Origin of the sequence: Alteromonas aestuariivivens (assembly GCF_003367475.1) — a bacterium.
GTDB classification, from domain to species: domain Bacteria; phylum Pseudomonadota; class Gammaproteobacteria; order Enterobacterales; family Alteromonadaceae; genus Alteromonas; species Alteromonas aestuariivivens.
Genome location: NZ_QRHA01000001.1, coordinates 1 through 57,671, shown reverse-complemented (window position 1 = coordinate 57,671; position 57,671 = coordinate 1). Strand labels below are relative to the sequence as shown.

43 protein-coding genes and 1 rRNA gene (1 of these 44 running past the window's edge) are annotated in these 57,671 nt (G+C 51.9%); 30 read left to right on the top strand and 14 right to left on the bottom strand.

The genetic code is table 11. The features are described 5' to 3' along the window. The 3 genes from DXV75_RS00225 to DXV75_RS00215 form a co-directional block, all read left to right on the top strand. A protein-coding gene (locus tag DXV75_RS00225; protein ID WP_115591224.1) for a glycoside hydrolase family 31 protein crosses the window boundary here: on the top strand, positions 1–795 show its end. Its footprint begins 1,275 nt before the window's first position; 795 of the gene's 2,070 nt are visible here — the last part of the coding sequence; its start codon lies beyond the left edge, outside the window; the stop codon is at positions 793–795. Between the two features lie 18 nt (positions 796–813). After that, complete coding sequence (locus tag DXV75_RS00220; RefSeq protein ID WP_115591223.1) at positions 814–2,541, top strand: solute:sodium symporter family transporter; 1,728 nt, start codon at positions 814–816, stop codon at positions 2,539–2,541. A gap of 313 nt (positions 2,542–2,854) precedes the next feature. Beyond that, entirely contained in the window at positions 2,855–5,275 is a 2,421-nt protein-coding gene (locus DXV75_RS00215) for a TonB-dependent receptor (RefSeq protein ID WP_115591222.1), read from the top strand. Positions 5,276–5,431: 156 nt separating this feature from the next. Here DXV75_RS00215 and DXV75_RS00210 read toward each other — a convergent pair whose 3' ends face one another. Continuing rightward, positions 5,432–6,598 (bottom strand): glycosyltransferase family protein, encoded by a 1,167-nt coding sequence (locus DXV75_RS00210; RefSeq protein ID WP_115591221.1) that lies wholly within the window; start codon positions 6,596–6,598, stop codon positions 5,432–5,434. Positions 6,599–7,032: 434 nt separating this feature from the next. On the opposite strand from DXV75_RS00210, the gene DXV75_RS00205 reads away from it, so the two are divergent. Further along, complete coding sequence (locus tag DXV75_RS00205) at positions 7,033–7,320, top strand: hypothetical protein (protein ID WP_147291775.1); 288 nt, start codon at positions 7,033–7,035, stop codon at positions 7,318–7,320. A gap of 74 nt (positions 7,321–7,394) precedes the next feature. On the opposite strand, the gene DXV75_RS00200 is transcribed toward DXV75_RS00205, so the two are convergent. Then, positions 7,395–8,840, bottom strand: coding sequence for a DUF3943 domain-containing protein (locus DXV75_RS00200; RefSeq protein ID WP_115591219.1), 1,446 nt, complete (start codon positions 8,838–8,840; stop codon positions 7,395–7,397). Between the two features lie 279 nt (positions 8,841–9,119). Between DXV75_RS00200 and DXV75_RS00195 the strand changes: the two genes are divergently transcribed. From DXV75_RS00195 to DXV75_RS00180, 4 genes are read left to right on the top strand one after another with little or no spacing between them, the layout of a single operon-like run. Next, the gene (locus DXV75_RS00195; RefSeq protein WP_181898309.1) at positions 9,120–10,247 is read left to right on the top strand and encodes an efflux RND transporter periplasmic adaptor subunit; all 1,128 of its coding nucleotides are present in this window, start codon (positions 9,120–9,122) and stop codon (positions 10,245–10,247) included. After that, positions 10,244–10,909, top strand: a complete 666-nt coding sequence (locus DXV75_RS00190) for an ABC transporter ATP-binding protein (RefSeq protein WP_115591217.1) — start codon at positions 10,244–10,246, stop codon at positions 10,907–10,909. The genes DXV75_RS00195 and DXV75_RS00190 overlap by 4 nt, the downstream gene beginning before the upstream one ends. Next, positions 10,906–12,108: an ABC transporter permease gene (locus tag DXV75_RS00185; protein ID WP_115591216.1), complete on the top strand. Its 1,203-nt coding sequence runs from the start codon at positions 10,906–10,908 to the stop codon at positions 12,106–12,108. Before DXV75_RS00190 ends, DXV75_RS00185 begins: the two co-directional genes overlap by 4 nt. Then, positions 12,105–13,301 carry an ABC transporter permease gene (locus DXV75_RS00180; protein WP_115591215.1) on the top strand — a complete coding sequence of 399 codons (1,197 nt, stop codon included), beginning with the start codon at positions 12,105–12,107 and terminating at the stop codon, positions 13,299–13,301. The genes DXV75_RS00185 and DXV75_RS00180 overlap by 4 nt, the downstream gene beginning before the upstream one ends. Positions 13,302–13,316: 15 nt before the next feature. Here DXV75_RS00180 and DXV75_RS00175 read toward each other — a convergent pair whose 3' ends face one another. Next, a complete protein-coding gene (locus tag DXV75_RS00175) occupies positions 13,317–14,222 on the bottom strand; it encodes a LysR family transcriptional regulator (RefSeq protein WP_115591214.1) in 906 nt (301 codons plus the stop codon). A 114-nt stretch (positions 14,223–14,336) separates the two neighbouring features. Between DXV75_RS00175 and DXV75_RS00170 the strand changes: the two genes are divergently transcribed. Further along, positions 14,337–15,491, top strand: coding sequence for an iron-containing alcohol dehydrogenase (locus DXV75_RS00170; RefSeq protein ID WP_115591695.1), 1,155 nt, complete (start codon positions 14,337–14,339; stop codon positions 15,489–15,491). A gap of 93 nt (positions 15,492–15,584) precedes the next feature. Then, positions 15,585–16,691, top strand: coding sequence for an NADH:flavin oxidoreductase/NADH oxidase (locus DXV75_RS00165; RefSeq protein ID WP_115591213.1), 1,107 nt, complete (start codon positions 15,585–15,587; stop codon positions 16,689–16,691). 41 nt (positions 16,692–16,732) lie between these two features. On the opposite strand, the gene DXV75_RS00160 is transcribed toward DXV75_RS00165, so the two are convergent. Then, complete coding sequence (locus DXV75_RS00160) at positions 16,733–17,743, bottom strand: AraC family transcriptional regulator (protein ID WP_147291773.1); 1,011 nt, start codon at positions 17,741–17,743, stop codon at positions 16,733–16,735. 164 nt (positions 17,744–17,907) lie between these two features. Here DXV75_RS00160 and DXV75_RS00155 point away from each other — a divergent pair, with 164 nt between their 5' ends. From DXV75_RS00155 to DXV75_RS00145, 3 genes are all read left to right on the top strand, one after another. Next, positions 17,908–18,966 carry a zinc-binding dehydrogenase gene (locus DXV75_RS00155; RefSeq protein ID WP_115591211.1) on the top strand — a complete coding sequence of 353 codons (1,059 nt, stop codon included), beginning with the start codon at positions 17,908–17,910 and terminating at the stop codon, positions 18,964–18,966. 102 nt (positions 18,967–19,068) lie between these two features. Then, the gene (locus tag DXV75_RS00150) at positions 19,069–19,575 is read left to right on the top strand and encodes a 2,4'-dihydroxyacetophenone dioxygenase family protein (protein ID WP_115591210.1); all 507 of its coding nucleotides are present in this window, start codon (positions 19,069–19,071) and stop codon (positions 19,573–19,575) included. Positions 19,576–19,640: 65 nt separating this feature from the next. Further along, on the top strand, positions 19,641–21,200 hold the full coding sequence (locus DXV75_RS00145; protein WP_115591209.1) for an AMP-binding protein: 1,560 nt from the start codon (positions 19,641–19,643) through the stop codon (positions 21,198–21,200). A 20-nt stretch (positions 21,201–21,220) separates the two neighbouring features. Here the strand turns inward: DXV75_RS00145 and DXV75_RS00140 are convergent, their stop codons facing one another. From DXV75_RS00140 to DXV75_RS00125, 4 genes are all read right to left on the bottom strand, one after another. Continuing rightward, the gene (locus tag DXV75_RS00140) at positions 21,221–22,558 is read right to left on the bottom strand and encodes a DEAD/DEAH box helicase (protein WP_115591208.1); all 1,338 of its coding nucleotides are present in this window, start codon (positions 22,556–22,558) and stop codon (positions 21,221–21,223) included. Between the two features lie 94 nt (positions 22,559–22,652). Then, the gene (cspE, locus tag DXV75_RS00135) at positions 22,653–22,859 is read right to left on the bottom strand and encodes a transcription antiterminator/RNA stability regulator CspE (protein ID WP_115591207.1); all 207 of its coding nucleotides are present in this window, start codon (positions 22,857–22,859) and stop codon (positions 22,653–22,655) included. A 301-nt stretch (positions 22,860–23,160) separates the two neighbouring features. Continuing rightward, complete coding sequence (locus tag DXV75_RS00130) at positions 23,161–26,250, bottom strand: efflux RND transporter permease subunit (RefSeq protein WP_115591206.1); 3,090 nt, start codon at positions 26,248–26,250, stop codon at positions 23,161–23,163. Continuing rightward, complete coding sequence (locus DXV75_RS00125) at positions 26,247–27,374, bottom strand: efflux RND transporter periplasmic adaptor subunit (RefSeq protein ID WP_115591205.1); 1,128 nt, start codon at positions 27,372–27,374, stop codon at positions 26,247–26,249. Before DXV75_RS00125 ends, DXV75_RS00130 begins: the two co-directional genes overlap by 4 nt. A gap of 258 nt (positions 27,375–27,632) precedes the next feature. Here DXV75_RS00125 and DXV75_RS00120 point away from each other — a divergent pair, with 258 nt between their 5' ends. The 8 genes from DXV75_RS00120 to DXV75_RS00085 all read left to right on the top strand — a co-directional run bounded on the left by DXV75_RS00120 (position 27,633) and on the right by DXV75_RS00085 (position 34,870). Further along, positions 27,633–28,307 (top strand): nitroreductase family protein, encoded by a 675-nt coding sequence (locus DXV75_RS00120; protein ID WP_115591204.1) that lies wholly within the window; start codon positions 27,633–27,635, stop codon positions 28,305–28,307. Between the two features lie 14 nt (positions 28,308–28,321). Next, the gene (locus DXV75_RS00115; RefSeq protein ID WP_115591203.1) at positions 28,322–29,017 is read left to right on the top strand and encodes a cupin domain-containing protein; all 696 of its coding nucleotides are present in this window, start codon (positions 28,322–28,324) and stop codon (positions 29,015–29,017) included. A 113-nt stretch (positions 29,018–29,130) separates the two neighbouring features. Next, positions 29,131–30,198, top strand: coding sequence for a Kelch repeat-containing protein (locus DXV75_RS00110; RefSeq protein WP_115591202.1), 1,068 nt, complete (start codon positions 29,131–29,133; stop codon positions 30,196–30,198). Between the two features lies 1 nt (position 30,199). Then, positions 30,200–31,174: a M28 family peptidase gene (locus tag DXV75_RS00105; protein WP_181898308.1), complete on the top strand. Its 975-nt coding sequence runs from the start codon at positions 30,200–30,202 to the stop codon at positions 31,172–31,174. A 150-nt stretch (positions 31,175–31,324) separates the two neighbouring features. Continuing rightward, entirely contained in the window at positions 31,325–32,668 is a 1,344-nt protein-coding gene (gene trhP / locus DXV75_RS00100; RefSeq protein ID WP_425451665.1) for a prephenate-dependent tRNA uridine(34) hydroxylase TrhP, read from the top strand. Between the two features lie 2 nt (positions 32,669–32,670). Further along, positions 32,671–32,922 carry a YfhL family 4Fe-4S dicluster ferredoxin gene (locus tag DXV75_RS00095; RefSeq protein WP_115591199.1) on the top strand — a complete coding sequence of 84 codons (252 nt, stop codon included), beginning with the start codon at positions 32,671–32,673 and terminating at the stop codon, positions 32,920–32,922. A gap of 169 nt (positions 32,923–33,091) precedes the next feature. Then, positions 33,092–34,417, top strand: coding sequence for a mechanosensitive ion channel family protein (locus DXV75_RS00090; RefSeq protein ID WP_115591198.1), 1,326 nt, complete (start codon positions 33,092–33,094; stop codon positions 34,415–34,417). Between the two features lie 141 nt (positions 34,418–34,558). Next, positions 34,559–34,870, top strand: a complete 312-nt coding sequence (locus DXV75_RS00085; RefSeq protein ID WP_115591197.1) for an Mpo1-like protein — start codon at positions 34,559–34,561, stop codon at positions 34,868–34,870. Positions 34,871–34,921: 51 nt separating this feature from the next. On the opposite strand, the gene DXV75_RS00080 is transcribed toward DXV75_RS00085, so the two are convergent. Both DXV75_RS00080 and DXV75_RS00075 read right to left on the bottom strand, forming a co-directional pair. Next, a complete protein-coding gene (locus DXV75_RS00080) occupies positions 34,922–35,290 on the bottom strand; it encodes a hypothetical protein (RefSeq protein ID WP_115591196.1) in 369 nt (122 codons plus the stop codon). A 98-nt stretch (positions 35,291–35,388) separates the two neighbouring features. Next, positions 35,389–36,390: a LysR family transcriptional regulator gene (locus DXV75_RS00075; protein WP_115591195.1), complete on the bottom strand. Its 1,002-nt coding sequence runs from the start codon at positions 36,388–36,390 to the stop codon at positions 35,389–35,391. A 478-nt stretch (positions 36,391–36,868) separates the two neighbouring features. On the opposite strand from DXV75_RS00075, the gene DXV75_RS00065 reads away from it, so the two are divergent. From DXV75_RS00065 to DXV75_RS00055, 3 genes are all read left to right on the top strand, one after another. Then, entirely contained in the window at positions 36,869–39,532 is a 2,664-nt protein-coding gene (locus DXV75_RS00065; protein ID WP_115591193.1) for a TonB-dependent receptor plug domain-containing protein, read from the top strand. Between the two features lie 149 nt (positions 39,533–39,681). Then, positions 39,682–40,503, top strand: coding sequence for a sulfite exporter TauE/SafE family protein (locus DXV75_RS00060; RefSeq protein ID WP_115591694.1), 822 nt, complete (start codon positions 39,682–39,684; stop codon positions 40,501–40,503). A 29-nt stretch (positions 40,504–40,532) separates the two neighbouring features. Further along, positions 40,533–41,705, top strand: coding sequence for a pyridoxal phosphate-dependent aminotransferase (locus tag DXV75_RS00055; protein ID WP_115591192.1), 1,173 nt, complete (start codon positions 40,533–40,535; stop codon positions 41,703–41,705). A gap of 41 nt (positions 41,706–41,746) precedes the next feature. Here DXV75_RS00055 and DXV75_RS00050 read toward each other — a convergent pair whose 3' ends face one another. Then, a complete protein-coding gene (locus DXV75_RS00050; RefSeq protein WP_115591191.1) occupies positions 41,747–42,817 on the bottom strand; it encodes an MBL fold metallo-hydrolase in 1,071 nt (356 codons plus the stop codon). 195 nt (positions 42,818–43,012) lie between these two features. Between DXV75_RS00050 and DXV75_RS00045 the strand changes: the two genes are divergently transcribed. The 3 genes from DXV75_RS00045 (at position 43,013) to DXV75_RS00035 (ending at position 46,331) form a co-directional block, all read left to right on the top strand. After that, complete coding sequence (locus DXV75_RS00045) at positions 43,013–45,364, top strand: DNA polymerase II (RefSeq protein ID WP_115591190.1); 2,352 nt, start codon at positions 43,013–43,015, stop codon at positions 45,362–45,364. A gap of 28 nt (positions 45,365–45,392) precedes the next feature. After that, the gene (locus DXV75_RS00040; protein WP_115591189.1) at positions 45,393–45,896 is read left to right on the top strand and encodes a SixA phosphatase family protein; all 504 of its coding nucleotides are present in this window, start codon (positions 45,393–45,395) and stop codon (positions 45,894–45,896) included. A 234-nt stretch (positions 45,897–46,130) separates the two neighbouring features. Continuing rightward, positions 46,131–46,331, top strand: coding sequence for a hypothetical protein (locus tag DXV75_RS00035; protein ID WP_115591188.1), 201 nt, complete (start codon positions 46,131–46,133; stop codon positions 46,329–46,331). A gap of 23 nt (positions 46,332–46,354) precedes the next feature. Here DXV75_RS00035 and DXV75_RS00030 read toward each other — a convergent pair whose 3' ends face one another. Both DXV75_RS00030 and DXV75_RS00025 read right to left on the bottom strand, forming a co-directional pair. After that, positions 46,355–47,443 carry an efflux RND transporter periplasmic adaptor subunit gene (locus tag DXV75_RS00030; RefSeq protein ID WP_245953071.1) on the bottom strand — a complete coding sequence of 363 codons (1,089 nt, stop codon included), beginning with the start codon at positions 47,441–47,443 and terminating at the stop codon, positions 46,355–46,357. 12 nt (positions 47,444–47,455) lie between these two features. After that, on the bottom strand, positions 47,456–50,590 hold the full coding sequence (locus tag DXV75_RS00025) for an efflux RND transporter permease subunit (RefSeq protein ID WP_115591186.1): 3,135 nt from the start codon (positions 50,588–50,590) through the stop codon (positions 47,456–47,458). Between the two features lie 376 nt (positions 50,591–50,966). Here DXV75_RS00025 and DXV75_RS00020 point away from each other — a divergent pair, with 376 nt between their 5' ends. The 3 genes from DXV75_RS00020 to DXV75_RS00010 are packed head-to-tail and all read left to right on the top strand — an operon-like array spanning position 50,967 to position 57,257. Continuing rightward, positions 50,967–53,123: a hypothetical protein gene (locus DXV75_RS00020; protein WP_115591185.1), complete on the top strand. Its 2,157-nt coding sequence runs from the start codon at positions 50,967–50,969 to the stop codon at positions 53,121–53,123. Between the two features lie 43 nt (positions 53,124–53,166). Then, positions 53,167–55,404, top strand: a complete 2,238-nt coding sequence (locus DXV75_RS00015; RefSeq protein WP_147291772.1) for a toll/interleukin-1 receptor domain-containing protein — start codon at positions 53,167–53,169, stop codon at positions 55,402–55,404. Between the two features lie 8 nt (positions 55,405–55,412). Then, complete coding sequence (locus tag DXV75_RS00010; RefSeq protein ID WP_115591183.1) at positions 55,413–57,257, top strand: response regulator; 1,845 nt, start codon at positions 55,413–55,415, stop codon at positions 57,255–57,257. Positions 57,258–57,549: 292 nt separating this feature from the next. On the opposite strand, the gene rrf is transcribed toward DXV75_RS00010, so the two are convergent. Continuing rightward, positions 57,550–57,665, bottom strand: a 5S ribosomal RNA gene (rrf, locus tag DXV75_RS00005). Positions 57,666–57,671 lie beyond the last annotated feature (6 nt).

Below are 57,671 nucleotides of genomic sequence, written 5' to 3'. Positions count from 1 at the left end.
TCATACAGCGGCGATACCGGCCATCGATTACACAATGTGTACAGCATGCTTTATAACCGCTGTGTTTATGAGGCGGCTGAAAGATATTGTAAAACCGGGCCATTTTTATTTAGTCGCTCTGCATGGACAGGAAGCCAGCGTTATCCTTCCCAGTGGGGGGGAGACCCCCAGGCAGACTGGCATGGCCTGGCTGCAAGCATCCGCGGCAGTTTGTCGTGGGGAATGTCCGGCGGCCCCTTCTTTGCCACTGATATAGGCGGCTTCTACAAAGATACCCGTGATGCGGAACTGTATGTCAGGTGGGCACAAGCATCGGTATTCAGTGCGCATATGCGACTTCACGGCATTGGCCCCCGCGAGCCTTGGTCCTACGGAGAAGCCGCGTCGAACGCAGTCTTTGATGCGTTAAAACTGCGATACCGACTTATCCCTTATTTAGCAGCCACTGCGCGACAGGCTTCTGACACCGGTCTCCCCGTACAACGTGCTATGGCGCTGGCGCTTCCAGACGACCCCCTTGCCCATGCATTTGAGCACCAGTTTATGTGCGGCGACGATCTTCTGGTTGTTCCCTGTGTAGTGCCGGGAGGAAAAATAAAATATTACCTGCCGGAAGGTGAATGGGTTCGCTTTGGCAGCAATGAAATTCACCGCGGCGGTGAGTACAAAGAAGAAATACTGGCGCTCGACGAGATGGCTGTATTTATTCGAAAAGACATCCGTATTGCCCTAGGCCCAGAAGTACAGCATACCGATATGGATATGTCTAACCTCGCCTACTGGCCGGCCCAATAAGCCTCTAAGGAGCAGTACATGGATATCACCCTTACCCTATTGTCATGCGTGGCATTTATGGCACTGGTTGCCGTTATCTCCTACATGAAAACGAAGGGCGAAGTAAATACCCAGGACGGGTATTTCCTCGCCGGGCGAGGGCTCACCGGTACCTTTATTGCCGGTTCCATGATCCTTACCAATCTCTCTGCTGAACAGCTGATAGGCCTTAACGGGTCCGCATTTGGCTACAATCTCAGCGCCATGGCCTGGGAGGTCACTGCGGGTGTGTCCACCATTATTATGGCACTGGTTTTCCTTCCCCGTTACCTTGCAGGGGCGTTTTCCACGCTCCCTGAGTTCCTGCGCGATCGGTTTGACGACAGTGTGCGCCGCATGACAGTAGTACTCTTTATGGTGGGTTACTCGCTGGTTACCATTCCCTCAGTACTATACTCAGGCTCTATCGCGGTACTTCGACTCTTTGATGTGCCTGGGCTGCTGAATATCAGCTACGAAGCGAGTCTGGTGCTAACCATTGTCGTGGTTGGCACTGTCGGTGCCCTTTACGCCATTTTCGGCGGCCTGAAGGCGGTGGCGGTATCAGATACCATCAACGGCTTTGGCCTGCTCATTGTTGGTTTGCTTGTGCCCATTCTGGGTTTAATTGCATTGGGCGACGGCAGTTTAAGCCAGGGATTAACCACCATTGCAACCACCGAAACGGAGAAGCTCAACGCTATTGGTGGTTCCGATGACCCCGTGCCCTTTGGCACCATTTTTACCGGCATGATTCTGGCCAATCTGTTTTACTGGGGAACCAATCAGTATGTCATCCAGCGAACACTAGGGGCCAAGAACCTGGTAGAAGGCCAAAAAGGCGTACTCATTTCCGGTTACTTCAAAGTACTGGTCCCTTTCATGATGATGCTTCCTGGTGTTATTGCCTATCATCTTTACCAGGACGAAAATCTCCAAACCATCGACCTCGCATACCCGCATCTGGTTAACGATGTTTTACCGCAGTATATGTCGGGGTTCTTTTTAGCCGTGTTGTTGGGCGCGGTGTTCAGTTCATTCAACTCACTGCTTAACAGTGCGGCTACGTTGTTCTGCCTGGATGTGTATAAACCGCTGAAAAAAAACAAAGTAAGTGATGAAAAATTAATACGAGTGGCAAAAATAACCAGCCTTATTATTGCTGTGTTGTCGTTTATCACCGCACCACTGCTTATGTTTGCTCCGGAAGGCCTGTGGCAAATCATCCGGGTATTTACCGGCTTTTACAACATCCCCGTTATTACCATCGTGCTGGTTGGTCTGTTCACCAAGCGGGTACCCGCATTTGCGGCAAAGGTCGCTATTATCTTTCATGTTATCGCCTATGGCTTTCTCAAGTTCATTTGGGAAGTCGAACTCAACTTCATTCACATATACGCCATTTTGTTTGCCATCGAACTGGCCATCATGCTCACCATTGGCCATTTCCGCCCACTAACAAAGCCATGGCATTTCACCCCAAAAGCAGAAGTGAATATGACACCGTGGCGTTACGCTATTCCCTGCGCAATCGTACTTATGGGTCTTATGACTTCACTTTACCTCCTGTTCTCGCCCATCGGTTTCGTTGGCGGATTAAGCCGTTCCTTTTTCCCTTGCCTCATCGCGCTCTGGGCAACGTGCCTTATCGCCATTGGCTTCAGCCAAAAATGGTGGAGGGTACGATATGAACGAGGTTTAAAGCGCTTTGCTGCGAACTTACTCTGAATCGAATTTTCAACTGGATGTAAGTCCCTATCCGCTTGCCAAGTTATTATGAAACAAAAACAAACAAAAAAATTAACAGCATATTTGCAATAACATTAACAATTGGTTAACCTGCCAATGTCTTATATAAGACATTAGACAAAAGACACTTGTTACACTTAAGACTGTTTTATAAATTGCTGATTGCGTAGTTCTGTACCCTAACCCTACGTCAATACAATAAAAATCAATCGCTTGATGTTAACGATCTGCCAATAAGCTACTTCTGGGTGTCGTTGGCCAAAAGCGTGAAAAGCGAAACTTGGAGAACATAATGAATACAAGAAGGTCGATGGTTAATCGGGCTGTTACGCTCGCAATGACATCTGGATTGCTCGTAAGCGCACACGGTTTTGCTCAAGAGGCAGAGCAAGTTGAGGCAAAAGAGAATGAAAAATCGTTTGAGCAAATTATAGTTACTTCTCAAAAGCGCGTACAAAGCATTAGCGATGTACCACTCGCGGTTTCCGTTCTTCGTGGTGATCAGATTGATGCGGCCTTCGCCAACAACGTTGAAAATCTTCAAGCCCTTGTCCCCTCAGTAAGTTTCAGAAAAGGAACGACCACACGAAACTCGGCACTTACCGTGCGTGGTATCGGTACCATTTCATTCAGTATTGCGGCCGAACCCAGTGTCGCCACTGTGGTTGATGGTGTCGTAATGGGGCGTTCTGGTCAGGCGTTTGCCGATCTTTACGACGTTAACCGCATTGAGGTACTGCGTGGGCCGCAGGGTACGCTTTTTGGTAAAAACGCCTCAGCGGGTGTGGTAAACATCACCACCAAAGACCCATCCCAGGATCTTACCGGCAGCCTGTCGACCGAGTTCTACCAGGACAACGAATACCGCTTAAAAGGCACCGTCAGTGGCGGGTTGACTGATGAACTTTCAGCCAGCCTGACGGTGTTCCAGGGTAAGTTTGACGGCTACATCGACAATGTCTACAACAACGAAAAAGTGAACGGTTACGATCGTGAAGGGGCGCGGGCCGTGGTACTGTATGAACCTTCCGACGACCTTTCCGTCAAGTTCATCAGTGAATTCTACCGTGCCAATGATGACTGTTGCGCCGACCTGGAAGGCCTGCCAAGCGGCAGAAACCCTGATTCCAGCGCCGCTCCAGACAGCAATGGTATTGTTGACGGTGTAGCAGATATTGACCTGGAGCAGCGCCGCATAGATCACGATTTTGAATCGCGCACCATTGATGATCACTCCGCATTCTCTGTGCAGGTAGACAAGACCATAGGCGACTTCACCTATACTTCAATTACCGCACAACGCTCCTGGGAAAACATAGAGTACCGGGAAGGTGATTTTACCTCGATAGCGGGCGACAGCAATGAACCTGTATTTGGTGCCCCCTTTCTCCTTCACGATGTTGGTCCTCAGGAATGGAGCCAGTTTTCACAGGAGTTTCGCGTAGCTTCCAACATGTCCGGCCCATTCAATTTCCTGGCTGGCGTGTTTTATTGGAACATGGATTCAGAACGTAACTTTACTCGTGATGCCAGCTGTCAGAACAACGCTGGGCAGCTGGATCAGGCTCTGACATTCTATGCCGAAAATAATCTCTCGGGAGACGCGTTAGCAACCGCGCTGTCGGACCTCGACGCTTATGCCGATTCTCTTGGGGTAAGCTGTAACGCCAACGACATAGTCTCAGCCACTGCATACATGAGCACCGAGTTTAACAACTGGGCGGTTTTTGGTGATGGTACCTATGACATCACCGAAGACATGCGTCTGATTTTCGGTCTGCGTTACACCGACGACGAGGTCTCGTACACGCACCGTCGGGTCAATAATGATGAATACGGCCGCCGTGGTGTGGGTGTGCGCCCTGCAACGGAAGACACCGATGCCCGGGGAAGTGTAAGTGAAACCAACCTCTCCGGCCGCGTCGGTATCCAGGTTGATATCGCCGACCATCAGATGATTTATGGTACTTATTCTCAAGGCTATAAAGGCCCGGGCTTTAACGTTTACTACAACTTTAATCCCGCAAACGACGGCAGAACTATCGGTGCTGAAACGTCTGATGCATTCGAGCTTGGCTACAAGTATGCAGGTCGTGACCTGCTGTTAAATCTGGCTGTATTCACCACCGATATCGAAGGTTTTCAGGCAAACAATTTTGACTGCTCGGACGGTACCTGTATTACCCGATTGACCAATGCCGGTGATGTTACCACCCAAGGTGTCGAAGTTGATCTCATGTGGAATGCGACAGACAACCTGACGCTCTACGGTGGTGCCGCCTACACTAAAGCTGAGATTGATAAATTTAACTGCCCGGTAGAAGTGGCGGCCGGCTCCTGTACCGATCGTTCAGGTCTCGATGTGCCTTTCTCCCCAGACCTGAAATTCTCACTGTCGGCTGAATACCTGATGGAAACCCAGTCAGGCTTTGACGTCTTCTATAATGCGTCTTACATTTATACCGACGAGCAATATTCCGATCTTCCGGGCAATACAGGCGGCTTTAACCCTGCCTCACTGTTGCCGGCTTACAATATGCTTAATGCCAGTGTTGGTCTGTCGTTCAAAGACGATGCCTTCCGCGTTTCACTCATTGCGAAAAACCTGCTTGACGACAGTTATGCCACTACGTACAGCGGTGATAACTTCCGTTATCAAATCCCTCGTGATGCAGATCGCTATTTTGGCGTCGCATTCAAGGCACAGTTCTAACTCTGTCAAAAGCAGGGGGGGTGGAAAGGGGCGCGACAGCGCCCTTTTTTTATCTGGTATGCCCGGTCGTGAATAGGATTGAAACCATTTAAACCCAACCTGATAAAGTCAGTCAGTGATGGAGTGTGGCGATAAATTTACCCGCAGAAAAACATCTCAAGGCAGTCTAATATCCGCGTATCCCATCAACTGACTCCGCGAATATACGATGGCTTTCCAGTGTTGCTGGAAATTTTCTGCCGAAAAGTAATCAATCAGTTCTTGCTGATGACCAAACAGCGGCTCCGGCTTTTTCCTGTTTTTGATATCAACAATGGCCTGAGCAATATTATCTTCGCTCAGGGTTTCAACAGAATATCCGATGCCATAGTTGTCTTTCATGTACCTGAACCAGTGATAATTCGGCACCAGTACCGGCGTTCGGGTTTTGATAGCCCTCAGAACAATGCCCGACGGGCTATAGTGGTGGGTGTAGGGTGTACACACCAGATTACAGCAATGGGTGATGTCCATCAGTTCCTGATCGCTGAGAAACCGATTGATAACAAGCAGCTTTCGGCTTTGCTCTGCAGGAAGGGTTGCGATGTAATCCAGGATGTCCGGTGAAATTCTTCCGGCCAGAACCAGTCGAATTTTCTCCCCTGGTGGAATTTGAATCACAGACTTGATAAGAGTAAGCGTGTTTTTACGCGGGTGGCTGTTCAATGCTCCGCACATCAACACATTGAAGTCGCCCTTCTCAAGTCCGAAATGTTTTAAGGCATCCGCTTTTTCGGCCGGTGTATTAGTGTCGATGGGATCGGGAATAAGCGAAAACTTGTTTCGGATGAACCGGCCAAAAAGCCCGTTGCTGTTATAGGAAGCATTATCGATAGTGCTCAATTTGCCTTTTCTGTGCATACAGAGCAAGCCAGCCTTGACCAGATTTTCGAGCACGGATTTATTGTTTATCAACGCCGGGCTCAACATCAAAAAATGATAATCAAAACGCGCCTTTACATTAAACAACGGCCACAAAAACGCAGCCGAGCACCCGGTTGGGGCGATAACCTTTTTGATTGCATACCCTTGCGTACACTTCAGCAGAACCCGGCATTCGTGAAAACTCTGAATAAAGCTATTGGCGCTGAACTTTCTCTCATACTGAATGACCTTGCCTACGCAGGCAGTTATGCGGTTGAATTCCTCGTTAACCGCGGGCGTGAGCACCAGCAGGGACTCCGTGGGTTCCAGAGCCCTAATCACCTTATCCAGATAGGTGAGGTGGTGCCCGGTTACGGAGGGCAAATAAATACACAAATAACCGCCATCTGTATGACGCATAAAAAACAAACACCTATACGTTTTAGTCTGCTCATTCACTCGAGCGAATAGCGCAGTATAGGGTTAACGCTGTATATTTTCTATACTCACAACTGATGCACACGAAGGTTCTTCGAAGGAGGGTAGAAGCATTGCTTTGTGTTTCCCCTTTTGACCCGGTAATCATGGCACCGCATGGTTCATTGTACTCAACCCACCCAAAGTTGGGTCGCCTAATGCTAATTATTTTAGTCCGGCTCGTTTCGAATAAATTTGTGCGTTCGAACCATCCTCACCATTAACCAGCTTCCCTGACAGACTGGTTAGCCTTTGAAACATAACGTAATATGATCGAAATTTTCTGCTTCTTCAGGCTAAGAGATTACTCTCGACCGAATGCTTCAAGCGGAAAAAGTGAACAGGTCAATACAATTCAAACTTATCAAGGAGGTACAGTGATGGTATACCTGACGTTTCTGATATTCGGTTTGATATTGGGTTTTGTTGAAGCTTTGGTTTATCGCAAGGTGCATTACTTCGTGGATGCCGGTACCATTCTGCGCGAGAAATTCGCCAAAAAAGTCGTCATCTCGCTGGGCTTTTTTCTGGTCTGTGCCTATGCCATATTTGTCGATGGGAATCTGCTTCCCTTGTACGTCATCGCTATTGTCTTCACCGCATCCATGGCTGGAATAGTGATCTACCTGATGTATGAAGACAATAAGAGGCAGCACAGCGAATAACCAGCCCCCACTCAGCAGAAGGCTGTCTGTTGTCCTCAACAGCAATTCGCTGGTAGTGCAGGCATACTACAGCCCTAATACCACTCCCCTTTGCCAAAACGGTAAATCATCATGAGGTTGAGCAGGCTGTCGGTGGAATCGAAACGCGTGCTGTGGTAGGCGCGCCAGTCCGCCTGCCAGGCCCACTTGTCAGTAATTTTGCCATAAAGCCCGACACCTGCATGCACCACAAACACATCCAGATCCCGGTCCTGATCGCGCAGCTGCTGGCCAAAACCCAACGCCAGATACGGCCGCAGATTTCCCTCGGTGTTGAAGTAATACTGGCCGTTGAGGCTGTAGTTTTCATACGGAATACGCTCGTCTGAGCCGGTTGCCTCCGGGTACCCCCGGGAAAAGGCCAGGTGCGCAGAAAAGCGCCGACTGAAATGCAGGCCAATTTCCATACTACCTGTGACATCGTTATCCAGCCCCCACAAGTCGTCCAGAAGCACATGCCCAACGCCCAGGCCCACGCTGATCATGCTGTAATCCACCGGATCATGGGTAAGTGAAGTGTAATCCGGCACTGTAAAACCTGCCTCGGTGTCGGCGCTGCCATCTCCCAGCAAAAACGACATGCCCAGCACAAGTTGATTTTCGGTATCGCCCATACTGTTAACTGCAACTTCGCGCACATTAATGTAGCCAGTACCAGCCTTTACAATCTGGCGGTTGAACAGCCGGTTCATTCCCCGGCCCAGGCTGTCGACCGGATCAAGCAAAAACAATGCGGTGCTGCCCCATCCTTTTGAGCCCCAAAGCTCACCACCGTTCGCCCGGATGTCCATCTCGGTTCGGTACATCCATTCTCCCCACAGCCAGCCACCCACAGGTGTCGCTACCAAATCCTGTAGCGAGGGGCGCTCGGCAAACGCCTCAACACCATACTCCCAGTAAAAGGTCGACATTAGTGCGGCGTACACAAACGAATCCCATTGCCGGTAGCCGGATTTTCTCGCCACCTGATAATAGACGCCGCCAAAATAGGGGTGACCGATGTAATTGATATACCAGACGTCTCGGTCCCAAACCGCTACTTCCTTAACGTTTTCAGACCATTTGCCCAGCACCTCGCCGTTTTTGTCCCAGTTAGTAAAATCTTCCGGCATGGCATACAGCACCGCAATTACACCCAGCCCATACCCGAACATGGATTTGGTCTGTGACCACAAACGGTCGCCGTTTTCACCATGATCCTGGCTGAACAGTGATACCCGATACGGATTCGCGAAATAGTCCGCATCCAGCACGCTGGCTTCAATGGTCGTATTGGTGACCAGTGGGCGTTCAATTGCGGTTTGTTCCTCACAACCAACCTCACAGCTTGTCTCTTCACTTCGAGCCTGGATACTGGTAATGCATGCTCCTATGGTGAGTAAAAGCAGGCCTAGCCTGGCTGAATGGAAATAAACCCGGGTTTTAGCTGATTTTTGCTGACAGAGATAAAAGGAGAAATAGCTGGAAAAAGGTAGTTTCACTCAATCGTTCCCTCACATGAAAGCCATGTTGGCAGAGTACTCCTCTAAGGTTGGTGGCCGGTTACTGCATTCGGACTCCCACCGGGACGTAAGCGGGTACAGAACAAATTCTTGACCTATGCTGGTTTAAACATAGTCGAGAAAGGCTGCTAAGCAACATAAAGCTCTGGCAGCTTTAAAAATTTCGACCAATGGGCGTTTCCTTGCGCTGCATCAGTCCAATCCCCATGCAAATTTGCCATACTGGGATTTAAGGATGTGAGCGGAATGGATGGTGACATGAAGAAATTATTTTTGGTGCTGGTAATTGCGGGAATTGCATTGGCAATTTGGCTTTACTCTCGCCAGCAACCGCTGGTTGTAACCACCGAGACCGTCGGGCCTCAACGGGTTGCCCAAGCAGTCACCAATACCCGCTCCGGCTCGGTACAATCCTGCCGCCGGGCCAAACTGTCGGTGCCCGTCGGCGGCCAAATTGCCACCATTCCGGTGTCGGAAGGGGATACGGTCAGCGAAGGCACCGTATTGCTGAGCCTGTTCAACGATGACATACAGGCACAATTACGCCAGGCCCAGGCTTCGTTGCAGTCTGCCAAGCTCAATCAGCAGCGGGCCTGCGTTATTGCCGACACGGATCAACGCGAAGCTACCCGCCTTAAAACCCTGTTTAGCAGAAAGCTGGTCAGTGACGAGCAACTCGATGTCAGCGTGTCACGTGCCAAGGCCAGTGCTCTTGCCTGTCTAATCAGCCAGGCCGACACCCGGCAGGTCGAAGCGCAGGTAGAACTGTTTGAGGCGCAGCTGAGCAAAACCCGACTGATTGCCCCATTTGACGGCACTATAGCCGAAATTAACGGCGAGATTGGCGAATTTGCCACACCTTCCCCACCGGGGATCCCAACCCTGCCGAATGTTGATCTGATTGACAATCACTGCTTCTACGTGAGCGCTCCCATCGATGAAGTGGATGCCGGTTTACTCAAACTGGGGCAACCGGTGGACATTCACATTGATGCCTATCGGGATCACCCGTTCAAGGGGCTGGTAAGGCGCATTGCGCCCTATGTATTTGCGCAGGAGAAGCGGGCCCGTACTGTTGAGGTAGAGGTAGAGTTTGCCGAAGTCAACGAACCGCTGCTGGTCGGCTACAGCGCCGATGTGACTATAGAGATTGCCGCCCGCGATCAGGCTCTGGCCATTCCAACCCAGGCCATTTTTGACGATAACCAAGTCTGGGTACTTGTTGACAGCCAGTTACAACAACGCAGCCTTCAAACCGGATTGAGCAACTGGCATATCACCGAAGTGCTGCAAGGGCTGAAAGCCGGGGAACAGATTGTCATCTCTGCCAATGGTGCCACTCTTGAGCCCGGTATGAGCGCCCAATCCCAGCAGGCCAAACCGTGATCAAACTGCAGAGAGTCAACAAGTATTACCCGTCAGGGGCGGGCCGCCTTCATGTGCTTAAAGACATTGACCTGACAATAGAGCAAGGAGACTACCTGAGTATTATGGGGCCATCCGGCTCCGGCAAATCGACTTTGCTCAACATGCTCGGCCTGCTGGATACCATCGACGAAGGGGAATACACCCTCGAAGGGCACCCAACCCGGGCGTTGGGTGAAGAACAGCGAGCGGAACTGCGGGCTCGCTACATTGGCTTTATTTTTCAGTCCTTCCAACTCATTGACAGGCTGACGGCGTTTGAAAATGTGGCACTGCCACTGATACTGGCCGAAGTGCCCACCCGTGAGCGGCGGCAGCGGGTCAATCGACTGCTCGAACAGGTGGGTCTGGCGCATCGGGCCGAGCACCGCCCCCCCCAGCTATCAGGCGGACAGCTGCAGCGCGTGGCGATTGCCAGGGCGCTGGTGATGCAACCCACTTTGATTCTTGCCGACGAACCCACCGGGAATCTCGATCAGCAGTCCGGCAATGACATTGTGCACCTGCTTGAAGCCCTGAACAAAGAAGGCATCACACTCATTGTGGTCACCCACGATAACGCAGTTGGCGAGCGGGCTCAGCGCCGTATCCGTATGGTGGACGGAGTCATCAGCCAGCTATGAAAATCCGCGACCTTATTAGCTTCAACAGCCAGTTGTTCGCCCGTCATCGCTGGCGTACCGGCGTGCTGACGTTTTGCATTGCTCTGGGCGTTCTGGCCGTGGTGGTGCTGGTGAGCCTGGGGGAGAGCGCACGGCGTTATGTCGAACAGGAGTTTGCCATGCTGGGCAGCAATCTGCTGATTGTGCTGCCGGGCAAAAAGCAAACCAGCGGAGGGGCGATTCCTTTTTACGGCAGCACCAACCGGGATCTCACCCTGGAAGATGCCAGGCGCATCGCCGAGCTCCCCGAAGTGGTGCGAGTGGCGCCCATTATAGCCGGTAGCGCCCGGGCCAGCCGCCAAAGCCTTTCACGTGATGCAATGGTGATTGGCTCCACCAACGACTTTGTGCATGCCCGTAAACTGCAATTTGGCAGTGGCACCGGCTTGCCCGCTGACGCAGACCGGGTCTACCGTCAGGATGCCATTCTCGGGGCCCGTCTGGCACAGGAACTGTTTGCCCGCCAGAACCCATTGGGGGAAATGATTACACTGGACGGATACCGCTTTCGGGTAGTCGGGGTGCTTGCTGACCAGGGGGAATCACTGGGGCTGGATCTGAGTAACATCATACTGATCCCGGTAAAAGCCAGTGAAGCGGTGTTCAATACCCAGGCGCTGTTCCGCCTGCTGATCGACATCAGTTCGGTCACCGACGAACAGGCTGTCATCGACCGTATTTACGCCCTGATCAAAAAACGCCATCAGGGTGAGGAAGACATCACCATCATCACCCAGCAGGCCGTTATGAGTGCCTTCAACAACATTATGTATACCCTTACTGGGGTAGTGGGTTTGCTGGCTGCCATCAGCCTGCTGGTGGCCGGGATCCTAATCATGAATCTGAGCCTGGTTTCGGTTCAGCAGCGCCGACAGGAAATTGGTTTGCTCAAGGCCATCGGCGCAAGCCGCAGGCTCATCACCCGACTGTTTGTCACAGAATCACTCATGCTGGTCATAGCAGCCAGTGTGATTGGCCTCGCGCTGGCGCAATTTCTCATCTCGACTCTGGCCCTTCTGGTTCCCGCGGTACCCATTTATGCCCCACTGTGGGCACATGGAGCCGCGTTTTTGGTCGCAGTAATGACTTCCATGACGTTCAGCTATTTGCCCGCCCGCCAGGCTGCCAACGTAGCCCCCATTGAGGTGTTACAAGGATGACCGCCCTCGACGCTCTGAAATGGATCAAAACCTCGGTACTGGCCGGGCGCAGCCGGAATCTGCTGACCATGCTGGGCTTTGCCGTGGGGGTAAGTGCTGTTACCGTGCTCGCCGCTATGGGAGAGAGCGTCAAACAGTTTGTACTGGCCGAATTTACCCAGTTTGGCAGTCACATTGTGGCAGTTTCTCCGGGCAGCGAACAAACACTGGGGGTTGGCGGCATTCTTCGCACCAATCGCGGTATTAGTCTGGACGACGCGTCCAGCCTGCAATTCCTGCCGGGGGTGGAAGGCGTGGTGCCGGTGATAGCCGGAACCGGTGAAGTTCGCCATCAGGGGCTGACCCGCGCCACCGATGTCATTGGCGTGAGCGCCAGTGCCATTGAAGCCTGGCAACTCAGTATGGCCCAGGGCGGTTTTCTGCCTGCAGACGACATGCTGCACCCGCGGGCCTATGCGGTGATTGGCAACAAACTGTATCTGGCACTGTTTGGCAGTTCTCCGGCTCTGGGAAGCTACATTCACGTTGCTGGCAGCCGCTTTCTGGTGGTGGGGGTGCTCGCTCCCAAAGGCCAGTTTCTGGGCATGGATCTGGACGAAATGGTGTATATCCCGGCTGCCCGTGCCATGAGCCTGTTCAATCGCGAATCGCTGATGGAAGTGGATGTGGTGTACCAGCCGCATTTGCGCTCCGAACAAATGGCCCAGCGCATCCGCAGCCACCTCATCCACCGCCATGGTGATGAGGATTTTACCATTGTTACCCAGGACCAAATGCTTGCCACCTTGGATGCGATCCTGAATGTGGTTCGCCTGGCGGGTATTGGTATTGGTGCCATTTCGCTGCTGGTGGGCTCGGTGGGCATTTACAGCATACTCACCATTACTCTGGCACAGCGGCGCAATGAGGTGGGTTTATTGCGGGCACTGGGTATCACTCGTTCTTCACTGGTCAGGCTGTTTTTGGGCGAAGCGGTACTGCTGGCGCTGATGGGCGGCGGTGTTGGGCTGATGCTGGTGGTTGGCGTGCAGGTCGTTGTTTGGTTCGCTTTGCCTGCATTGCCCGCAGTATTTACACCAGCCAGCGCGGCACTGGGCATCGGCGTGTCGGTGCTGGTTGGACTGATAGCCGGCGGTTACCCGGCTTACCGGGCCGCCAGCATGCCGCCGGTGCTGGCATTGCGGGCCGAATAAATTCCGGCCTTAACGTCAGCGCTGAAAGGACAGCGCATTAAGGTTGGCGAAAGCGCTGATCACATCTTTGGCGAAGGCGATTCTGGGGTGGCGCAAGGCACCTTTCTTCCACACCAGATAAATGTCATTTTGCGGCCCGGTTGGCCCGAGCTGAATAAGCTCACCGCGCTCAATGCCCTCTTTGCACAAATAATCCGGCAGTACCGAGTAACCAATTCCGGCCCGCACAATGCTACTTAATGTACGAATGTCCGGGCACATGGCGGCAATGGGTGACTGACAGGATGCACTGAATACTGCATTAAAATACGTTCGCACCAGCGGTAGCTGCTCATCGTACGCCACTACCTTGTACTGATTCAGCACTTCTGCGGTGATCTGCCGTTCAGCCAGCGCCCGCCCCTGTATGCGGTTCATCACCAGTAACAAGCGCTCCTTGTCCAGGTGCTGGTATTCGTACATGCGCACATCCGGGACGGATGCGGTGATCGCCAGCTCTGCCACATCCTGCTCCAGATACTGATAAATCTGGCGCTTACTGCCGGTGTGTACCACCAGATTGATCTGATCCGCCTGCAACAGGTTGGCCAGTTGCGGGCCCGCCACCAGACTCAGATACTCGGCAGGGCCCGCAAGGTGCAGCACACCATGCAGGGTTGACGCGCGGCTGCGGATGGATGCCACCTTCTGCTCCAGAATGTCAATATGCGAAGACACCTGCAGAGCCAGGTCGTCCGCTACCGGGGTCGGTTCCACCCCTCGGGGCTTGCGCACAAATAATGGCTTGCCGACGATGGCTTCCATGGTCTGTATGTGCGACGTTACCGCCGGTTGCGACATATTGAGGTTGGTTGCAGCGCGGGTAATGTTGCCACTACGGTACACCTCAACAAAGGTTTTAAGCTGGGTAAGATAGGACATTTCAATTCATCCATCAGATTTCTGATACCTATACCAAAGTTATCTGACTTCTGCGCATTTCACAAAGCCTCTAGAATGCGCGGCATCGAATTAACTCACAAGGGAACAAAAACCATGTTGAATTTCACCTATAAAAATCAAACTGAAATCCTGTTCGGTAAAGGCCAGCTGAGTGAAGTTCCGGCGCGCTTACCCAAGGAAGCCAAAGTCCTGTTCCTGTACGGCGGCGGCTCCATCAAGCAAAACGGTGTGTATGAGCAGGTTGTTACTGCACTCGAAGGCATCGAAGTAGTCGAATTTGCTGGTGTTGAGCCCAACCCGGAATTCGAAACCCTGATGAAAGCGGTGCGTGTTGCACGGGAAACTGAAGTGAATTTCATCCTTGCCGTTGGTGGTGGCAGCGTCATTGACGGGGCAAAATTCATCGCGGCAGCGGTTAATTTTGACGGTGACACGTGGGATATCCTGACCAAAGGTGCGAGCTTTGAAAACCCATTACCGGTAGGCGCGGTACTGACTCTGCCGGCCACCGGTTCTGAAAGCAATGGCAATTCTGTGGTGACCCGCAAGGAAACCGCGCAAAAACTGCCATTCTCGTCAGAAAGCCTGCAACCTCAATTTGCTGTGCTGGACCCGGAATTTACCTATTCGCTGCCAGCCCGCCAGATTTCCAACGGTGTTGTGGACGCCTTTGTGCATGTGATTGAGCAGTATCTCACCTACCCGGTCAACGCGCCGCTGCAGGACCGCTTTGCCGAAGGCATTCTGCAAACCCTGATTGAGGTTGGCCCACTGGCACTCGATCACCCAACCGACTATGACGTGCGCGCCAACGTGATGTGGTCTGCCACCATGGCCTTAAATGGCCTGATTGGAAAAGGGGTTCCACAGGACTGGTCTACCCATATGATTGGCCACGAGCTGACGGCTCTGCACGGCCTGGACCATGCCGTTACTCTGGCAATTGTGCTGCCCGCCTTAATGTACGTTCAGCGCGACCAGAAAAAGGTCAAGATTTTACAATTGGGTGAGCGGGTATTTGGAATCGATAACGGTAGCGAGGATGAACGCATCGATTTGACCATTAAAGCAGTGCAGGATTTCTTTGAAAGCATGCAGGTTGCAACCCGCCTGTCAGATCACAGCATTGCCGAGTCCAGCATTGACAACATCGTGGCCAACCTCGAGCGTAACGGCATGACCGCTCTGGGTGAACACGGCGATATTGACCTGGATAAAGCCCGCCAGATCCTGACTTTGGCAGCCTAGCCATAAATCCAATTACCGTTTCGGGTGAGCAAACACGCCACCCGAAGCGTTTGTTTTTCTTCAATGATTGAATATACGAGGAGCACCATTGGTATGCCCGCTCTGTTTGAACCCTTTACCCTCAAAGACGTTACCCTGCGCAACCGTATTGCGGTACCGCCCATGTGCCAGTATCAGGCCGAAGACGGCTTTGTAAACCAGTGGCACCAAGCCAATTACGCCGGTTTTGCCCGTGGCGGTGCTGGCCTGGTGATCGTTGAAGCCACCGCAGTTTCACCAGAAGGGCGCATAACGCCCAATTGCGTGGGCCTGTGGAAAGATGAACACATTGAGGGCCTGAGTGATATTGCCCAGCGTATTAAGGATCAAGGTGCGGTGGCCGGTATCCAGCTTGCTCATGCGGGGCGCAAAGCCAGCGCTCACCGCCCGTGGGACGGCGACGATCATATTGCAGAAAACGACCCCGCAGGCTGGCAACCCATTGGTCCGTCGGCCGTACCATTTGGCGCACACCTGCCCCGCACGCCCACGGCAATGGCCCTGGCCGACATTGAGCGGGTGAAACAGGATTTTGTCGCTGCTGCCCAGCGGGCACGAAAGGCTGGTTATGAATGGCTGGAACTGCATTTTGCCCATGGCTATCTGGCACAAAGCTTTTTTTCCAGGCATGCCAACCAGCGCAGTGACCAATATGGTGGTGACTTTGAAGGTCGCAGCCGATTCCTGCTCGAAACCCTGGCAGCGGTGCGTGAAGTCTGGCCCGACAACCTTCCGCTCACCGTGCGCTTTGGTGTGATCGAATACGACGGCGATGACGAGCAGACCCTGTCCGAATCCATCGAGCTCATTAAACGCTTCAAACAGCAGGGCGCAGACTTTGTCAGCGTAAGTGTGGGCTTTAACATCCCTGACGCCAGCATTCCCTGGGGCCCGGCATTTTTGGCCCCCATTGCCGAACGGGTCAAAAAGGAAGCTCAGATCCCGGTCGCGACAGCGTGGGGAGTGGATACTCCCGAGCTTGCCAACCAAACCGTAGAAAACGGCCAGTTGGACGTGGTGATGGTGGGGCGTATGCACCTGACTAACCCACACTGGGCCTATTACGCGGCGCAAAAGCTGGGCAAGGAAGAACCGTCCTCGGTATTGCCTGCCTCCTATGCACACTGGCTGCAAAGATACGCGCCTTCGGATGCCCGTTAGCCGGGCACATTTGCTCCCAAAAGCGTTGGGCTCATGGCTCTTTACCCTGGCGCCTGCCTTATTTTCAGATAGGCGCTGGGCGGTAATCCGGTCCAGCGCTTGAAACTGCGACTGAAAGCAGAGAAATCGGCATATCCCAAATTCAGAGCCAAGGTGAGCATCGGCATGGTGCTGCTTTCCAGGGTGCGCAGGGCAATGCCTTTACGGGTCTCATCCAGCAACTGACGGTAAGTGGAGCCCTGCTTCGCCAGCAGGCGTTCGAGTTTCTTCGGGTGCATGTCCAGGCTGGCAGCGATGCTTTCCTTACTGCAGTCTCCTGTCGGTAACAGCACGTTAATGGCGTGACGAATCAAACGCCTGGGATCAGTCTGGCTCATCTGGCTTTGCTGAAACTGCTTTTTTATGATGCGCTCGAGCAGGTCAGCCGGCTGGTGCGGCTTCGTCTCCAACAGCGAACTGGCAAACACCAGGCTGTCACTATGACAGCCTGACTCCACCTTACAACCAAGGATCTCTTCCAACGCCTGACAAGCCAGCGGTTTTAGCCTTTGCCGCAAACAGACTCTGTGCGGTCGCCACAGGTTGCCCGCCATTTCAGCAACGATCCGTTCCAGTAACCCCAAGCTCAAAAACGCCAATTGGGGATACTGCTGATGCGCGTTGATTTTCAGTTGCGTTGTTAGCTCGCATTCCTCAGGAGTCAGGCGGTTAAGCTTCAGCTCAACCCCCTGCGCGTGCATGGCGGCAAACCTTCCGGCACAACTAAGCGCAAGCCCAATTGTAGGCTGCTGCGCCATGAAGGCACCCAGCAACCCCACCGAAGAGAGCCCCTGGAAACGGCTGATCCTGGCCCCTATGCAGGGCTGATTCAGCTCCTGAGCGGTAAATTCAAGTAAATTGGCTACCTTGAGGTAAGGGATCATCAGGTCGGGGTCTTTACTCTGCGCGGGTAAAAGGTCCACCCGAGCCATCAGGGCAAAGGGGTCTACTCCCATCTGATCGAGCAAATCCGTAAACCCATCCAACGCCCCCATTCGCACAAAGTACTGCACAATTCACCCTCAATGTCGCATTCAAACATTAATGTGTCGCATTATGCCATGTGAACAACCTGTTTTGTAACTATGATGTTAAGCCATAACTAACTGAACGTTGCGAATGGCTCAGTACCTGGACAAACGACGAATCTGCCGCAACACACTTCGGGACTACAAATATGACTTCTATGAAATCCATTGCCATGCAAGGTGGAAAAATCTACGAGTCTGACATCGACTTACCCACACCAGGCCCTGGTCAGGTGCGAGTAAAAAGCCTGGCTTGCGGCATCTGCGGTTCAGATTTGCATATCACCCGTCACAGCAGTGAAGTATTTGGCATATACAAAAAGATGGGAATCATGCCACAGGACGCCGATGACCAGCCGGAGGTCAGGCTGGGCCATGAATTTTGTGCCGAAGTGGACCATTACGGCCCACAAACCGAAGGCAAGTTTGCGATTGGCAGCCGTGTAACCTGCGTACCTGTTCTGGCCACCATGGGCGGTGCGGGTGTAGGCGTAACTCCCGGTTTGCATGGGGCTTACTCTGAATACTTTATTGTGGATGAAGCTCTGTTACTGCCAGTTCCCGATGATTTACCCGCCGCAGCTGCGGCCATTACAGAACCGTTGGCAGTGGGCCTGCACGCGGTCAATCGCGCCACCATGCACCACAACGAAGTGGCGCTGGTAGCAGGTTGCGGTCCAATTGGGCTGGCTGCCATTGCGGCTCTGAAACTTCAGGGCGTAAAACACATTGTGGCGTCGGATCCGCAGGCATCAAAGCGCGACAGCGCCATGGAATTTGGCGCCACGCACTGTGTTGATCCCACCCAGGATGACGAGGTCAGGATAGCCAGCGAACTTGCCGCGGGTAACCGCGTGGTCATCTTTGAATGCGTAGGTATTCACCAACTCATCAATGGCTTTATCGAGCGCGCACCTGCCCATTCCACCTTGATCATTACCGGTATTCATACCGCGGAAAGCAAGGTGAATTTTGGTTATGCCACGGTCAAGGAAATGGACATTCGGTTCTCCTATTACTACTCACCGGAAGAATTTGCCGAGTCGCTTGAGAATATTGTTGAAGGAAAAATTGACTGGCAGGCAATGTGTACCGGAAAAGTCGGCATCGATGGCGTCAGTGCCGCGTTTGACACTCTGATGAAGCCCAACGACCACATTAAAGTCATCATCGAACCCTGGCGCAGCGGCGAACTGGAACCGTTTTAAATTTGCGATATAAGCCGGTGTCTGTAGGTAGCAAACGCCGGCAGGTAAACCGGAACAGACCATTTAGCAACTGAATATCAATTGGATTTAAGGGGAACAATTATGCCTTTACCAGACATGGTGAATCATCTGGAACACCTGCTTTGCGTGCATACAGAACAAGAAAAACTGATTCAAAACGTACTTCCAGGTGTGCATTTGTACCCGCTGGTACTGGATACCGAAAATGGCTTGTGGGTATTACGGGTACAATTTGAGCCCGGAGTCACACTACCAAAGCATTTTCATACCGGCATCGTTCACCTTTATACCCTGAGCGGGTGCTGGCACTACATCGAGTACCCTGAAGACAAGCAGGTTGCAGGCAGTTATCTTTTCGAACCCGGCGGATCTATTCACACATTTCACACACCACAGAGTAATGAGGGCCTGACCGACACCTTTATGGTGGTCAACGGTGCCAACATCAACTTTGATGAGAACGGCAACTTCGTCAACATTATGGATGCCGGCTGGATAGAACAGGTGATGCTGGCGGCTGCCGAAGCGCAGGACATTACTCCTCATTACATCAAGCCCAAAGCTCACTACGACTTCTCGGGCGGATAGTCGCCCGCGACTCATCTGAGTAAAGATTCAGAAATTTCGCTGTTAATCAAAATAACGAGGTACCTATGCTGGCAGAGCTCTCTCAGTATCAGAACTTGAACCATTTTCTAAACCGGGCTTTTGAGCGTCACTCCCAGCGCCCCGCCTTTAGCTGTTTGGGCCAAACCTTGACATTCGGCCAAATCGATCAGAAAGCCTCTGACCTGGCTGCCTATTTCCAGTCTCTGGGGCTGCAGCCGGGCGACCGCATAGCCATTCAGCTGCCCAACCTGATCCAGTATCCCATCGCTGTTTACGCGGCACTGCGGGCGGGCCTTATCATCGTCAACACCAACCCACTTTACACTCCACGGGAGATGCTGCATCAGTTTAATGATTCCGGTGCCAAGGCCATTGTGATTCTCGAAGACCTGGTTGAGAAACTTGAAGGCATACTGCCGCAAACCGGTATTGAACATATTGTTGTGACCCGGGCCACGGATTTGCTCTTCGCCGATACGTCTGCCAGCCCTGGGCTGGGCGTGGCGTTCAATCAGGCCCTAGCCCTAGGAGGGGCTGTACCGCTGACACCAGCGGAAAGCCAGCTCGATGACCTTGCAGCGCTGCAATACACCGGCGGCACAACCGGTGTCTCCAAAGGCGCTCAGCTCACCCATAGAAACCTGATTGCCAACGCCATTCAAACTGCCGATGTTCTCGGGGATTGTTGCCGGGAGGCCAAGGAGGTGTTTGTCTGCCCTCTGCCGCTTTACCACATCTATGCCTTTCTGGTGTCGACAGTTATCTTCGCATCAAGGGGCAATCACAGCATTCTGATCCCCAATCCCAGAGACATAAGCGGATCTATCGAGGCCCTTCGCCCTCACCGCATTACCGGCTTTGCCGGCCTGAATACTCTGTTTGTGGGCCTGTGCAGCAGCCCGGAGTTTAAACAGCTGGATTTCAGCCAGTTTAGGCTGACCATTTCCGGCGGTACCGCGCTGACCTCAACCGCGGCGGAATTGTGGCAAAGCATCACCGGCTGCATGGTCTGCGAAGGTTACGGCTTGTCTGAAACTTCACCGGTACTGGCACTCAACCAACCCGGCGATCAACAGATTGGCTCGGTGGGCCGAGCGGTGGAAAACACCGACATACAATTCTGGGACGACAACGACCAGCCTGTCGCCGATGGGCAGGCCGGGCAACTGGTGGCCAAAGGCCCGCAGGTAATGAAAGGTTACTGGCAGATGCCAGAAGAAACGGCCAAAGCCCTGACAGCAGAGGGTTACTTTAAAACCGGTGACGTTGGCTTGCGGTTACCCGATGGCCGGATCAAAATAATTGATCGTCTTAAAGACATGATCATTGTTTCAGGATTCAACGTGTACCCGAATGAAGTGGAAGAAGTGCTGGTAAAACACCCCACAGTGCTGGAAGCTGCGGTGATTGGAGAGGCTGACGAACGCAGCGGAGAAAAAGTGATTGCCTACGTTACGCCCCGTGGCGAAGCAAACGAAGCAACGCTCATCGAGTTTTGCCGTCAACAGCTGACCGGCTATAAAGTTCCGAAAACAGTGCGCATTGTAGAGGAACTGCCCAAGTCCAGCGTGGGCAAAATCCTACGGCGGGAACTGCGTAAGTAAACAGTTCCCGGCCTTAATCTTTACGCAGGTACAGCGCTTCTGTTGCCCGAATGGCTGCGACGCTGGGTATTCGCACGGGGTGCCCGGTTGGAGGGTTTGCGACGATGATTGCCGCCCTCGCCCGGTTTTCCGGCACGAACATTGTCAGAAGCACCTGCACTCATTTTAGGCTTCTTCGGTTTTTTCGGTTTTTTCGGCGCCGACAGTGTTGTCTCGGCCAGCGACAACTGTGGCTCAAACCCAGACAAGGTCTCCCTCGGCAACAACTGCTGGATCAGCGTTTCAATGTCTTTCAGTTGCTGTAGTTCATCAGCGCTGACCAGTGACCAGGCCTGCCCACTGGCACCTGCGCGACCGGTACGGCCAATTCGGTGTACGTAATCCGCAGCAGTGTTTGGCAAATCCAGATTCACCACTACCGGCAGCTCACTGATATCAATGCCGCGGGCAGCAATATCGGTTGCTACCAGCACGTTGATGTCACCGCTCTTGAATTCGGCCAGCGCTTTGGTGCGCGCACCCTGGCTTTTGTTGCCGTGAATCGCGGCACTGGGAATACCTGCCGCTTCGAGTTTACTGGCAATTCGATTAGCCCCGTGCTTGGTACGACTGAATACCAGTGCCTGCTTCCAGTTGTGCTGCTTAATGAGCGCTATCAGAGCCGGAATTTTACGATTGCGATCCAGTGCCACCAGACGCTGATCAATTTTATCCACCGTGGTATTGGCCGGAGCAGTAGACAGCTTAATCGGGTCCTTGGTCAGAGATTCCGCCAGCGCAGTGACCTTAGGGGTAAATGTGGCGGAAAACAGTAACGACTGTCGCGAACTAGGCAACAGTTTTAGAATTCGCTTAATGTCATGAATAAAGCCCATGTCAAGCATGCGGTCTGCTTCATCCAGAACCAGCACTTCAAGCTGGTGAAATTTAACGGCGTTTTGCTGATATAAGTCCAGCAAACGGCCTGGTGTAGCTATCAATACATCCACACCGCTACGCAACCGTTTCATTTGTGGGTTGATGCCCACACCGCCGAACACTACTGCGCTTTTCAGTGGTAGAAACTCACAGAACTCGCGGACATTCTGTTCAACCTGTGCAGCAAGCTCGCGGGTTGGAGTTAATATCAATGCCCGTATACAGTTGGCAGAAGTTTTAGGCCCCTCTGACAGACGCTGCAATAACGGCAACGAAAAGCCAGCAGTTTTTCCCGTGCCAGTTTGGGCGGCAGCCAGTACGTCTTTGCCCGTCATGATGGCAGGAATTGCCTGCTGCTGAATCGGGGACGGAGTTTGATAACCTTGCGCTGCAATGGCTTTTAGTATTGGAGCGGAAAGCCCCAACTGAGAAAACGACATGGACACCTCAATTGGCGGGAAAGATTCGGACAGTGGAAGAATTTTTGATTTAAGAGCAGGCGCAGTGCGCGCCTGCCTAAGATAATGTGGCAGTTTACAGTACTACCACGTCGGCCGCTTGTGGGCCTTTGTTGCCTTGCTCGACAACGAATTGTACGCTTTGACCTTCGTTCAGAGTGCGGAAGCCTTCTGATTTGATCGCGCGAAAATGAACAAAAACGTCTTTGCTTCCATCAGCTGGAGAGATAAAACCGAAACCTTTAGTTTCATCGAACCACTTTACGGTACCTGTTGTAGACATGGATAAATCCTTAAGAAATAAAATAATTATGGTTGCCAAGCAACCTGGTTTTGCACTGAAGGGCTATCTGGTTTGTAGCAGGCTTAATAATCGGTAACGGTCTTACTGTGAATCGCGCGAGGGGACTAACAATGGACGAACGGAAGAAGAAGCAGTGATCAAATTACAATAGAACCTTCCAAAGGCAGAGCTATGGTAACACCCTTTCCTGGTGTCTGCCAGGTTATTTTTCAATCTATTTTCATCAGACAGCGGAATTCAGGGTTGACTGAACTCAATCGGTAATAGGCTTCCCCCTGGTTTATAAAGCCCCAGGGGTATGTCCAACGGTCTGCAAGCCAGCATTTTTATTACTTTCAGACATTTTAATACCAAAGAAAATCGCGTACAGGGTTGGCACAACAATTAATGTGAGTACCGTTGCAAACCCCAGCCCGCCCATCATAGTTACCGCCATGTTGACAAAAAACACATCAGACAACAGCGGGATAAGCCCTAATATAGTGGTCGCCGCCGCCAGCACGACTGGCCGCATTCGGCTCACCGATGCTTCCACCAGCGCATCAAACCGCGGCTGGCCCGAAGCAATTTGCTGGTCAATCTCCTCTATCAGCACAATGGCATTTTTAATCAGCAGCCCAACCAGCGACAATGCACCCAGCAAGGACATAAAATCAAACGCTCCGCCCACCAAAAGCAAACCAGCAGTAACCCCGATTGCCGCCAGCGGCACCGTCAGCCAGATAATGGCCGGCTGTCGCAAAGCTCCAAACAGAAAAATGCTGGTCAGGATCATCAATACAAAACCCATTGGCAGCGAACTGGCCAGACCGGCCTGGGCGTTCACCGAATCTTCGTATTCACCGCCCCAGGCCAGTTGGTAACCCGCAGGTAAGGGTATGGATTCAATCAGTGGGCGAACCCGTGACAGTAACCCGTCCGCTGAGCCGTTAACCGGATTGGCGGAGGCGATAATGGTCAGCTGCCGGTCGCGGCTGCGCAACACGGCATTTTCCCATCCGGTGTCGTAGGCCGAAATAAGCTGTGCGGCCGGAACCGCGCGATTCAATACCGGGCTCCACACTTGGGCATCCTGCAGGCGGTCAATATCAATTCGCTCTTCCGGCGGCGCCCGCATCAGGATGGGCAGCAGGTTGATGCCGTCACGATAGGTTCCCACTGGTCGCCCTTCGAAGGCATAACGCAGTGCATCACTGAGATCTTCACGGGTTACCCCCAACTGCCGCCCAACCTGCTCATTGAACACTGGCGTAACCACCTTGACCGGGTTACGCCAGTCATCACGTACATCCTGCGAATCTGCATCCGCGCGCAGAATGGCCTTGGCCTGCTCAGCCAGCTGGCGCAGGATTTCGGTATCCGGGCCGGAAAAGCGGGCTTCGATTTTGGCATCCCGCCCGGGGCCGATACGAAGGTTTTTGATAATGGGGTTAAGTTCAGGTAACTGCTGCGCCATAAAGGCGGATACCGCCGCCTGAACCTCTGGTATTTGCGATTTATCCTCGGTTTTAACTATCACCTGAGCGTAGGACGCCGACATCTCTTTGGAATCGTACACCAGGGTAAAACGCAGATGGGGGCCGCCAATAACCGTAGAGGTCTGCACCACACCCGGCTGCTCACGAAGGAATTCGCTGACTTGCAGCGCTTTTTCGCGTGTGCTGCGTAAATCCGCCCCTTCCGGGGTATAGAGATCGACAAAAAACATCGGCGTATTGGCATCGGGGAAAAAGCCGGACTTGGTATAACCAAACCCGATGATGGCCAGTACCCACAAGCCTACTACCGTGCTTATGGTTACCCAGCGTACCCGCACCGCCCCGATCAGCAGGCTGCGATAAATCCGGAAGGCCTTGGCGTCGTAAGCTTGCCCGGACGATTCCCCAGACGAAGACTTGAGTAACAACCGACACAATGCGGGGGTGGTGCTCACCGCTGTCAGCCAGCTCAGACTCAGGGATATCATGATCACGTAAAACAGCGACCCGGCAAACTCACCGGTATTGTCCGGCGACATGCCAATCGCAGAGAAGGCCAGAATGCCAATCAGGGTACCGCCCAACAGTGCCCAGATTGTTTTACCGACCGTTTCTCCGGCCGCCTTCGCGGCGGACATGCCGGCATTCATACGCACCATCATCCCTTCAGCCACTACAATGGCGTTATCCACCAGCATCCCCAGCGCTATGACCAGCGCACCCAGCGATATCCGCTGCAGTTCAATGCCATAAATACTCATTATGAACAGGGTTCCGGCCACCGTAATCAGCAATACGGTTCCGATGATGATGCCAACCCGAATGCCCATAAACAGCAGTAACACCACAATCACAATGGCAACCGCTTGGCCGACACTGGTAATGAAGCCCCCCACCGACCTGGACACTTCCACCGGCTGGTTGTAAGTCATTAGCGCCTCCATGCCAACCGGAATGATCGGCAACAGAGTTTGAATTTTTTGCTCCAGCCGCTGCCCCACATCCACCACGTTTTCGCCGCCCAGCATGGAAATGCCAATACTGAGCCCCGGCTTACCGTTGGCGTAATACAGCTTGGCGGGCACTTCACGGTACGCCCGAGTGATGGTGGCGATGTCACGCAGCCGGACCAGAGTCTGGTCGCCTGTGGGCAGCATGATGTCGCCCATTTCCTGGACCGAACGGAATTCGCCGGTGGGCTGGATGCGCAGATAATCTTCACCCACACTGACCTGGCCGGAGTTGATAACGATATTCTGGGTGGCCAGTAAGCCGCTCACGTCGTCCAGGCCTATTCCGAGTTCCGCCATCACCGAGCGGGAAAGATCAATGTACACCACTTCTTCCTGATCGCCGTCAATCACCACCTTACGTACGCCAGGCACCAGCACCAGTTGCTTCTTGATGGCATCGGCGGTGTCGTACAAATCCCGCCAGCTGTAGCCGTCGCCAGTCAGTGTGGCGTAAATACCATATACGTCACCAAAATCATCAAACACCATCGGAGCCGAAGCACCGGGCGGCAGGTTAGGCCTGGCATCCTGAATCTTGCGCCTGAGTTCATCAAATATGTTGGGCAGGTCCTCTGAACGATAGCGGTCTTTAAATTCAATCAGAATGTCTGACCTCCCTGGGCGGGAAACCGTCATTCTGATGCGTTTGACCTGCTCCAGCTTTTGTACCGCATCTTCCAGTACATAGGTAATTTCATCCTGCACTTCCCTGGCGGTCGCCCCCGGGTAGGCGGTGATCACCTTGGCCTGTTTGATGGTGAAGGGCGGGTCTTCGAGTTTGCCCATTTTGTCAAACGCCAACAGCCCACCGCCCACCATGATCACCACAATCAGCCAGGCGTTAACCGGGCTGCGTACCGAGTACTCGCCAATGTTCATAGTGGCTCATCCTCTCTGGGAATGGCCTGTTCACTCTGGTGCATGCGGGTAACCTGCATGCCCTCGGAAAGATAAGACGCCCCCACGCTGACAATTTCTTCACCGCCCTGTAAGCCTTCGGTTATTTCCACCAGCCCTCCGCTCATACGGCCGGTTTTTACCGCCAGGCTCTGCACTGTCATCGAATCCGGGTCCAGCTTCCAGACCCGGGGATTAAGGCCACTGTCTGCCTGAACCGCCCGAACGGGCACCCATTTAGTGGAATCGGATGGCAAAAGTGCCGACAAATCCACCCGCACATTTACTGTCATTCCAGGTAAAACCTGAAATGTCTCCGGCTTGGGCATGGTAAGGGTGGTTTTGAATGTCTGGGTTTGCGGATCAGCCCGGGTAGCCAGTTCTTTTAACAGCAGAGGGAATGCCTCATCCGGGTGGCCGTCGAATATGGCAACCACCTTGGGTTCTTCACCCGCCGCTCGGGCTGCTTCCATACGTTCTCTGGCATCCGGCCTGACTCGGCGAACCAGAGATTCCGGAACGTCAATCTGAATATCCAGCTGACTCAGATTCTGAAACTGAAAGATGGTCTGTTTAGCCTGAACCTCTTCAAAGTTTTCCACTTCACGGTTGCCAATGTTGCCGTCAAAAGGCGCCCTAAGCTCGGTATGGTCCAGGTCTGCTTTGGCCTGATTCAATGCGGCTTGGGCAGTGCGAAACTCGGCCTCGAGCCGGTCATAATCCATTCTGGAAATGGCACCGTCGTTAATCAGTTCTTTGGCCCGCTGATAATTATTTTGCGCACTGTCAAATGTTGCCTGACGATCTTCCATGGCTATCCGGTAGTCAGTGTCGTCAAGACGTGCAAGCACCTGCCCCTGCTGCACAAACTCACCCTCGCGTACCAGGATTTCCTCCACCACTCCGGGTAAGCGAAAAGAAAGGTTAGCCCGCCGGGATGCCTGCACCCGACCAGGAAAATTTCGTACCGCCTGATTTCCCAAGCCTTCAACGGTAAAAATCTTTACCGGACGACTGGAAGGCGCAGACGTTGCGGGCGGATCAGAACAGCCACTTAACTGAAGAACACAGCAAAATAGCAATACCACCAATGTCTTTGTATACATAATTTGCGCTCGCGTTTATGGAGACGTAAGCCTTTTCTCGTAGAGAATTCAGGGTGATGACAGCAACCGAAGGCAGGTAGTAAGAGGGATTGCACAGGTGCATCCCGTTATTTTGAGCATAGGCGAATCTCGCAGAATCGCCTTAATCCAGTGAGAAAATTCCCTCAGGGAGAGGACGAGTTCCGCTGCTCTGAGCTGGATTTCTTTGTGTCTCGCCCTTACAGTTACCCACAATTGGTAAAAACCCGGAGAAGCCCCATGCACCCACACGATGCCGTTCCACTGGAGGACTATATTGAATACCCCGGAGACATCATGCTTGCACGCTCCGAGGCGTTCTATCAGCAAATGAAGCGGCGCCACAGCATTCGCCGATTCAGCGACCGCCCGGTTGCCCGTGAGGTCATTGAAAACTGCATTAAAGCGGCCGGCACTGCGCCCAGCGGCGCCAACCACCAGCCTTGGCATTTTGCCGCCATTCATTCTCAGGGGGTTAAACAGCAAATCCGCCAGCAGGCCGAGGCTCACGAGCAGAAATTCTATTCCGGCGGAGCCAATGAAGAATGGCTGGATGCTCTCAAACCTTTGGGCACCGATGCGCACAAGCCGTATCTGGAAATTGCGCCCTGGCTGATTGCGGTTTTCAGCCAGAAAACCGGCGGGCCGGACAGCTCTGAGCAAAAGCAGAATTATTACGTACACGAATCCGTTGGCATTGCCACCGGTATGTTACTGACCGCCTTACACAATGCCGGGCTCGCCACTCTCACCCACACGCCCAAACCGATGCACTTTCTGACCGAAGTCTGTAAACGGCCCGACAACGAACGGGCTTACATGCTGATAGTCACTGGCTACCCGGCCGACGATGCAACGCTTCCCTGCCATGCGTTGAATAAGAAGTCGCTGGACGAAATCGCCAGCTTTTTGTAACACCGGAGCCGAGCATGAGTATGAACGCTAACTTTGATAAGCGGGTTCTGATTCGAACCCAAATCCAACCCTGGCAGGCGTCTCCCATGCCAGGGGTTGAGCGGCGCATACTGGACAGGGTCGGAGGCGAGGTGGCGCGCGCCACATCGATAGTGAAGTACGCTCCCGGCAGCCGCTTTTCACCCCATGTGCATACTGGTGGAGAGGAGATTCTGGTACTCGATGGCGTATTTCAGGATGAACACGGTGATTATCCGGTTGGCAGTTACCTGCGCAATCCGCCCCAGTCCCGCCATACTCCCGGTTCCGCCCCCGGATGCGTGATCCTGGTTAAGTTGTGGCAGTTTGATCTCAGCGACCGAACCCAGGTGCGGGTAAATTACCTAAATGAAACCCCGGCAGATTCCCCTGAAGCAGCAGGTATCCGGCAATTACTGTTGCATGAAGATGAATTTGAATCGGTCTGTATTCAGTACTGGAACCCAGGTTGTAAGGCGCAGTTTAGCGTACCGGGTGGGGCCGAAGTGCTGGTGCTCAGCGGACAATGGTACCAACAGTCAGACTGCCTGCAACAACACGACTGGCTGCGCATTCCCGTCAATTCCACACTTTCAGCCCACGCCGGCCCTCAGGGTGCCTGTATCTGGTTCAAGCGTGGTCATTTACGTCAGGTTGCTCGGGATTTACACAACCTCTCAGCTCAGAGCTAAACGCAGCAATCTGGCAAAAAAGCACCTTTATCAGCGATAATAGGTAGAAAACTACTGTATTTGTCTCACGCAAGTGCGCCATCTTCAGCTCACTTGCTGCCCGGAGCCCCACCATGAATAAGCTGTTTGCCTTTCTGTTCGGCAGCATACTTACTTGCCACGCAAAAGCAGCCACACTTCCCGCTCTGCCTGAGCCGGTTACCAATAACGCAGTTGCCAGCCTTCGGCTGAACCAGCACCAGTATCTGTTCAGTTTTATGGGGCTGGGCGCGGGTAAGACCCACAAAGACATTCACAACCGGGCATGGCAACTTATCATCGACCCGCAGGGAAACACCCAGGGCTGGCAGGCAATCCCTTCAGTACCCTCCAGCCAGTCACTCAGTGGGCGCCTGGCGTCCGTTGCGGTTGGCGCGGGGAATTACGTATACCTGTTTGGAGGCTACACGGTTTCGGCGGATCACACCGAAGTGAGTACCCCGGATGTATACCGCTATAATCCACTGTCAAAACAGTATGAGTCCTTGGCACCGATGCCAGTACCGGTGGATGATGCCGTCGCCCTGGTTTATCAGAACCGCTTTGTCTACCTGATTTCAGGCTGGCATAACGACGGCAACGTCAATCTTGTGCAGGTGTATGACACCCAAACCGACCGTTGGCAGCAGGCGTCACCGTACCTGGGCAAGCCGGTATTTGGACACGCCGGTGCACTGAGCGGGCAAACCATGGTGGTGTGTGATGGGGTTGCGGTGGTACCCAAATTCAATGCCCGGCGCGGCTTTGAAGCGGAAACCGCCTGCTTTAAGGGCGTTATCGATTCGGCAGACCCATACAAAATAAACTGGACAATGCTGGCCCACCCCACCGGCCAAAGTGGCTACCGCATGGCCGCTGCGGCCGACCCAGATGAACAGGAAATTGTGTTTGTTGGCGGCGCCACCAACCCGTATAACTACGATGGCATTGGTTACAATGGCAGCCCGTCACAGCCCAGTCACGCCATCTGGACGTTTGATGTTGCCACTCAAACCTGGCAGGTTGGACGCACCCAGCAGGCCAGCATGGATCACCGCGGGTTGCTCAGGGTTGGCGATGAGTGGCTTACCCTCGGAGGAATGGGCCCGAACCAGACCGTGCTTTCATCCAGCCGCATCGTACAACTCACCGACGCGCACTAACATGCTGAAGCTGGCCGCCTTACTGATTTTCGCTCCCGCGCTGTCTTTTTCAGCATCAGCAGGCTGTTTGCCGGATTACAGCCTGCTAACGGCCTCAGCAATAACCGATTTGCGCAACCTTTCTGCTGATGTCATGGGCGGACGAAAACCCGGAACTGAAGGGCATGAACGGGCACGAAACTATCTGTTGGCACGTTACAAGCAGCTTTCACTCGAGCCGTTTAAGCCGGGCTACCTGCAACGTTTTTCATTATCCAGAGGGTTCAGCCAGACTGACGCCTACAACGTGGTAGGCTGGATACCGGGCCAAACTAACGAGCAAGATTACATTGTTATTACAGCCCATTACGATCATATCGGCGGGCGCGGCACTCGCATATTCAACGGTGCCGACGATAACGCTTCGGGCGTTTCTGCATTGTTGGCGCTGGCAGCGTATTTTACCACCCATACACCCGAACATTCTCTGGTGTTTGTGGCGACCGACGCCGAAGAAGCCGGACTCAAAGGCTCGCAGGCCTTTCTGGCTGAGCCGCCAGTGCCTGTCGACAGCATTTTGCTCAACATCAATCTGGATATGCTGGGTAATGGCGGGCGCCGGGGCGAGCTGTTTGCGTTCACCTCAAGACACAGCCATCAATCACTCTCTGACTGGCTTACCAACTATATTCAAGGCCATTGCGCTGAAGAATTGCGGCTTAAAAAAGGCCGCAGCCGCCAGGTTAGTGGCGTGACACCGGCAGGCCCGAAAATCAACTGGCGCAAGTCCAGTGACCACTACAGTTTTGATCGCGCCGACATCCCCTATCTCTATTTTGGTACCAGTGTGCATCAGCACTACCATCAGCCCAGTGATGATTTCCAGCACATCAATGCCGAGTTCTATCAGACCGCAGTGACTACCGTTATTCAAATAACCGCTTTGCTGGACGGCACAATGCTGAACTGGGCCCCTGAAAAAGCCCCAATTAACTGACGACCGATTACGCGAAAAGCGTCATTTATTAATCCAGATCAAATAAAGCGACATCCGGTTCTGGTACCCTCGCGCCGTTTTTTGTCCAGACCAGTTTGTACCATCGTGAAAAAGCCTGAACTTCTCTCCCCCGCCGGATCGTTAAAAAACATGCGCTATGCTTTTGCCTATGGTGCAGACGCAGTGTATGCCGGCCAGCCACGTTATTCCCTGAGGGTGCGCAATAACGAATTCAATCTCGATAACCTGGCAGTTGCCATCAATGAAGCCCACCAGCTTGGAAAACAGTTTTATGTGGTAAATAACATAGCTCCACACAATGGCAAGCTGAAAACTTTCCTCAAGGATCTCGCCCCTGTGGTGGAACTGGCACCCGACGCCATGATCATGTCAGACCCTGGCCTGATTATGATGGCAAAGGACGCTCATCCGGAGCTGAACATTCATCTTTCGGTCCAGGCCAACGCAGTTAACTGGGCAGCGGTAAAATTCTGGCAGCGGCAAGGTATTTCCCGCGTCATTCTGTCCCGTGAACTGTCACTGGAAGAAATTGAAGAAATTCGCCAGCAATGCCCGGATATGGAGCTGGAAGTGTTTGTTCACGGTGCATTGTGTATGGCCTATTCCGGGCGCTGTTTGCTGTCGGGTTACATCAACAAACGAGACCCTAACCAGGGCACCTGCACCAACGCCTGTCGCTGGAAGTATCAAATCAATGAGGCCCGGGAAGATGCCATAGGCAATGTGGAATTGGGTCAGCTGGTGCATGAGGACAGCATGCCCGGTAATTGCGATGCTCAGCTCAGCTCCCCTTTGTTTATGTTGCAGGAAGGCGGCCGCCCCGGTGAACTGATGCCAGCCTATGAGGACGAGCACGGCACTTATATTTTTAACTCGCGGGATCTCAGAGCCGTGGAGCACGTACAACGATTGCTGGATATCGGCGTGGACTCACTGAAAATCGAAGGCCGCACCAAATCCTTTTACTACTGCGCCCGTACTGCCCAGATTTATCGTCAGGCAATGGACGATGCCCTGGCCGGCCGCCCGTTCAACCCGCAGTTAAATACCCAGCTTGAACACCTGGCTAACCGCGGCTACACCGAAGGCTTTCTCAAACGCCACAAACATCACAGTGAACTGCAGAACTACGATTACGCCAGTTCTGTCAGCGCCACCCAGCAACTGGTGGGTGAAGTTCTGGAAAAGGATGCCAACGGCAACTACCTGGTAGAGGTAAAAAATAAATTTGTACTCGGCGACAGGCTGGAATGCATTACCCCAGGTGGAAACCACACGTTTTCACTCACGGATATGCGCGATCTTCAGGGTTGTAAAATCAGCGATGCCAAAGGTTCTGGCCACAAGGTATGGGTGAAATTACCGGTAGACGTGGAACCCCTATATGTAATCCTGGTACGTCATCTGCCCCATCAACAAACCACCCGCAGTGGCTTTGTGCCTGAAATCGAACTGGCCACCGAGGTGCGCTGAGTATGGCGCTGAAAATTTTGCAAACCTGCATCAATTGCGACATGTGCGAGCCTGAGTGCCCCAACACTGCGATTGCAATGGGGGATTCAGTGTATGAGATTGATGCCAGCCGCTGTACCGAGTGCATTGGCCATTACGATGAGCCCCAGTGTGTCGCCTGCTGCCCGATTGATTGCATCGAGCCAGACCCGACTCACCCTGAAACCGAGCAGTCAGTACTGCAGAAACTGGAAGCTCTGGACAACGGACGCTGAATATCCAGTCACTGGGGCCGGAAAATAGATTGAGGGAGTTCCCGGGTAAAAGCTTTGGCAGTTTTACCAATTAGCACTTAATCTGTATAAAACTAAAGTTGCCCGCTAGCACACAATTTATCGAAATTGCGTTTTTTGACAGGCAACCGAAACTGTACTTTGAGTGCCTATGGAATTTGATGATTTGATTATTCTCATGGAAGAGAATTTGAAACTCGTACGCAACGCTATTGTCAGCGTTGACTTTGCCATACAGGTAGGGGTGATCTTACTGATCTACCTTCTGGGCTATTTACTGGCGGCACAACTCAAAAAACGCATCAGTTTTTTAAACAACCCGCCTGCCGATGGCGCTCATGTTTTACGTTCGTTCGGTTTTAACCTCAAAGGCGCTTTATTCCCCATTCTCACCATTTTGCTGCTGAAACTTTCTACCGTACTCAGCAACAAATATCAGTTTGATGCGTGGTTGCTGAATGTTGCGCTGGTTGTCGCGGTAATGATATTCCTGAATTCCTGCATCAAGGCATTCATCAAGAGTAACACCGTTGCCATATTCCTGCGCTGGGTAGGCTTACCAATCATTTTTATGCACCTTGTTGGCGTGCTTCCGTTTGTGATAGAAGCTCTGGAGTCCATATCCATTTCACTGGGCAATGTGCAGGTTTCGGCCTACGGCCTCACCCGGGTACTCATTTTTGGCGCTTTGCTGTTCTGGCTGGGAAGAGCGTCCAACACCATCGGCCAGGATTTGATCCGCAATCATAAAGCCCTAGACATCACCACCCGTGAAGTATTTGCCAAGCTGTTCGAAGTGGCCCTCTACTGTCTGGCGTTTCTGTTGCTGCTCAATATTATGGGCGTTAACCTCACCGCCCTTGCAGTCTTTGGCGGAGCTCTGGGTGTAGGTCTTGGACTGGGTTTACAAACCATTGCCTCCAACTTTATCTCCGGCATAATCATATTGCTCGACCGTTCACTTACCGTCGGAGATTACGTAGAACTGGAAGATGGCAGCAAGGGGTTCGTCAGAGAATTTAAAATGCGCTACGCGGTACTGGAAACCTACGACGGCAAGGACATCCTGGTTCCCAACGAAAAGTTCATCAGCTCACTTCTCATCAACTGGACCCACAAAGATCCCAAACAGCGCTATCGCATCGACTTCTCGGTGGCCTACAAGACCGACATTCGGGCCATGGTGGAAATCATCAAGGAGGCCGTTTCAGAGCATCCGCAGGTGATAAGCGGCGACGATGTGCCGTTTGAGGAACGCCCGGACTGCGAAATCGACAGTTTCGGGGATTCCGGCGTAAACATGTTCGTTGAATTCTGGATGGACGGTGTTGATGACGGTAAAAACCGGGTTGGTGGTGATTTGCTGCTGATCGTGTTTGAAACCCTGCGCAAGCACAACATCGAAATCCCCTTCCCTCAGCGGGAAGTCAGGGTACTCAACGAAGAACCAATCTCCCTGCGTCAGACGTCGCCCTGACTCAGCCCTTACTGCTTTGGGGTGTGTGGCTCACTGTGTCAAGGCCGGATGACAGCGCCCGCATCCGGGCTTTGTCCCGATCTGGCATCTGGGGCCAATCAGCTTTATTGTTGAAACATTGCCATTTTATCAAAAAGAAATATGAACAAACCCGATTCATTTTCGAGCTTTCAGGCGTTCTACCCTTACTACCTGCAAGAGCATAAAAACCGAACCTGCCGACGCCTGCATGTAGTTGGTAGCCTGCTGGTACTAACCATACTTCTGTACGCTGTGGTATTCGGGAACTGGCCACTGTTGTGGTTTATCCCCGTTGTGGGCTATGGCTTCGCCTGGGTGGGACATTTCTTTTTCGAACACAACAAACCCGCCACCTTCAAACACCCAATCTACAGCCTGATGGGTGATTGGGTGATGCTAAAGGACGTATTGACGGGAAAACTTCGCTGGTAACGCGGGTGTTAAAAAGCTGCTTCATTTTACAGGGGCGGAGTCATCATAGCATTACTGGTTCTCACCCTGCTGCATTACCGCTGACGTGACATCCACGCCCTGCTGAATCCACTCACTGGCCTGCTCGGGTGAAAAATTGTTGTCCCGCCACTGCATGGCCTGTTCCAGGCTCAATCCAAGTGCGGTCCAGTCTGCGGCTGACACAACATCAAAATCCCGTTGCATCCACTGCTGGGCCCGTTCGGGCGAAATACCAGCGGTTTCCCAACCGGTAGCGGCCTGAACGTCAAACCCTGCCTGCTGCCATTCGCGCGCCTGCTGGGGAGCAAAACCGGCGTGTTGCCAGGACGCCACTTGTTTCTCATCAATACCAGACCAGTCTTGAGAAGTTTCCTCTGTTGGAGAAGAACTGCAGGCCATTATAAATATGCTTACAAGAAGAATGAATCCTCGCATTGGTATTTGCTCCCAGCCATGAGTGATGAACCCTAACTGTAGACCAAAAAGCCGCTGCGGGATTAATTAAATACTGTGAGCCTCTCCACGGGCAGTGCCTGCGCCGATTCAACGTCAGGGGCAAGCACGCCGCGCCATTGATCTAGTTGCTGAACCTGGGCCACAACCCGTTTTATCACACTGATCATTTTCAGGCTGGCATCATTAATCGGCACATTTCTGTTGGTTGCCAGCAGTACTGTGCGCTTCATTTCCGGGCTGACTATCTTAATGGCCTTGAGCAACTGGCTTTCCTCAAGATGGAAAGTAGCGGATGAAGGCAAAATCATCAGCCCTTCGCCTTGCATGACCTGTCGTAATCCGGTCATCAGTTGCCCGGAATAGGCTTTGTCATGCTTCAAAGCAACACCGGTAGACTGTTCGTAACTGGCAATAAGTTTACCCAAGGCGTCTTTGGGGCCCGGAGTTAACAACTCATACTCACTCAGTTCCCAGAAATTGATGCTCTGTCTGTGCTGCAAGGAACGGTAAATTTGCGACTGTTCGCTTACCCCCAGCACCAGATACATATTTTCTTCTATCAAAGGTTCACAATCCATCACCGAGGCAACTACGTCCTGCTCGTAGGTGATGGCAATATCAACCTGGCCTTTCTCCAGCCATTCCCGCACTGAGTAAGAAGGCCCGGTGCTGATCTCCAGCTTCAGCTTTGGAAACAACTGATTGACTGAAGAGATGAGCGACATCGACAGCACATTACCCACCGACGGCAGCATGCCAACCCGCACGGTTCCTTCCTGATTGGCCACCAGTTGCTGGAGTTCACGCTTGGCACTGTTGATTTCCGACATCAGCTTTCTGGCATGGGCCGCGAACAGCTCCCCGGCCGCCGTCAGGCTAATGCCTCTGAAACTGCGTTCAAGCAGGGTTGCCCCCATCTCCCGCTCCAGATTGGCAAGTTGCTGACTGATGGCAGGCTGGGCAATATCCAGCTCTCTGGCTGCACCAGCAATACTGCCTTTCTGAACTGTAATAAGAAAATACTGCAACTGTTTGGAGTTCATTGGACCTGCCCATTTACCATACGGTTCTTTTCTCAACCCTCGAATATCACTAAATGTTGATATTTGGTTATTGTAATTTCCGGGCCACTTGATCCGGCTAATCAGCCTGAATTCAGCAAGTTGTATGCCACGGAGCAATTTTAGCCAATTACAGATCTGTAAAATTAATGTAAGGCACCTAAACCGAAAAAACTTTTTTGCTGCAAAATCAGATGCGGGCCTTGTTGAATTACAAGGGCTGCAATCCTCATTCAATATTTTCCTTATACCCCTCAATATTCTTTTTTCTTCCGCTCCCAGTCGTTTGTTTCTTAGTCTGTATCCGTCACAAAAAGCCCCTGTTCATGATTCTAAAAACAATAACTGCATTGAACTGGTGCTGGCATGAGCCAAATTTGGGCGAATTTTTGGTAGTACACAACTTCCTGAACCGCCAACAAGAACTACACACAATCAAGCAACATTTAGGGAACACTCAATGAAACTAAAAAAACTCAATGCAGCGATACTGGCTGGTTTAGCAGGTGCATCATTGTCCCTCGCCACCACCAACACCTATGCACAGGAAACCGAAACTCCAGACGCGGAGCCAGAAGCAATTGAAAAGATTGCCGTTGTTGGTGCAAGGGGTGCACCACGTTCGGTCACGAGCTCACCGGTACCGGTTGACGTCCTGAGTGCTGAAGACATTGGCGCTGTTGCTTCATCAGATATGAACGACATCATGATGACCCTGGTTCCTTCCTATACACTTTCCCGTCAGCCTATCTCTGATGGTGGTACATTCATTCGCCCAGCTCAATTGCGCGGCCTGCCAACCGATAAAACCCTGGTGCTCGTTAACGGCAAGCGTCGTCACCGTGCTGCATTAGTACAAATCGGTGGTTCAGGGACACAGGGCCCCGACCTTGCCACTATCCCTTCTGCCGCTTTGGGCAGTGTGGAAGTATTGCGTGACGGAGCCGCAGCACAATATGGTTCTGACGCGATTGCCGGGGTAATTAACTTCCAGCTCAAAACCAACGCGGAAGGCGGCTCAGTCACTCTGGATGTCGGTCAGTATTATGAAGGCGACGGACAGCAGTACACCGTAAGTGGTAACAAAGGTTTTTCACTGGGGGCTGATGGTTTCCTGAGTATTTCAGGTGAAATAACCGACTCTGAAGCCACCCTCCGTGGCGAACAGTATTGTGAAAGCTGGTTCTGTGTGGATGACCAATCGGATGAGTACATTGCAGCTGCAGAGGAAATGGGCCGTTCCGCGCATGGTACAGACGGTGTAGTGCAGCCTTGGGGACAACCCAACTATAGCGGTGCAAAAGTGTTCCTGAACGCCGGCTATGCACTGTCTGCAGATATGGAGCTTTACAGCTTTGCCAACTACTCCGAAAGTGAGGGCGATGGCTCTTTCTTCTACCGTTATCCTAACAACGGCACCATCCAGGACCTGCGTGAAATCGACGGTACCATTTACTCACCGCTGGAAAAATTCCCGGGTGGTTTCACGCCGCGATTCTTCGGCGATATTACTGACTACTCATTTGCTGCAGGCCTGAAAGGTATGGCTGGCGACTTAGGTTATGACATCAGTGGTCGTTATGGTTACAACGAAATCTCTTATACCTTGGCCAACACCATCAACCCATCAATGGGCAGTGCATCTCCCACCAAGTTCCACCCCGGAGACCTGAGCAACGACGAATTGCAGTTCCAGGCCGACTTCACCTATGATTTGGCGGAATACGTTCTGGCATTTGGTTTGAGCTACATGGAAGAATCCTATGAGATTTCACAAGGTGACGAACCATCGTATCTCGTAGGCCCACACTCACTTCCTGATCCATACGGTCTGTGTTCTCGCGAGGACATTGGTTTCGGACTGGCTACCGATGAACAGGTGGCAGCCGCTATTGCTAACGGACTGGATTGTGCTAACAACACCACAAAAGATTCTAACGACGATGGTGTTGAAGATGACGGCATCCCTGGCATTGATCCGGTTTATCAGGCTGTGGGCGTAGGCTCCAACGGTTTCCCTGGCTACTCTGCTGATTACATTGGTACTTACGAGCGTGACTCCTATGCAGTATACGGTGATATCTCGGGCGATCTGACTGATTCCCTGTTTGCCCAGGCAGCAATTCGTTACGAAGACTATTCTGACTTCGGTTCAGAACTGGTTTACAAAATCGCCGGTATCTACAAATTAACTGATGAGATCGCAATACGTTCGTCCTTCGGCACAGGTTTCCGTGCGCCGACTCCAGGGCAGCAAGGTACCACCAACGTATCAACCCGCTTGCCAAACGGCTTCCCGGTTGCGACAGGTTTGTTCCCGGCTAGCAGCCCGGTGGCCCAGGTTCTTGGCGCAGAAGCGTTGAAACCTGAAACCTCAACCAACTTCACATTGGGTATGACTGCGGATTACGGCGACTTCACTCTGACTGTGGACTATTACCACATTTTGCTGGAAGACCGTGTTAATGCAATTTCAACCAAAACAGTTTCAACTGACCCGGATTCAGGCGAGGCCTACGAAAATTTCCTTGCACTGGAAGCTGCAGGAGTACAAGGTGCCAATACCATTGGCGGTGTGTTCTACTTCCAGAATGCGTTCGATACGGTTACCGAAGGCTTGGACGTTGTTGGTACCTACAGCATGGAATCTGACTTTGGTGATACCGTGTTTACCGCCTCGTTTAACTACGGTACCAACGAGTTCGACGGTGACCCGGGTTCGCAGTTTAATCTGGAAGACAGATTTGACTTCGAGAATGGCATTCCCAGCACTCGTGGCGTATTCTCGGTCAAGCACTCCATGGACGACTTCAGTGTGCTGGCTCGCTTAAGCTACTACGGTTCCTACGAAAACTCGGATGGTATTATTACTGACGAGGAAACCGGTACACCTATCAGCGTGCGAAGCATCCAGAAGTTCGACCCTGAATACATGTTTGATGTTGAAGGCACTTACCACATCAGCGAAATGCTGTCGCTGTCAGTAGGGGTTCGTAACCTGTTTGATAACTACCCACAAGCTGACACCATTGGCGAAGCCTGCTGTGGACGTATCTACCGTTCAGACTCCATCGTAGACTGGCAGGGTGGCTACTACTACACCAAACTGGCTGCTAAGTTCTAATCATGGCTTTAGCAGTATTTAAAGCAATCAGTAAGTCGGCCCTTCGGGCCGACTTACTCCTGTCTTCGTTAAAGCGCATGCTTCTGCCTGCGCTTTTTTTCGGTCTTATTTTCTATTTTAGCCCTTCTGATCTCTGGAGTAGCGAAGTTATGGAACTGGAACTGGTCTGGTTTGTCCTTACGCTTTGCACCGCAGGAGCTATTGCTGGCATAACCTCAGGCCTGTTTGGCAACGGTGGTGGCTTTGTGGTGGTTCCGGCATTGTCTATCGTATTTCCGTTTTTCACCCCCGAATCCGACGAACTTGTGAAAGTGGCGATTGGAACGTCTCTGGCTTCCATCGTGGTTTCCAGTGCACGCTCGGTTATCGCGCACAAAGCCCGAGGCGCTGTGGATTTTGAAGTATTAAAATCCTGGGCAATCTGGTTAGTTCTGGGTGTTGTCGGCGGTGTTCTCATTGCCAACGTAACCAGCAGTGCAGGCCTGACCGTAGTCTTCGCGGCAGGAGTGTTGTTGTACTCAGTGTACTTCCTGTTCCCAAATTATGTGGTTCGCCCAGGGATGTACTTCTCCATGCCAACCGGCATCGGCAAAGCTGTACTGGCCTTTGTATTAGGCGGCTTTTCCGCACTGCTGGGCATTGGTGGTGGCACACCAACGGTTATCACCATGGTGATGTGCCGCAGAACCATGCAACAGGCCGTGGCCACCGCAGCTGGAGTTGGTTTTTTGATTGGCCTTCCCGGTGCAATCGGGTTCCTGTTTATGAAACACCCGGAAACAGCCAGCTTGCCCGTTGGCACCATTGGTTACATCAATATACCGGCCCTTATCGCCATCAGCATTGGCTCTATCATGACAGCGCCAATTGGAGCATCGATGGCACACAGTTTCAGCGAACTGATGCTTAAGCGCTTGTTCGGCATCTATTTGGTAATTGTATCTGCTGCAATGTTCATCAAAGCATTCTGATGCAGTTCAAATAAAAAGAGGAATTTGTAATGACTTATAATCCTTCAAGAAGAATTTTTTTAGGTGGCAGTCTGGCTACCACAGCATTGGGTGCATCGGGCATTCTGACGTCCGCCGGGCTGGCCGCTGCCCCCGAAACTGTTCTGCCCAAAGTACAATACGGGCCTACCCCAGGCATTGCCAAACTGAATGCCAATGAAAACCCCTACGGCCCAAGCCCGGATGCATTGAAAGCCATTATGGAAGCGTCCACCAGCGGCGGGGCTTACTACGCTTACACTGCAGCTATGACGCTGATTGACATGATTGCGGAAAGGCATGGTCTGGCACGTGAAAACATCTCAATGAGCTCAGGTTCAAGCCCGGTACTCTCTTACGCTGCACTCGCCGCGTCCAAAAAGGGAGTTATTCTAGGGCCGGACCTGTTCTGGGACACCACTTCCAAGGCTCCTCAAAAGCAGGGCGCGCCGGAAATCCGCCGGGTTGCCAATACCGCTGAACTGGGTATTGATCTGGACGCCATGTATGACGCCATCGACGATTCGGTAGGCATGGTACACATTACCAACCCCAACAACCCTACCGGGACCATCGTAGACCCGGTAAAACTGCGTGAATTTTGTATTAAAGCTTCGAAGAAAACCCTGGTACTGGTTGATGAAGCCTACAACGAGTTGACGGATGACCCACCGAAGCACTCCATGATCCCTCTGGTAAAGGCGGGCCATAACGTTATCGTGGCACGAACGTTTTCAAAGATTTATGGCCTTGCTGGGTTACGGGTAGGCTATATGATTGCCTCGCCGGAAAATACCCAGTGGATAAACCAGTACGGAATGGGCGGATACACGCTTAACCAGGCGGGCCTGGCGGCAGCAATCGCAACCTACAACGATGATGCGTTTTTGACTTTTGCCAAAGACAAAATCCTCGAAGCCAGGGACATGGTAATGACGGCGGTAAAAGCAAACGGCCTGACCGCTTTGCCATCCAGCACCAACTTTATCTATGTAAACCTGGGCGACGGTGACGCAGACCTCTTCCGCGCTGAGATGGAAAAACACAACGTGCTGATCCGTGGCAAATATCGCACCTATACCCCTTGGTCGCGCGTGAGTATGGGTAAAATCGAAGATGTGAAAATGTACGTAGATGCTATGCCCAAAGCACTGGAAGGCATGTACAAAGCCATGAAGAGCTGATATTTCATCAACACTCTAAGGCGCCTTCTGGCGCCTTTTTGTTAGACCGGAAAAATTCCCATTCCTCCCTTCAGCTCAGCAGGGCCTGCTGGATATCTCTGCATGGATACCGAATGGTATTCGTAAACGCCCGCATTGTTCATGCGTCGGCCCATCCTTCGCTCTGACAGCAAAAAATTCAGGTGTGCGAGACATTCGGCAACCGCAAAATAGAGGTTGTATCCTGTCAACTTGCGGTTAAAAAGAGTGGGCAGGCATTCATACAGAGTTCGGGGTTGATAACAAAAATCGAGCAGCGCATTGAGATGGGTATAATGGTGTTGCACCAGCGAAATAACCCGGTCTGCCACCCGCCGAAACGGCCGATTGTGTGCAGGCAATACTATGACGTCGTCCGGCAGTGCGCTGAACGGCATGAGGGATTCAAAATAATCCCGCAGGCTGTCCGCTTCCGGTTCGGTGGCATAACAGCCAATATTCGGAGAGATGGAAGGCAGTATATGATCCCCGGCCAGCAATACCCGCTTGTCGGCACAATAGAGGCAAGCGTGTTCAGGGGAATGCCCTCGACCAACCATCACCTGCCAGCTGTTACCTCCAATATCCAGCACCTGACCATCTACCAGTCTGCGATAGGCCAGTGGGACAGCACTGACCACCGCCCCGAACCCCTGCTGACCAGCCACCCTTTCTTTCACCATATCAGGCGGCAATCCTGCCTGAATAAAATAAGCTTCATCGGTCCACCGGGCCGCATCATTAGGCCCGGGTAAAAGGGCCCGGGCAGCGAAATATTCCCGCTCGGTCATCCACAGAGGAACCCGAAACCTGTCGCACAACCAACCGGCCAGGCCAAGGTGGTCCGGGTGCATGTGGGTTACCAGAACCCCTGCCAGGGGTTTGTCCAGATCATCAAGTACAGCCAGCCAACACTCACGGGTTAGGGAGGTATTTAACCCCGTATCCACCAGATACCACCCTTCCTGACTCTCAAGCAGATACAGGTTTATGTGGTCCAGTTCGAATGGCAATGGCATTCTTAACCACAGCACGCCGGGCATAATTTCAACGGTCTGCTGAAGTTGGGGCAACGGAAAATCCAGATAAATCATTTAATAAATCTCTTTATTTATGGCTATGTTCTACGTTCAAGCCAACCTAAAAACAAGACGGCATTAAGAATGGAACCCGATAATTCAACCGAACACTCCATTACTGCCCTGTGTTTCACGGGTTTTGTAGCAAAGTCACCCACCCTGCGGCACCAACTTTAAGGTAAACTAGCCTGGCATTCACGAGGTACTTTCATGCAGGTTGAAAACGGAGATGGCTTTTTACTGACAAGGCGAACGCTGCGACTGGGCAACCGGGATCACGTTGAGTTGTGGGTTGCTACCATACGCGGGCCAGTAAAGTTAATGTCTGCAGCTCAAAACCCGGTATGTTTTTCCCCAACCCACCAGCATCAGAAAGTCAGACAATTAATCAGTCAACACAGGTTGTCTGTTTCACTTGAGGACACCAGCCTCAAAACGCTTGAACAAATTCCATTAGTCATGTTGCGGGCCCGCAACGAGTCAGAGCAGTTCCGGCTTCGCAGGCTGGCCGACGAACATGGCTTAAGCCTCTATGAAGCCGACGTCAAATTGCAGGACCGCTTTTTGATGGAGCGATTTGCCTATGGAAGTCTGTCCTACCAGGCGGAAATTCCGGATGCATCTGGCACCCGGCTGAATGCGAAGGTCAAAGGAAACACTTTCTTGCCTCAGTTGCGAGCCCTGAGCTTTGATATCGAATGTGATGAACATGAGCGGCTGTTTTCCATTGCCGTTGCCGGTCCGAATTGCAATCGGGTAATGATTGTGGATATTGGGCAACCCTTTTTATCCGATGGCCTCCGGCCTGATTATGAAAGAATTCGGGTAACCACCGAAAAGCAGCTGCTGGAAGAATTTCAGCAAACGCTTACCCAAGCAGACCCCGACATACTCTTGGGCTGGAACGTAAAACAATTTGATCTGGCGGTTCTGGAGCGGGCTGCAAAACGCCTCGGTATGCCTCTGAATATAGGGCGCGAACACTCCCCGCTGAGTGTACGGGAGTGGGAAAACGGGCAAACCATTGTCGAGGTGCCGGGCCGTTGTGTGATTGACGGCATTGAAGCGCTCAAAACCATGACCTACCATTTCGAGTCTTTCTCACTGGACAATGTCGCTTCTCAGTTACTCGGAAAGAACAAGCTCATCGTCGATGAGGACAAACTGGGCACGATAAAAACATTCTATCAGGAGTCACCCGACGAGCTGGCAGATTACAACTTTCAGGATTGCGTGCTGGTGAATGAAATCGCCGCCGCCACCCGAATGATCGATTTCCTCGTGCTGCGCAGCACACTTACCGGTTTGGACATGAGCCGGCCGGGTGGTTCAGTGGCCGCATTTCTCAATGTTTATCTGCCAAAACTCCACCGGGCGGGCTATGTGAGTGGCTTGCGCCCGCAGGACGGTGGCCTGGCCAGCCCCGGTGGTTACGTGATGAACTCTGTCCCCGGCCTGTACCGACATGTGCTGGTGCTGGATTTCAAAAGTCTGTACCCCTCTATCATTCGTACCTTTAAAATTGACCCCATGGGGCTGGCAGAAGGGTTGCTGCAACCCGAGTCTGCCATCCCTGGATTCAAAGGTGCTTTCTTCTCACGCAACAAGCATTTTCTGCCCGACATAATCGCGAATTTATGGGCACAGCGGGATGAAGCCAAACGCCAGCAGGATGCCCCACGTTCACATGCTATCAAGATCCTGATGAACTCCTTTTATGGCGTTTTGGGTAGTGGTGGCTGCCCGTTTTACGACCCCCGTCTGGCGAGCTCAATTACCCTACGGGGGCACCAAATCATGCAGACTACCGCCCAGTGGATTACAGAGCTTGGTTACCGGGTTATTTACGGCGACACGGATTCTACTTTTGTTCACCTTGAAGGCGTAAGCGAGGACGGGCATGCCATTGAAATTGGCAAGCAGCTTGAATCCGCGATAAACCAGAGGTGGCGTGCAAAGCTAAAGGAAGAACTGGCGCTCGATTGCTTTCTGGAAATAGAATTTGAAACCCATTTCAAACAGTTTTTTATGCCTACCATACGCGGCTCGGAACAAGGCAGTAAGAAGCGTTATGCTGGGTTAATCAGTAAAAATGGTCAGGATGAACTGATATTCAAAGGGCTTGAAAACGTTCGCTCCGACTGGACCGATGTTGCCAAGGATTTCCAGAAAACCCTCTATCGCAAAGTCTTTCTTGGTGAGAAAGTGGAAGAGTGTGTACGCGATACCGTATTGAGCATTCGCAGTGGCCAACTCGACAACCGCCTGGTTTACAGCAAACGGCTGCGCAAGCCATTACAACACTATACCAAGTCAGTCCCCCCTCATGTGAGGGCCGCACGCCTTGCGCAGCAGCAGTCTGGCACAGCCCGCTACCAAAACCGCACAGTAGTTAAGTATGTAATCACCACTCAGGGGCCGCAGACCACTGAATGCCAGACCCACCCGCTGGATTATGAACACTACATTGAGAAACAGATACGTCCGATTGCCGACAGCATCCTGCCATTTATAGATTTAAGCTTTGACGCCCTGGCCAATGAACAGCTAGGGTTATTCTAATGCCGCCCCACCGGAGCGCCCGGCCGCAATGTTCAATTCCTGTATCAGCCTCTGCAGCACAGCGGTACTTTTCGTAGTACTGTTCACCTACTCATTGACCTGTTGCGCTGCAACCACCCTTTACCTTACCCGCCATTACGAAAAAGAAAGTCTGCCATCGAACCCGCCGCTCAGCCCAAAAGGGCAGGCCAGAGCACAACAACTTGAAAAAGTTTTGCAGAGCACGGATATTGCCGCAATCTATTCCACCGAGTACCTGAGATGCGTGCAAACGGCCACCCCTCTGGCACGGTTAAAGGGTCTGACCCTCAATTATTATCAGCCAACGGAATTGGTTGAACTCGCCTCAGCACTGCGAAAAAATCAAATTAACGCTTTAGTGGTAGGCCACAGTAACACCACCCCGGAACTGATTCGATTGCTCGGCGGGCCGGTGTTTTCAATCAAAGAAGAGGATTATGGTACTTTGTTTGAAATCACCCTTGATGCTGGCACCACCACCGTCACCCTTCATTCGGTGCAGCTTCCCTGATTTGATGAAAAAGAAAGAAAAAGATGTGCGCAGTCCAAAAATAATCCTGCTAATCTGTAACAAGGGAGCTGTAGCTCGCTTACCACTTTATCCCCGGAGCCCTCGCTTTACGTATAGAGCCTTGTCATATGCGAGCTGCCTGCGGGTATTCATTCGCATAAAACCGTGACCTGTGCTGAACATAGACGAAAGCACAATGCGCAGTTCAACACGAGAAACACCAGAGGAAAAACCATGTCGCAGGCAAGAATGTCCATACTCGGTCATTTCGGGCTGTTATTGTTCTCAGCTGCTGCAAGTTTGCTGTTTTTCGCCGCTTCATTTATTCAGAGTAACCAGGTTTTTGCTGTCACCCTGCTTTCTTTTGCCTCATTGGAGCTAATGCTAATCATCAGACAATGGCTCGACCCAGGTAAAGGTTCATCCACCCGCTGAGCTATCAAACACACATCAACAGGCTAATTAAGCGCAGCCAACTCTTCCTCGGCCCCCTTTAAAAAACGTACCTTTTGCCCCGGCCTCAGGACTTCCGCTCCGCGAACAACGACGGGCGCACTTTGGGTGACATTTCCAAAAACTTCAATTCGGTCTCCCACCCCAATTCCGGTTTTAACCGCTACCTGGCTGGCCTGATTTTCCGTGTCAATCTGGTAAATAAAAGCACCGGCCCTTCGCAGCACCAAGGCATCCCTGGGCACCGTCATCCCCTTGTGATAGGCACTGTTAGGCAATGCCACGCGCACAGCACTGCCAATAGCAAAATCATCCGGCGCCAAGGTAACCCTTAACTCCATCATCCTTGATTCTGCATTACCCACCGGAACCAGCGCTCTGACGGGCAGACTGGCCTGATGATGTCGATTTCTGACTACAACCTCCATTCCCCGCTCTATGTAGGGAATGACACTCAAGGGGGCTCGGACTGTCGCTTCAACCTGGGTAGGGTCGACGATACGCATCAGATTTTGCCCAACGGCGGTATATTCGCCCGGTGACTGCAAGCGGGCCACAACCAATGATGCAAAGGGTGCCCTGACCTCACTTTGAGCGATTTGATATTCCGTCAGAGCCAGGTTCAAGCGCGCCTGCTCCAACTCCTGGTGAGCAACATGCAAATCTGCCTCCGCTTCATCCAGTTCATCTTTTGAGACGTTCTGGCTTGCCGCCATACTGGTGAAACGGGACAACTTGCGGTCCAGCATTTCCACCCGAGTCTGCCACTTTCTGATATCTGCACGATCCTGGCTAAGTTCAATCTGCAAGCGCTGGTCATCCAGTTTTACCAGCACGTCGCCAGCTTCCACCTCATCCCCAACTTCCGCCATCCAGATAACCCGCCCGGCAACTTCCGAAGCAATATCAGAATCAGTGCGGCTTACGACGGACCCCGGCACCCATATTTGTTCTGCAATGTGTTCCAAGCGAACATCACCAATTTCAACCAGCAACGGGGGCTGCTCCGGGGGTTGCTGTGCCTGCGATGTCTGATGGGCTGAGGCACCCAACAGTGCTATCAGCATTAATGAACTTTGAACTAGCTGTCCCATAATCCCCCTCCTTCAATTGATATCATTAAATTTTTGCTGTTTCGCCTGCCCAAGGTGCCCGCCGGAAAAGGTGCCTGCCTGAGCATCCTGTGAGCGCGTGCTCCACTTGGGAAGCTGAAGTTGCAAAAGGGTTGGCAGCAGGATCAGGGTAAAGACGGTGCTAATGGTCATGCCTCCAACAATAACCGCAGCCAGGCCCCGATAAATCACACTGCCGGCCCCCGGCATCAGCATCAGCGGTAGCATTCCAAATATGGATGTCAGCGTACTCATAAAAATCGGCCGCATTCGTAACAGAATGGCCTGGTGCACGGCTTCCCGGCGCTCCAGCCCCTGGCGCTCTCCATTACGGGTCTGGTGCACCAGCAAAATGGCGTTATTAACCACCAGCCCAAGCAGGATGACAAAACCAATCATGGTGAGCAGATCCATGGGCTGAAAAGTGAATACATTCAGGATCCGTATGGCCAGAATTCCCCCCACGGTAGCCAGTGGAATGGAAACAACCACCAGCAGGCTGTCTTTGAGTGAACGAAACAGGCCTGCCATCAACATTACAAGCAAACCCATGGCCATCAAAAAATTCTGACTCATTGTGCTGATGGCCCCTTTCAGGCTGTCAGCACTGCCGGCATAGTTGATGACTCCATCGCTGGGCATCAGTGCTGCAATTTCAGGTTCAACCTGCTCCTCGATGGTATTCATGGCTTCCTCCAGAGTCATACCTTCCGGAGGATTGAAATTCAGAGTCAAAGTTCTGCGCCGATCCACCCGCTGAATCTGGCTTGGGCCCACGGCCCGCTCAATTGCTACCAGCTCACCAAGCTGAACCATCTCACCGCCGGGAGTCATTATGGGTGTGGTGGCCAGTTGCTCCGGGCTAGCCCAGTCCTCGGAACGAAAGATGATGTTCATCCGCTTAATTCCGTCAAAATACTCTCCGACATAAAGACCATCGCCCATGATCCTGACCAGGTTTGCAAGCTGCTGACGGGTGTAACCCACTTCCATCATCCGGCTGTCATTTGGCGTAAACTGAAGTTCTGGCTCTGCTTGTTCAAGCGAAGGATTGGCACGAACATTGGCTCCAGGGAAAGTGGCTCTGAGCAAATCCAGACCAGTCTGCGCTGCGGCAGCCAGGCCCTCCTGATCCGTGGATTGCAGGCGCACGTCAATAGAGCGCCCGTTGCCGAAGCCCCCAAACAGATTCCCCTGCATTGCAAAGGCTGAGGTATCGGGCAGTTCTTTCAGTATTTCGTCCCTTACCAATGCCTCCAGTGTTTTAACCTGGCTCTGATCACGGGCCCGGACTCCCAGTGTGCCGCCATTGGGCCAGGTGATGATGTAATAATTCTTTAACGCCGGCTGCTTTTCACCGGCCATATAGGGTTTGAGCCGCTCAACCACCAAATCCATAACTTCGGCCTGAACAAATCCATCACTGGCTCCGGCAGGCAGGTTAAAAAAAGCATCGACGGCATCCCGCTTGACCGGTGGCAAATAGTCCAGTTTTGGAATCAACAGGAAACTGGCACCAACCGGAAGACCCATTAACAGAAGAATGATCGCGGTTCGGCTCCCCCGACCTGAAGTCAGCCTCATTACAGCGTTGCTCCATGAAGCCCACCGGGCCGACAAACGATCATCCGGTACTTTATGATGCAACCAGCGGCTGGCTACAACCGGTAAAACCGTTACTGCAACAACCAGAGAAATGCTCACCGCAATAGCAATGGTAAGAGCAAGATCAGCAAAAAGTTGGCCTTCCACATCGTTGAGAAACATTACCGGGATAAAAATGGCTACCGTAGTCGCTGTGGAGGCCACTAAGGCTCCGAAGACTTCCTTGGTCGCTTCGTAGGAAGCTTCTTCACGATTAGGGATAGTTTTTTGCTTTCTCACAATGTTTTCCAGCACCACTATCGCTGCATCCAGTACCATACCCACTGCAAAGGCCAATCCGGCAAGCGAAATAATATTGAGTGAGCGGCCAGTGATTTTCAGTACCACGAAAGTACTCAGCAGGGAGATAGGAATAGCAAGTGCCACGATAAGCGTGGCACGCATCTGCCGCATAAACAGCCACAGAATGCCAACAGCCAGTAAAATGCCCATAAACAAATTACTGGTCACCAGATTGATTGCCCGGTAAATGAATACCGATGCGTCAAAAGACTGCACCATGGTAAGTTGTTGGTGAGCAAGCTCCGTTTCATTTAATGACGCTACCCGGGCTTTTACCGCTTCCAGAGTCGACAACACATTGGCACTGTTTTCCCGGTCCACCCGAACAGATATGGCCGGATTGCCATTCTGCACACTGTAATTTGAACCGTCTGCCCGCCGGATGCGAATTTCCGCAATATCCTGCAACTTGACCGGGCTACCATTACGCCATTCGAGTATCATCTCGCCCATTTGTTCGGGCGCGTAGCGCCCTTCAAACCGCAGGGTGTAACGACGGCGACCAACATCGACAAATCCTCCAGAGACATCATTTGAACCTCCCAGCAAACTTGCCGTATTGTTGAGGTCAATACCCAGTTCTGCGGCTCTGAAAGGGTCGAACACAATCTGAAACTCCTCGTCCCCTCCTACTCCACTCTCCATTCTAACCCTTGCCACCCCGGGAATTGACTCCAACTGCGGGCGCACGACATCTTCGAAGTAAGTCACATAACTGTTTATCTCGTTGGGATTACCTGGCAAACGCTGGAGAAAGAAATACGTTAGCGCTGGAGCCCCCCCTCCCCATCCGCCCATCATAATGCTGGGTGAAAGCGCATCACGGGGTAACGGTGGAACCCGATTCATGCGACTAATTACCTCAATCAGTGTCTTTTGCATGTCGGTTTCCAACCCGAACTCGAGGTTAATCCAGGCGTTTCCCTGGTTAGCCCAGGCATTCATGCTGCGTAGGCCGGGCAAGCCCTGTAACACTTCCTCCTGCGGTTCGAGTATTTCAGATTCGATTTCCAGTGGAGATGCGGCCCGCCAGAAAGTCTGGATAGAGATGGTTGGGCGCTCAATATCGGGGAAAAGCTGTACGGGCAACTTAAACAGGCTGTGCAGACCAAGTGCCGCAACAAGCGCCACGACAATGGTCACTGCAGATACATTTCTTATGGCAGAACGGGTTATATCCATGGGTGTGTCCAGCGCAAGTGCAGATGTTTCACTATAAGCCGGACAAAAAAATACCAGGGCAGAAATCCGATAAGTGACCTCTGAACGAGGTAAGTTACCCGAACCAATTCACTGCTCCAAAATACGTTGTTTATCTCAGTTCAGTGAACTCGTGTTTTTGTAGATTGGTCGGATTGACTGGCTTCACGATGGCTATCATGCAGCACTGGAAACCACAAAAAGAGCACTCTCCAAACAGTCCAGCATCCCATATGGAATAAGCACTTTACAGCTATCGCCACACCACAATAGCTCAATTTTTGACCAATTAAATTTTATGAACTAAGCTGAATTACTTTAAAAATAAAACACTTATAGTTAGTGCCAAGGATGATGTATGTTTGCTCTGCGTTCCACCATTTGGGTTGTATGGGCAAGCTTGTTGGTGTTGGTCAGCCCGCTTGCTTTCAGCGACAATTATGTTGCAGGTGCCAATTACTCCAACGGGCAGGTGTATGCTCTATGTTTTGATCAGGACACCGGTACTGCGATTCGTTCAACCACGAGCGCTGACGGAGGGACAAAACCCGCCTCCCTCACTTTTTTTACCGGCAACAGTAATGAGCTGGGCAAAGACCAGCTCCAGCTATTTGTTGCCGATGAAAGCGGGCAGATCAGAAGGTTCTTATGGGGGGAAGAGTTCACCGTCGGTGAAGAACCCCAGAAAGACTGTTCGACTATTGTTATCGAACCTACGGTGCAGCTTTACAGCAAAAATGATGGCACCGGCCCTACTGCGCCGAATGGTTTGGTGGTTGCACCAGAACAACAACTCGTAACACTGAGTTCTGCAAATGGCGGAACCGAGAGTTCTATCTGGCGTTTTGACTTGCAGCAATCTCCGGTAACCGCCCCACAATCCTTGTTACCTGAATTAGTGATCGCTGCGCTCCCCTTCGGTGAACTCAATGAATCCCTCGTCTTACCCCAAAATATGGCGAGTACCGCGCTTCACAGCGACTTACTTGTTGCCACTACATCACCCGCAGCGATCATTAAAATAGACAGCAAATGCCTTGCCCCCGGGGCCAGCCCCTGTGGCACTGCCGATTGGCAGGAGCTCATCGGCGGTTCCGGCTCTGTCCCTCTGGCGGCAGATCCTGCGGGTATTGCACTCCTGCCGAGCCCCCATCAGGACATTCTTTTGGTGAGCACCCGCTCTGGCGACGTTGCAGTATATAATCTGTCCAGCGGCCAGGCCGTACTTGATAACCCAGCGCTGATCTCAGGCCTAGGCCAGGGTAAATTCAAAATAAAAACCGCCCGAAAAGTGGACATTGATATCGAACAAAACAGTCGGGTAATTACCTTTGCTGCCAACCTCTATGTTGCTGGACGCAATAACGGTAGTGTTGTTCAGATCGGCTTGGAAATGGTGGAAGGAAATCTGGAACTCAGTTCCGATCCTGTTTTGACCGTAAACCAGGGAATAGAACACCCTCGAGGGCTTGCCACAACATCCGAGGACTTTATTCGCATTTTTGGCTGTACAGAAAACTGTCCGGATGAGATTTTAGTAGATATTTCAACGGTAATTGAACACAGCTTTGACGTTTCTGCTCAAACCGGGGAACCTATCAGCGGCTACATTGGTGAAACCGTCGAAGTGTTTAAAGATGAGCGTCCAGCCTGCCAAGGCCTGAACAGTACAGCAGCGCCTCAACCTCTGTATATCTGGAATAATCAACTTTACACCTATGATCCGGACCCGGTCACACCCACCGATCCTGTGTCAACCAGTGTCATGATTCCATCTCAATATTGTGGATCTCCAGCCAACGATCCGCACATTTTGTTAATTCGCACTATCTCCAACATCGATCCAACTCTGACAGATATCAAACACCGCGCCTATGACACCGATCTCGATGAAGATGGAGTTGCCGATCTTGATTGCACGTCCGGTGATGCGAGTCAGTTTCCCGCCGTAGGTTGGGCACCGATCCCGGAAACGAACGACCCTCCTATTGTTGAAGGTCAAACCATGATCGACGTCATCACAGGTTGCGGCAGTTTGCGCCTCAGAACCCGAACCATGTCTTATTTTATCCCCAATCTGAGGGTTCGCCCTGTTGCGTCTGCAACAAAAGGAAAAGGTAAGCCCGGTAAACAGAATTTCACGTCATTTGGGCCGATATTAATTGCAGAGTACGACGGATTACAACGGACTTTGGAGGAAGCAAACCTGACATCCGGCTGTATTGTCAGCACCCCCACCCTGGAAGAGGTCTACACCTCGATTAGTGATATTCAGTCCGACATTGAGAGAGGACGGACACGTACGCTGCAAAGTGACACGATGGCTTTGTTTGAAGTTTTGCGTAACAACGAGTTGATGATCTCCCCCAAAGGGTTAGGTTGCCCATTGAATTATCAAGGGGACGTTAAGTCTCGTATAACTCATCTGTACTTTTCTACCGCCACCAAACTTCTGGGTCAAACATGGGTTGAAGGGTGCAATGAAGAAAACCTGATTGAGCTTTGCCTGCAATGAAAACAACAAAATAAAACAACATATCTACAAGGACACGACAAAGGTGGAGAGCCTTCAGTACAAGGCATTTATCAGTTACAGCCATAAAAATGCAAAATGGGCGCATTGGCTGCACAACGCGTTAGAAAGCTACAAAATCCACAAACACCTTATTGGTGAAAAAACCGAAGCTGGTGTCATTCCGGATAAGCTTTCCCCAGTATTTCTTGACCGGGCTGAACTCGCCAGTGCCACCGACCTGGGAGCGATGCTCACACAAAGCCTGGAACATTCCTGGTGCCAAATCGTCATTTGTTCGCCGACATCTGCAAATTCTCACTGGGTCAATGAGGAGATCCTTACCTTCAAACGTCTGGGACGGGAAGCGCGAATTTTCAGCCTGATTGTGGCTGGAGAGCCGTATGCATCAGCGACCAAAACACCTGAACTGGAGTGCTTCCCCCCGGCATTACGGTATCAGCTAGATAACAACGGCAACCTCTCAGACAAGCCAGCCGAACCGATTGCAGCAGATGTACGAAAAGGAAAAGACGGCAAAAATAACGCATTAATAAAAATCATAGCAGGCATGCTGGGTGTAGGCTTTGATGTACTCAAGCAGCGGGAATTGCAGCGCCGTCACCGGCGCCTGGCATGGCTAACCGCCTCAGCCATGACCGGAATGGTCGTTGCCTTGGGGTTGGCGATTAATGCTTACCTGGCGAGAAATGAAGCCAACAAACAGCGCATTCGAGCGGAAGTAGAGGCAGAAACAGCCAATCGAACCGCCAATTTCATGGTTAGTCTGTTTGCAGTTTCTGATCCCAGTGAAGCACGCGGCAACACCATCACCGCACGGGAAATTCTCGATCAGGGTGCAAAGCGAATTGAAACCGAGCTAACCGAGCAACCGATAGTCCAAACCACCTTGATGCACACAATTGGTGAGGTGTACACGGCGCTGGGACTATACAACAGAGCTCAGGATTTGCTTAGCCAAACCGTGTCACAGCGGCAGTCACTTTTTCACCAGACAAAAGTAACCGGTGAAGAACTGGCAGACAGCCAGGGGGCATTAGCGAAGGTAAATACTGAACTGGCAGACTTTGACAATGCGGTAACTCTGTATCAACACGCCATAGATTTATTAAACCAAAGCAACGCAGAGAATCAGCAATTACAGGGGGACTTGCTGGCCGGGCTGGCAGAGGTATTTTTCCGCATGGGTCGCTATGAAGACGCAGGCCCCTTATTGCAGGAGGTGGTTACACTACGCACACAAACTTTCGGTTCCCCATCGCTTGAAGTTGCTGACAGCATTCAGCAGTTGGGTCTGAATTATTACGACCGTGGCGACATGCAACAGGCAGAATCCCATTTACTCCAGTCTCTTGAAATGGTGAAAGGTTTAGTCGGAAGCGAACCCCACCCAACGCTGGCTGAGAACATTGGCAATCTGGCTTTTCTTAACCATGTAAACATGCAGTTTGATGAAGCTGAGGCACAATATATCCAGGCGCTGGAAATGTATCGCACTTTACTTGGGGATGCACATCCAACCGTCGCAGGTGCCTATGCAAACCTGGCTTTTCTGTACAACGATTTTGGTAAATATTCCGAGGCCAAAACCATGTACCAGCAGACTATCGAAACTCTCAGGCAGGTATATGGCCCTTCCCACCCCAAGATTGCAAAAATCATGAACAATTACGCCTACTTATACCATGACATCGGCGAGCAAGAGCAAGCATTAGCCATAATAGGGCAAACCGTCAGTATGGCTCAAAAGGAACTTGGCGATAACCATACCGACCTGGCCCGATATCTTTCTACCCAGGCACGCTGGCTAGCTGAAGCCGGTGAATATTCCGAAGCTGTCCCACTTCAAAGGCGCGCCCTTGAAATTAAGCTGGAAACACTGCCGCCAGGCCATACCGATATTGCAACCAGTCAACTGGATCTTGCAGAGGCACTTGCCGGGATAGGTGAATACAAGGAAGCCAGTGCATTGGCGACGGATTCACTCAACTCCCTGATAGAGTCAGTAGGGGAAGAGCACTGGTATGTCGCAGCTGCACAATTGGCATTGGCAAATACTCTGTTGGGTGAAAATAATACCCATGATGCAGAAGCGTTGCTTCTGAAAAGTTACGATCACCTTCAACGCAGCCCTGCCGTACCAAATGTATACATAGAAAAGGCCTTAAACCGTCTGATTCTGCTGTACAGCCAGACTGGTCAGCAATCCGAGAAAGCCAAGTACCAGCAGTTGCTCACCAACCTTAGTGCAGAGCCCGGATAACAAAATACATGGACGATTCTATAACCCATCTGCCTCTAAACCATGGCCTGATCAATGATCATAAATTTACCGACAGCTCCAGCCAGACGCCTTTTGTCATTGGGATTACCGGTCACCGCAATCTGGATGAAAGTGCAACCGATTACGGCATAACCAAAATTACCGAACTCATTGAGCGGCTGCAGGCGCGGCTTAAACATACTCCTCTTATTGCGATAACCGGTATGGCTGATGGTGCAGACAGAGTTCTGGCCAAGGCTGCGTTGGCATGCAATGTCAGGGTCCATGTTCACCTGCCTCTGCCTTTACAGGAATACCAAAAAGACTTTAACGAAAGCTCATGGCATGAGTTTCAGCAAATCATCGCCAATGACAGGGTGTCTGTGCAGGTTGTGGAGCAGCTATACGATAAACAGGACCACCCACCAACGGGTTTGGCCCGTGACCAACAATACTGGGTACTCGGGCAACATCTTATCAGTGCGTCCAACCTGCTGATCGCGATGTGGGATGGTGAAAACACAGGCTTGGTCGGCGGCACCTCGGACGTTTTGCTGGATTACCTCAATATCCTTCCAGGCCCTGCTCATAAGCCACAAAGCAGAAAGACAACCCCTGTCAGCTACGTGTACATGGACGATGCGTCCCAGCTCAAGGGGCGTATCGCTTATTGGCTGCCGGTAAAGAAAACCTCCGGGACTTACAAACAATTTACCAGAAAACAATTGCGCAGAAGTGACTGTTATCTGTCGGGTGAGTTAGGCAATAATGAACTGGAATGTTTTCCCGCCATTCCATCCAGCCTGATGGATGATTTGAAAAGCCTTGATGAATACAATGCAAAAGTGGCTGAATTGCTTGAGCAGGGAGAAATACAAAGAGATTACAGCTTGCTCAGGGGATACAACAAGGATAAATCTCCGATTCCTTTCGCATTACTGGAAAGTCTTGATGAAGAGTTTCTCAAAGCAGATGCCGTAGCCGTAGCAAACCAAAAACATTCTGACAGTCAGTTTGCGCTATTCAGTATCATTGCCGCCAGTATGGGCCTGTTATTCCTGCTGTACGCCAAAATTGTTGCCGATAGTTTGTTGTTAATTGGTTACCTGCTACTTTTGATTATTGGGCTTATTTACTACAAGAAAATTCAGCAAAGGCACAGTTTCACTCACCACCTTTCATCCAGAGCGCTGGCAGAAACCCTGCGAACCCAGTTTTATCTGACCCTGATACGTCAGAACAATCACCGTCACCCACCAAAAATTATGAATTACTGTGGCGTGAGCCAATTCAGGGGCGTCAATTGGATTAAGCAGATCATCCTTTCCAAGGTTCCCATGCATTTGCAACACGAGAAAAAAGATACGCATCTGAAATATAACCTGGATTTTGTGGTTAAAAACTGGGTGCAGGAACAAGCTGAGTACTTTACCCGCAAAAGCAAAAATTTGTCTGAGCGTCACCACAAACTCGAGCGCATCAAACAGATCCTTTTCGTAACGTCAGCAGGCCTGGCGGCCATATTGGTCCTATTCAAATATCAACTAATGTCCATCGAAATTTATCCCACGATCTCTCTGAAAAATGTAGCCATATTGCTGATGGGGCTACTTCCCTTTCTACTCGGTATATGGGAAATCTATCAAACCAAGATGGCCGTTAAGGAATTGTTCTGGCAATACAGAAACCAAGCACAGTTGTTTGACGAAGCTATTCAACACATTGAGTCAGCCACCACAAACGAGCAACAGTGCTCTGTGATAACCGAACTTGCTGAACGTGCTATGACAGAGAACTACATCTGGATCATCCACCGCTTTCACCGGGAACATGAGCCCCCATCAGCAGGTTAGTTGAACACGGAATAAAGCGAATGAACAATTTCATTCGCGCTGTGTGAACGACCCGAGCTCTGCGAGGGGCTGGACCAGCTTGCTGGGCGTGACTGGACATAGCACCAGGGACGGGTGAAGAGCGGTGAGCGCAGCGAACGAGGGGTGCCAGTGGCACACCTCGAGTGAAGAACGACACGCCAAGGATGGCGCGGCTGGAAGCCCCCGCATGGACGCTCCACTCAAGACATGTTTATCAACCGAAAACGAAAAAAGCCCACTCGTTTGAGTGGGCTTCTTCGTATAATTGGGAGTCTGGCGGTGTGCTACTCTCACATGGGGAGACCCCACACTACCATCGCCGCTAATACGTTTCACTTCTGAGTTCGGAATGGGATCAGGTGGTGCCGTATCGCTATGGCCGCCAGACATAAA

Coding starts and splice junctions, on each gene's coding strand:
- DXV75_RS00220 (WP_115591223.1), top strand. CDS start 814: ATGGATATCACCCTTACCCTATTGTCATGCGTGGCATTTATGGCACTG.
- DXV75_RS00215 (WP_115591222.1), top strand. CDS start 2,855: ATGAATACAAGAAGGTCGATGGTTAATCGGGCTGTTACGCTCGCAATG.
- DXV75_RS00210 (WP_115591221.1), bottom strand. CDS start 6,598: ATGCGTCATACAGATGGCGGTTATTTGTGTATTTATTTGCCCTCCGTA.
- DXV75_RS00195 (WP_181898309.1), top strand. CDS start 9,120: ATGAAGAAATTATTTTTGGTGCTGGTAATTGCGGGAATTGCATTGGCA.
- DXV75_RS00185 (WP_115591216.1), top strand. CDS start 10,906: ATGAAAATCCGCGACCTTATTAGCTTCAACAGCCAGTTGTTCGCCCGT.
- DXV75_RS00180 (WP_115591215.1), top strand. CDS start 12,105: ATGACCGCCCTCGACGCTCTGAAATGGATCAAAACCTCGGTACTGGCC.
- DXV75_RS00175 (WP_115591214.1), bottom strand. CDS start 14,222: ATGTCCTATCTTACCCAGCTTAAAACCTTTGTTGAGGTGTACCGTAGT.
- DXV75_RS00170 (WP_115591695.1), top strand. CDS start 14,337: ATGTTGAATTTCACCTATAAAAATCAAACTGAAATCCTGTTCGGTAAA.
- DXV75_RS00165 (WP_115591213.1), top strand. CDS start 15,585: ATGCCCGCTCTGTTTGAACCCTTTACCCTCAAAGACGTTACCCTGCGC.
- DXV75_RS00155 (WP_115591211.1), top strand. CDS start 17,908: ATGACTTCTATGAAATCCATTGCCATGCAAGGTGGAAAAATCTACGAG.
- DXV75_RS00150 (WP_115591210.1), top strand. CDS start 19,069: ATGCCTTTACCAGACATGGTGAATCATCTGGAACACCTGCTTTGCGTG.
- DXV75_RS00145 (WP_115591209.1), top strand. CDS start 19,641: ATGCTGGCAGAGCTCTCTCAGTATCAGAACTTGAACCATTTTCTAAAC.
- DXV75_RS00140 (WP_115591208.1), bottom strand. CDS start 22,558: ATGTCGTTTTCTCAGTTGGGGCTTTCCGCTCCAATACTAAAAGCCATT.
- cspE (WP_115591207.1), bottom strand. CDS start 22,859: ATGTCTACAACAGGTACCGTAAAGTGGTTCGATGAAACTAAAGGTTTC.
- DXV75_RS00130 (WP_115591206.1), bottom strand. CDS start 26,250: ATGAACATTGGCGAGTACTCGGTACGCAGCCCGGTTAACGCCTGGCTG.
- DXV75_RS00125 (WP_115591205.1), bottom strand. CDS start 27,374: ATGTATACAAAGACATTGGTGGTATTGCTATTTTGCTGTGTTCTTCAG.
- DXV75_RS00120 (WP_115591204.1), top strand. CDS start 27,633: ATGCACCCACACGATGCCGTTCCACTGGAGGACTATATTGAATACCCC.
- DXV75_RS00115 (WP_115591203.1), top strand. CDS start 28,322: ATGAGTATGAACGCTAACTTTGATAAGCGGGTTCTGATTCGAACCCAA.
- DXV75_RS00110 (WP_115591202.1), top strand. CDS start 29,131: ATGAATAAGCTGTTTGCCTTTCTGTTCGGCAGCATACTTACTTGCCAC.
- DXV75_RS00105 (WP_181898308.1), top strand. CDS start 30,200: ATGCTGAAGCTGGCCGCCTTACTGATTTTCGCTCCCGCGCTGTCTTTT.
- trhP (WP_425451665.1), top strand. CDS start 31,325: ATGCGCTATGCTTTTGCCTATGGTGCAGACGCAGTGTATGCCGGCCAG.
- DXV75_RS00095 (WP_115591199.1), top strand. CDS start 32,671: ATGGCGCTGAAAATTTTGCAAACCTGCATCAATTGCGACATGTGCGAG.
- DXV75_RS00090 (WP_115591198.1), top strand. CDS start 33,092: ATGGAATTTGATGATTTGATTATTCTCATGGAAGAGAATTTGAAACTC.
- DXV75_RS00085 (WP_115591197.1), top strand. CDS start 34,559: ATGAACAAACCCGATTCATTTTCGAGCTTTCAGGCGTTCTACCCTTAC.
- DXV75_RS00080 (WP_115591196.1), bottom strand. CDS start 35,290: ATGGCCTGCAGTTCTTCTCCAACAGAGGAAACTTCTCAAGACTGGTCT.
- DXV75_RS00075 (WP_115591195.1), bottom strand. CDS start 36,390: ATGAACTCCAAACAGTTGCAGTATTTTCTTATTACAGTTCAGAAAGGC.
- DXV75_RS00065 (WP_115591193.1), top strand. CDS start 36,869: ATGAAACTAAAAAAACTCAATGCAGCGATACTGGCTGGTTTAGCAGGT.
- DXV75_RS00060 (WP_115591694.1), top strand. CDS start 39,682: ATGGAACTGGAACTGGTCTGGTTTGTCCTTACGCTTTGCACCGCAGGA.
- DXV75_RS00055 (WP_115591192.1), top strand. CDS start 40,533: ATGACTTATAATCCTTCAAGAAGAATTTTTTTAGGTGGCAGTCTGGCT.
- DXV75_RS00050 (WP_115591191.1), bottom strand. CDS start 42,817: ATGATTTATCTGGATTTTCCGTTGCCCCAACTTCAGCAGACCGTTGAA.
- DXV75_RS00045 (WP_115591190.1), top strand. CDS start 43,013: ATGCAGGTTGAAAACGGAGATGGCTTTTTACTGACAAGGCGAACGCTG.
- DXV75_RS00040 (WP_115591189.1), top strand. CDS start 45,393: ATGTTCAATTCCTGTATCAGCCTCTGCAGCACAGCGGTACTTTTCGTA.
- DXV75_RS00035 (WP_115591188.1), top strand. CDS start 46,131: ATGTCGCAGGCAAGAATGTCCATACTCGGTCATTTCGGGCTGTTATTG.
- DXV75_RS00030 (WP_245953071.1), bottom strand. CDS start 47,443: ATGGGACAGCTAGTTCAAAGTTCATTAATGCTGATAGCACTGTTGGGT.
- DXV75_RS00025 (WP_115591186.1), bottom strand. CDS start 50,590: ATGGATATAACCCGTTCTGCCATAAGAAATGTATCTGCAGTGACCATT.
- DXV75_RS00020 (WP_115591185.1), top strand. CDS start 50,967: ATGTTTGCTCTGCGTTCCACCATTTGGGTTGTATGGGCAAGCTTGTTG.
- DXV75_RS00010 (WP_115591183.1), top strand. CDS start 55,413: ATGGACGATTCTATAACCCATCTGCCTCTAAACCATGGCCTGATCAAT.